Annotated in this window: 71 protein-coding genes and 1 other annotated feature; of the genes, 69 read left to right on the top strand and 2 right to left on the bottom strand. The window is 45.1% G+C overall.

The features are described 5' to 3' along the window. Positions 1-116: 116 nt before the first annotated feature. The 67 genes from radA (at position 117) to MHB37_RS28570 (ending at position 53,161) form a co-directional block, all read left to right on the top strand. Entirely contained in the window at positions 117-1,484 is a 1,368-nt protein-coding gene (gene radA, locus MHB37_RS28900) for a DNA repair protein RadA (protein WP_036680472.1), read from the top strand. A gap of 13 nt (positions 1,485-1,497) precedes the next feature. Further along, complete coding sequence (disA, locus tag MHB37_RS28895; protein WP_036680475.1) at positions 1,498-2,574, top strand: DNA integrity scanning diadenylate cyclase DisA; 1,077 nt, start codon at positions 1,498-1,500, stop codon at positions 2,572-2,574. Positions 2,575-2,638: 64 nt separating this feature from the next. Next, positions 2,639-3,376, top strand: coding sequence for a CDP-diacylglycerol--serine O-phosphatidyltransferase (gene pssA / locus MHB37_RS28890; protein WP_036680477.1), 738 nt, complete (start codon positions 2,639-2,641; stop codon positions 3,374-3,376). Between the two features lie 177 nt (positions 3,377-3,553). Further along, positions 3,554-4,642 (top strand): PIN/TRAM domain-containing protein, encoded by a 1,089-nt coding sequence (locus tag MHB37_RS28885; RefSeq protein WP_036680481.1) that lies wholly within the window; start codon positions 3,554-3,556, stop codon positions 4,640-4,642. A gap of 95 nt (positions 4,643-4,737) precedes the next feature. Next, positions 4,738-5,436, top strand: coding sequence for a 2-C-methyl-D-erythritol 4-phosphate cytidylyltransferase (ispD, locus tag MHB37_RS28880; protein ID WP_076130021.1), 699 nt, complete (start codon positions 4,738-4,740; stop codon positions 5,434-5,436). Then, complete coding sequence (gene ispF, locus MHB37_RS28875; RefSeq protein WP_036680486.1) at positions 5,433-5,921, top strand: 2-C-methyl-D-erythritol 2,4-cyclodiphosphate synthase; 489 nt, start codon at positions 5,433-5,435, stop codon at positions 5,919-5,921. The genes ispD and ispF overlap by 4 nt, the downstream gene beginning before the upstream one ends. A 51-nt stretch (positions 5,922-5,972) precedes the next feature. Further along, on the top strand, positions 5,973-7,436 hold the full coding sequence (gltX, locus tag MHB37_RS28870; RefSeq protein WP_036680487.1) for a glutamate--tRNA ligase: 1,464 nt from the start codon (positions 5,973-5,975) through the stop codon (positions 7,434-7,436). A gap of 553 nt (positions 7,437-7,989) precedes the next feature. Continuing rightward, positions 7,990-8,682 carry a serine O-acetyltransferase gene (gene cysE / locus MHB37_RS28865; protein ID WP_036680489.1) on the top strand — a complete coding sequence of 231 codons (693 nt, stop codon included), beginning with the start codon at positions 7,990-7,992 and terminating at the stop codon, positions 8,680-8,682. Positions 8,683-8,731: 49 nt separating this feature from the next. Beyond that, on the top strand, positions 8,732-10,138 hold the full coding sequence (gene cysS, locus MHB37_RS28860; RefSeq protein ID WP_076130023.1) for a cysteine--tRNA ligase: 1,407 nt from the start codon (positions 8,732-8,734) through the stop codon (positions 10,136-10,138). Next, a complete protein-coding gene (locus MHB37_RS28855; protein ID WP_076099622.1) occupies positions 10,135-10,569 on the top strand; it encodes a Mini-ribonuclease 3 in 435 nt (144 codons plus the stop codon). The genes cysS and MHB37_RS28855 overlap by 4 nt, the downstream gene beginning before the upstream one ends. A 36-nt stretch (positions 10,570-10,605) precedes the next feature. After that, positions 10,606-11,370, top strand: coding sequence for a 23S rRNA (guanosine(2251)-2'-O)-methyltransferase RlmB (gene rlmB / locus MHB37_RS28850; protein WP_076105935.1), 765 nt, complete (start codon positions 10,606-10,608; stop codon positions 11,368-11,370). A gap of 2 nt (positions 11,371-11,372) precedes the next feature. Beyond that, positions 11,373-11,894: an NYN domain-containing protein gene (locus tag MHB37_RS28845; protein WP_036680494.1), complete on the top strand. Its 522-nt coding sequence runs from the start codon at positions 11,373-11,375 to the stop codon at positions 11,892-11,894. 158 nt (positions 11,895-12,052) lie between these two features. After that, positions 12,053-12,697 carry an RNA polymerase sporulation sigma factor SigH gene (sigH, locus tag MHB37_RS28840; RefSeq protein ID WP_036680496.1) on the top strand — a complete coding sequence of 215 codons (645 nt, stop codon included), beginning with the start codon at positions 12,053-12,055 and terminating at the stop codon, positions 12,695-12,697. 391 nt (positions 12,698-13,088) lie between these two features. Further along, positions 13,089-13,238 (top strand): 50S ribosomal protein L33, encoded by a 150-nt coding sequence (gene rpmG / locus MHB37_RS28835; RefSeq protein ID WP_076099620.1) that lies wholly within the window; start codon positions 13,089-13,091, stop codon positions 13,236-13,238. 20 nt (positions 13,239-13,258) lie between these two features. After that, positions 13,259-13,450: a preprotein translocase subunit SecE gene (gene secE / locus MHB37_RS28830; protein ID WP_036680497.1), complete on the top strand. Its 192-nt coding sequence runs from the start codon at positions 13,259-13,261 to the stop codon at positions 13,448-13,450. 21 nt (positions 13,451-13,471) lie between these two features. Next, the gene (nusG, locus tag MHB37_RS28825; protein ID WP_036680499.1) at positions 13,472-14,005 is read left to right on the top strand and encodes a transcription termination/antitermination protein NusG; all 534 of its coding nucleotides are present in this window, start codon (positions 13,472-13,474) and stop codon (positions 14,003-14,005) included. 74 nt (positions 14,006-14,079) lie between these two features. Beyond that, on the top strand, positions 14,080-14,505 hold the full coding sequence (gene rplK / locus MHB37_RS28820) for a 50S ribosomal protein L11 (RefSeq protein WP_036680502.1): 426 nt from the start codon (positions 14,080-14,082) through the stop codon (positions 14,503-14,505). A gap of 82 nt (positions 14,506-14,587) precedes the next feature. Then, the gene (gene rplA, locus MHB37_RS28815) at positions 14,588-15,280 is read left to right on the top strand and encodes a 50S ribosomal protein L1 (RefSeq protein ID WP_036680504.1); all 693 of its coding nucleotides are present in this window, start codon (positions 14,588-14,590) and stop codon (positions 15,278-15,280) included. A gap of 67 nt (positions 15,281-15,347) precedes the next feature. Next, positions 15,348-15,500, top strand: a sequence feature (ribosomal protein L10 leader region). A gap of 64 nt (positions 15,501-15,564) precedes the next feature. Continuing rightward, positions 15,565-16,068, top strand: coding sequence for a 50S ribosomal protein L10 (rplJ, locus tag MHB37_RS28810; RefSeq protein WP_076099619.1), 504 nt, complete (start codon positions 15,565-15,567; stop codon positions 16,066-16,068). A 65-nt stretch (positions 16,069-16,133) separates the two neighbouring features. Beyond that, complete coding sequence (rplL, locus tag MHB37_RS28805) at positions 16,134-16,493, top strand: 50S ribosomal protein L7/L12 (RefSeq protein WP_036680508.1); 360 nt, start codon at positions 16,134-16,136, stop codon at positions 16,491-16,493. Between the two features lie 111 nt (positions 16,494-16,604). Further along, positions 16,605-17,204, top strand: coding sequence for a class I SAM-dependent methyltransferase (locus tag MHB37_RS28800; protein WP_038573463.1), 600 nt, complete (start codon positions 16,605-16,607; stop codon positions 17,202-17,204). Positions 17,205-17,626: 422 nt separating this feature from the next. Continuing rightward, on the top strand, positions 17,627-21,172 hold the full coding sequence (gene rpoB, locus MHB37_RS28795) for a DNA-directed RNA polymerase subunit beta (protein WP_038573461.1): 3,546 nt from the start codon (positions 17,627-17,629) through the stop codon (positions 21,170-21,172). 116 nt (positions 21,173-21,288) lie between these two features. Next, entirely contained in the window at positions 21,289-24,900 is a 3,612-nt protein-coding gene (rpoC, locus tag MHB37_RS28790) for a DNA-directed RNA polymerase subunit beta' (protein WP_076130019.1), read from the top strand. Between the two features lie 180 nt (positions 24,901-25,080). Continuing rightward, positions 25,081-25,332: a ribosomal L7Ae/L30e/S12e/Gadd45 family protein gene (locus MHB37_RS28785; RefSeq protein WP_038573459.1), complete on the top strand. Its 252-nt coding sequence runs from the start codon at positions 25,081-25,083 to the stop codon at positions 25,330-25,332. 133 nt (positions 25,333-25,465) lie between these two features. Then, positions 25,466-25,885 (top strand): 30S ribosomal protein S12, encoded by a 420-nt coding sequence (gene rpsL / locus MHB37_RS28780; RefSeq protein ID WP_036680518.1) that lies wholly within the window; start codon positions 25,466-25,468, stop codon positions 25,883-25,885. A gap of 45 nt (positions 25,886-25,930) precedes the next feature. Then, entirely contained in the window at positions 25,931-26,401 is a 471-nt protein-coding gene (rpsG, locus tag MHB37_RS28775) for a 30S ribosomal protein S7 (protein WP_036680520.1), read from the top strand. A 47-nt stretch (positions 26,402-26,448) separates the two neighbouring features. Then, positions 26,449-28,527: an elongation factor G gene (gene fusA / locus MHB37_RS28770; protein WP_036680521.1), complete on the top strand. Its 2,079-nt coding sequence runs from the start codon at positions 26,449-26,451 to the stop codon at positions 28,525-28,527. Between the two features lie 109 nt (positions 28,528-28,636). After that, positions 28,637-29,827: an elongation factor Tu gene (gene tuf, locus MHB37_RS28765; protein ID WP_036680523.1), complete on the top strand. Its 1,191-nt coding sequence runs from the start codon at positions 28,637-28,639 to the stop codon at positions 29,825-29,827. Between the two features lie 261 nt (positions 29,828-30,088). Further along, positions 30,089-31,438 (top strand): protoglobin domain-containing protein, encoded by a 1,350-nt coding sequence (locus tag MHB37_RS28760; protein WP_405168759.1) that lies wholly within the window; start codon positions 30,089-30,091, stop codon positions 31,436-31,438. 225 nt (positions 31,439-31,663) lie between these two features. Next, a complete protein-coding gene (gene rpsJ / locus MHB37_RS28755) occupies positions 31,664-31,972 on the top strand; it encodes a 30S ribosomal protein S10 (protein WP_017692074.1) in 309 nt (102 codons plus the stop codon). Between the two features lie 42 nt (positions 31,973-32,014). Then, positions 32,015-32,638 (top strand): 50S ribosomal protein L3, encoded by a 624-nt coding sequence (rplC, locus tag MHB37_RS28750; RefSeq protein ID WP_036680532.1) that lies wholly within the window; start codon positions 32,015-32,017, stop codon positions 32,636-32,638. A 25-nt stretch (positions 32,639-32,663) separates the two neighbouring features. Next, entirely contained in the window at positions 32,664-33,287 is a 624-nt protein-coding gene (gene rplD, locus MHB37_RS28745; RefSeq protein WP_312149940.1) for a 50S ribosomal protein L4, read from the top strand. Next, positions 33,287-33,580 carry a 50S ribosomal protein L23 gene (gene rplW / locus MHB37_RS28740; RefSeq protein WP_036680537.1) on the top strand — a complete coding sequence of 98 codons (294 nt, stop codon included), beginning with the start codon at positions 33,287-33,289 and terminating at the stop codon, positions 33,578-33,580. The genes rplD and rplW overlap by 1 nt, the downstream gene beginning before the upstream one ends. A gap of 29 nt (positions 33,581-33,609) precedes the next feature. Continuing rightward, complete coding sequence (gene rplB / locus MHB37_RS28735; protein WP_036680541.1) at positions 33,610-34,440, top strand: 50S ribosomal protein L2; 831 nt, start codon at positions 33,610-33,612, stop codon at positions 34,438-34,440. A gap of 76 nt (positions 34,441-34,516) precedes the next feature. Beyond that, complete coding sequence (rpsS, locus tag MHB37_RS28730) at positions 34,517-34,795, top strand: 30S ribosomal protein S19 (RefSeq protein ID WP_036652940.1); 279 nt, start codon at positions 34,517-34,519, stop codon at positions 34,793-34,795. A 33-nt stretch (positions 34,796-34,828) separates the two neighbouring features. Beyond that, entirely contained in the window at positions 34,829-35,161 is a 333-nt protein-coding gene (gene rplV, locus MHB37_RS28725; protein ID WP_036680546.1) for a 50S ribosomal protein L22, read from the top strand. Between the two features lie 13 nt (positions 35,162-35,174). Continuing rightward, entirely contained in the window at positions 35,175-35,840 is a 666-nt protein-coding gene (gene rpsC / locus MHB37_RS28720; protein WP_038573452.1) for a 30S ribosomal protein S3, read from the top strand. A gap of 2 nt (positions 35,841-35,842) precedes the next feature. Next, positions 35,843-36,277, top strand: coding sequence for a 50S ribosomal protein L16 (gene rplP / locus MHB37_RS28715; protein ID WP_036680552.1), 435 nt, complete (start codon positions 35,843-35,845; stop codon positions 36,275-36,277). After that, complete coding sequence (gene rpmC, locus MHB37_RS28710) at positions 36,267-36,464, top strand: 50S ribosomal protein L29 (RefSeq protein ID WP_019908232.1); 198 nt, start codon at positions 36,267-36,269, stop codon at positions 36,462-36,464. Before rplP ends, rpmC begins: the two co-directional genes overlap by 11 nt. A gap of 43 nt (positions 36,465-36,507) precedes the next feature. Continuing rightward, complete coding sequence (gene rpsQ, locus MHB37_RS28705; protein WP_036680554.1) at positions 36,508-36,774, top strand: 30S ribosomal protein S17; 267 nt, start codon at positions 36,508-36,510, stop codon at positions 36,772-36,774. 38 nt (positions 36,775-36,812) lie between these two features. Next, positions 36,813-37,181: a 50S ribosomal protein L14 gene (gene rplN / locus MHB37_RS28700; protein WP_036680556.1), complete on the top strand. Its 369-nt coding sequence runs from the start codon at positions 36,813-36,815 to the stop codon at positions 37,179-37,181. 48 nt (positions 37,182-37,229) lie between these two features. Beyond that, positions 37,230-37,583: a 50S ribosomal protein L24 gene (gene rplX / locus MHB37_RS28695; protein WP_076099615.1), complete on the top strand. Its 354-nt coding sequence runs from the start codon at positions 37,230-37,232 to the stop codon at positions 37,581-37,583. A 31-nt stretch (positions 37,584-37,614) separates the two neighbouring features. Then, the gene (gene rplE / locus MHB37_RS28690; RefSeq protein ID WP_036680558.1) at positions 37,615-38,157 is read left to right on the top strand and encodes a 50S ribosomal protein L5; all 543 of its coding nucleotides are present in this window, start codon (positions 37,615-37,617) and stop codon (positions 38,155-38,157) included. A gap of 49 nt (positions 38,158-38,206) precedes the next feature. Continuing rightward, positions 38,207-38,392, top strand: a complete 186-nt coding sequence (locus tag MHB37_RS28685; protein WP_013312154.1) for a type Z 30S ribosomal protein S14 — start codon at positions 38,207-38,209, stop codon at positions 38,390-38,392. A 32-nt stretch (positions 38,393-38,424) separates the two neighbouring features. Then, positions 38,425-38,823 (top strand): 30S ribosomal protein S8, encoded by a 399-nt coding sequence (gene rpsH / locus MHB37_RS28680; protein WP_036680560.1) that lies wholly within the window; start codon positions 38,425-38,427, stop codon positions 38,821-38,823. Between the two features lie 30 nt (positions 38,824-38,853). Then, the gene (gene rplF / locus MHB37_RS28675; RefSeq protein WP_036680562.1) at positions 38,854-39,396 is read left to right on the top strand and encodes a 50S ribosomal protein L6; all 543 of its coding nucleotides are present in this window, start codon (positions 38,854-38,856) and stop codon (positions 39,394-39,396) included. A gap of 84 nt (positions 39,397-39,480) precedes the next feature. Beyond that, entirely contained in the window at positions 39,481-39,849 is a 369-nt protein-coding gene (gene rplR, locus MHB37_RS28670) for a 50S ribosomal protein L18 (RefSeq protein ID WP_036680564.1), read from the top strand. Between the two features lie 27 nt (positions 39,850-39,876). Further along, a complete protein-coding gene (rpsE, locus tag MHB37_RS28665) occupies positions 39,877-40,374 on the top strand; it encodes a 30S ribosomal protein S5 (protein ID WP_036652980.1) in 498 nt (165 codons plus the stop codon). A 14-nt stretch (positions 40,375-40,388) separates the two neighbouring features. Next, a complete protein-coding gene (gene rpmD / locus MHB37_RS28660) occupies positions 40,389-40,574 on the top strand; it encodes a 50S ribosomal protein L30 (RefSeq protein WP_036680567.1) in 186 nt (61 codons plus the stop codon). A 40-nt stretch (positions 40,575-40,614) separates the two neighbouring features. Continuing rightward, the gene (gene rplO / locus MHB37_RS28655; RefSeq protein WP_036680569.1) at positions 40,615-41,055 is read left to right on the top strand and encodes a 50S ribosomal protein L15; all 441 of its coding nucleotides are present in this window, start codon (positions 40,615-40,617) and stop codon (positions 41,053-41,055) included. Further along, positions 41,055-42,353, top strand: coding sequence for a preprotein translocase subunit SecY (gene secY, locus MHB37_RS28650; RefSeq protein ID WP_076130016.1), 1,299 nt, complete (start codon positions 41,055-41,057; stop codon positions 42,351-42,353). Before rplO ends, secY begins: the two co-directional genes overlap by 1 nt. A gap of 96 nt (positions 42,354-42,449) precedes the next feature. Beyond that, complete coding sequence (locus tag MHB37_RS28645) at positions 42,450-43,094, top strand: adenylate kinase (RefSeq protein WP_038573451.1); 645 nt, start codon at positions 42,450-42,452, stop codon at positions 43,092-43,094. Positions 43,095-43,098: 4 nt separating this feature from the next. Continuing rightward, the gene (gene map, locus MHB37_RS28640; protein ID WP_038573450.1) at positions 43,099-43,851 is read left to right on the top strand and encodes a type I methionyl aminopeptidase; all 753 of its coding nucleotides are present in this window, start codon (positions 43,099-43,101) and stop codon (positions 43,849-43,851) included. A gap of 11 nt (positions 43,852-43,862) precedes the next feature. Next, positions 43,863-44,171, top strand: coding sequence for a KOW domain-containing RNA-binding protein (locus MHB37_RS28635; protein WP_036680581.1), 309 nt, complete (start codon positions 43,863-43,865; stop codon positions 44,169-44,171). A gap of 2 nt (positions 44,172-44,173) precedes the next feature. Further along, complete coding sequence (gene infA, locus MHB37_RS28630; protein ID WP_036652996.1) at positions 44,174-44,389, top strand: translation initiation factor IF-1; 216 nt, start codon at positions 44,174-44,176, stop codon at positions 44,387-44,389. A gap of 53 nt (positions 44,390-44,442) precedes the next feature. Then, positions 44,443-44,556 carry a 50S ribosomal protein L36 gene (gene rpmJ, locus MHB37_RS28625; RefSeq protein ID WP_003322638.1) on the top strand — a complete coding sequence of 38 codons (114 nt, stop codon included), beginning with the start codon at positions 44,443-44,445 and terminating at the stop codon, positions 44,554-44,556. Between the two features lie 19 nt (positions 44,557-44,575). Continuing rightward, on the top strand, positions 44,576-44,944 hold the full coding sequence (rpsM, locus tag MHB37_RS28620) for a 30S ribosomal protein S13 (protein WP_036680583.1): 369 nt from the start codon (positions 44,576-44,578) through the stop codon (positions 44,942-44,944). Between the two features lie 19 nt (positions 44,945-44,963). Further along, positions 44,964-45,359 carry a 30S ribosomal protein S11 gene (gene rpsK / locus MHB37_RS28615; protein WP_019908251.1) on the top strand — a complete coding sequence of 132 codons (396 nt, stop codon included), beginning with the start codon at positions 44,964-44,966 and terminating at the stop codon, positions 45,357-45,359. A gap of 130 nt (positions 45,360-45,489) precedes the next feature. Next, positions 45,490-46,434, top strand: coding sequence for a DNA-directed RNA polymerase subunit alpha (locus MHB37_RS28610; RefSeq protein ID WP_036680585.1), 945 nt, complete (start codon positions 45,490-45,492; stop codon positions 46,432-46,434). Positions 46,435-46,468: 34 nt separating this feature from the next. Then, a complete protein-coding gene (rplQ, locus tag MHB37_RS28605) occupies positions 46,469-46,834 on the top strand; it encodes a 50S ribosomal protein L17 (protein ID WP_019908254.1) in 366 nt (121 codons plus the stop codon). A 317-nt stretch (positions 46,835-47,151) separates the two neighbouring features. Further along, positions 47,152-47,934: a tRNA pseudouridine(38-40) synthase TruA gene (truA, locus tag MHB37_RS28600; RefSeq protein ID WP_036680587.1), complete on the top strand. Its 783-nt coding sequence runs from the start codon at positions 47,152-47,154 to the stop codon at positions 47,932-47,934. Between the two features lie 229 nt (positions 47,935-48,163). Then, positions 48,164-48,601, top strand: a complete 438-nt coding sequence (gene rplM / locus MHB37_RS28595; RefSeq protein ID WP_036680589.1) for a 50S ribosomal protein L13 — start codon at positions 48,164-48,166, stop codon at positions 48,599-48,601. 20 nt (positions 48,602-48,621) lie between these two features. Further along, positions 48,622-49,014, top strand: coding sequence for a 30S ribosomal protein S9 (rpsI, locus tag MHB37_RS28590; RefSeq protein ID WP_025706574.1), 393 nt, complete (start codon positions 48,622-48,624; stop codon positions 49,012-49,014). Positions 49,015-49,242: 228 nt separating this feature from the next. After that, a complete protein-coding gene (locus tag MHB37_RS28585; RefSeq protein WP_036680616.1) occupies positions 49,243-49,935 on the top strand; it encodes a phosphoadenylyl-sulfate reductase in 693 nt (230 codons plus the stop codon). Positions 49,936-49,972: 37 nt separating this feature from the next. Continuing rightward, positions 49,973-51,142 (top strand): sulfate adenylyltransferase, encoded by a 1,170-nt coding sequence (sat, locus tag MHB37_RS28580; protein WP_405168758.1) that lies wholly within the window; start codon positions 49,973-49,975, stop codon positions 51,140-51,142. A 78-nt stretch (positions 51,143-51,220) separates the two neighbouring features. Then, entirely contained in the window at positions 51,221-51,961 is a 741-nt protein-coding gene (gene cwlD, locus MHB37_RS28575) for an N-acetylmuramoyl-L-alanine amidase CwlD (protein WP_038573445.1), read from the top strand. 90 nt (positions 51,962-52,051) lie between these two features. Further along, positions 52,052-53,161 carry an Mrp/NBP35 family ATP-binding protein gene (locus MHB37_RS28570; RefSeq protein ID WP_076130012.1) on the top strand — a complete coding sequence of 370 codons (1,110 nt, stop codon included), beginning with the start codon at positions 52,052-52,054 and terminating at the stop codon, positions 53,159-53,161. A gap of 59 nt (positions 53,162-53,220) precedes the next feature. Here the strand turns inward: MHB37_RS28570 and gerD are convergent, their stop codons facing one another. Then, a complete protein-coding gene (gene gerD, locus MHB37_RS28565) occupies positions 53,221-53,907 on the bottom strand; it encodes a spore germination lipoprotein GerD (RefSeq protein ID WP_036680627.1) in 687 nt (228 codons plus the stop codon). Between the two features lie 132 nt (positions 53,908-54,039). Between gerD and MHB37_RS28560 the strand changes: the two genes are divergently transcribed. Continuing rightward, a complete protein-coding gene (locus MHB37_RS28560) occupies positions 54,040-54,630 on the top strand; it encodes a KinB-signaling pathway activation protein (RefSeq protein WP_076309051.1) in 591 nt (196 codons plus the stop codon). Positions 54,631-54,873: 243 nt separating this feature from the next. Further along, positions 54,874-55,695, top strand: a complete 822-nt coding sequence (locus tag MHB37_RS28555; protein WP_405168757.1) for a PPK2 family polyphosphate kinase — start codon at positions 54,874-54,876, stop codon at positions 55,693-55,695. Between the two features lie 50 nt (positions 55,696-55,745). On the opposite strand, the gene pdaB is transcribed toward MHB37_RS28555, so the two are convergent. Further along, the gene (gene pdaB, locus MHB37_RS28550) at positions 55,746-56,549 is read right to left on the bottom strand and encodes a polysaccharide deacetylase family sporulation protein PdaB (RefSeq protein WP_036680629.1); all 804 of its coding nucleotides are present in this window, start codon (positions 56,547-56,549) and stop codon (positions 55,746-55,748) included. Positions 56,550-56,579 lie beyond the last annotated feature (30 nt).

The following is a 56,579-nucleotide window of genomic DNA, read 5'->3' as shown; positions in this document are numbered from 1 at the left end:
AAATATACATTTAATGCAAATACCGAATGACCTTTCGTTAAAGGGGTAGAAATGGTAAACTTTCATTAGAAGAAAATGATCCGAATTGTAAACAGTTCGGACCGTAAGGAGAACAAATGGCTAAAGCAAAAACAAAATTTTTTTGCACCGACTGTGGATACGAATCGCCAAAATGGTTCGGGAAATGCCCAGGGTGCCAGGCTTGGAACTCCATGGTGGAGGAAACGGAAAGCGTAGTCAAAACACAGGGAATGAATGCCCCTATTTTTCATAGTAAAGAAAAGGCACAGTCGATCATAAGTATAGAAAGTGACAAGGAACCGCGCATACTGACAGGTATAGGTGAGCTTAACCGTGTTCTCGGTGGGGGGATCGTACCAGGATCGCTGGTACTAGTAGGGGGAGACCCAGGAATCGGTAAATCTACGCTCTTATTACAGACCTCGCACGCCCTTACAACACAGGGATTGCGAGTATTGTATATCTCGGGCGAAGAATCGGTAAGGCAAACTAAGCTGCGCGCGGATCGCCTCGATGCGTTGTCAACGGAGCTTTATGTACTATGTGAGACAAATATGGAAAGCATAGAAGAAGCGATCGAACAAATCCAGCCACAATTTCTTGTCATCGATTCTATTCAGACCGTATTTATGCCAGAAGTAACGAGTGCGCCAGGCAGCGTGACCCAGGTTCGGGAGTGTACGACAAGATTTATGCGTATCGCTAAGATTCGTGGAATTGCAACAGTTCTCGTTGGTCATGTTACCAAGGAAGGGGCTATTGCTGGACCACGGATGCTTGAACATATGGTGGACTGCGTGCTGTATTTTGAGGGTGAGCGGCATCATACGTATAGACTTTTGCGGGCTGTAAAAAACCGCTTTGGCTCTACGAATGAAATCGGCATTTTCGAAATGGGTGAAGCGGGGCTTACCGAAGTAGAGAATCCATCGGAGCTCTTTTTATCGGAACGTCCGCTTGGCGTGGCTGGTTCTACTGTGGTGGCAAGTATGGAGGGAACTAGACCTGTGCTTGTAGAACTTCAGGCACTTGTTGCTGCCACCCACTTCCCTTCCCCACGGCGAATGTGCACAGGCATGGATCACCAGCGGATGGCACTTATTATCGCTGTACTCGAGAAACGGATGGGCATGTTCCTGCAGAATCAGGATGCATACCTTAATGTTGCCGGGGGAGTAAAGCTGGATGAACCGGCGATTGATCTAGCTGTAGCTATTAGTATCGCCTCCAGTTTTCGTGATATTTCAACAAAACCTTACGACGTTTTCTTCGGAGAAGTAGGACTTACCGGTGAGGTAAGAGGCGTTTCGCGCGCGGAAATGCGCGTTAAGGAGGCCGCAAAGCTTGGCTTCCGGCGGGTGATTATGCCTGAAAAGAGCATGAAGGGATGGAAGCACCCGCAAGATATCCAGATTATTGGCGTCAGTACCGTAGCAGATGCACTATCGGTCGCGTTAGATTAGGGGGCACAGGGATATGAAAGAATATAACCAATTAGAGAATATGAATGATCTGCTCAGACTGGCGGCACCGGGTACACCTTTTCGGGAAGGTTTGGAGAATGTGCTGCGCGCTAAGACAGGGGCACTTATTGTCGTAGGGTACAGTCCTGAGGTGATGGACGTAGTGGATGGCGGATTCTCCATTAACTGCGATTTTTCGCCCAATTATTTATATGAGCTAGCTAAAATGGACGGAGCTATTATTCTAAGTGAGGATTTAAAGCGTATATTGTATGCTAATACACAACTTATACCGGATTCTTCTATCTCATCCATCGAGACGGGGATCCGTCACCGGACCGCGGAGCGGGTAGCGAAGCAAACGGGTAAGCTGGTGGTTTCCATTTCACAACGCCGCAATATCATCACGCTTTATCAAGGCTCGATACGTTATGCACTCAAAGAGATCGGGGCTATTTTGGCAAAGGCTAACCAAGCGATTCAGACACTTGAGAAGTATAAAGCAGTGCTCACGCAAGGACTGACGAATTTGTCAGCTTCAGAATATGAGGGCATTGTTACCGTTGCTGAAGTAGTGGGTGTTATCCAGCGTGTAGAGATGGTTTTGCGCATAAAAATGGAGATCAAACGCTATATCAACGAATTGGGCAACGAAGGACGCCTGATCAGCATGCAGATGGAAGAACTGGTTGGAAATACAGAGGAAGAAGCATGGCTTCTATACAGAGACTATGCTAAGGAAGAGCAGGAAGATAAAATCCGTGAAATTATCGCCGGTCTCAAACGGATAAGCGATGATGATCTGATGGATGATAACCATATTGCCCGTATACTGGGTTATTCCTCTACGGCAATTACCTCTGAAGAAGTGGTGACTCCACGTGGTTATCGCCTGCTTAACAAAATTCCGCGGCTTCCGAATGTGATCATTCACAATCTGGTGGAGCGGTTTGAAATGCTGCCTAATTTGATGTCCGCAAGCATAGCTGAATTGGATGAAGTGGACGGAATTGGGGAGGTGCGGGCCCGTAATATTCAGGATGGGCTCAAACGTTTACAGAAGCAAGTTCTTATTGACAGGCAAATGTAAATAACATACAATCACGTAATATTGGGGACGTTAAAGGCCAAAGTTAGAAAATTGAGGTGAAGAAATGATACAAAAATCAATTCCGAGTCTTTTTACGATAGGTAATTTGATGCTCGGAATGTTTGGTATCATGATGGCGTTTGACGGTAAGATTAGCATGGCCGCTATCATGGTTATTATTGCTATGCTGTTAGACGGCTTAGATGGTCGAGTAGCTCGCGCTCTAAAATGCGAAAGCGAATTTGGCAAGGAGTTGGACTCCTTATCTGATGTCGTTTCTTTCGGAGTCGCACCGGCCGTTATTTTGTACGTCTCAAGCCTGCAGGATTTAAACTCTGCATTAGGCTGGACAGTAACTGCAATTTTTCCGGTGTTTGGTGCTTTGCGCTTAGCCCGTTTTAATGTTCGTCCGGGGGTTCCGGGTTATTTTATCGGTTTGCCAATTCCTGCTGCAGGTGGTGTACTGGCCACATTAGCTCTTTTTAATAAAGATGTTTCGGCTCCGTTTATGATCGTTGCTACACTGCTCTTATCCTATTTGATGGTCAGCACTGTTAAATATCCTAATTTTAAAAAGATTGGATTGCCGAAAAAAGCGGTGGTTGGAGCGCCAGTGGTTATTGTTGTTGCAGTGGCTGTAGCTGTTGTGTTCCCAGAGCAAATCGCTAAGCTGATCTTTGTCTTACTTGGAATTTATGCATTATACGGCTTTAAGCAAAATATTGATCGGTTGACAGCCAGACGCCGTCATCGTCGTCGTAGCCGTTCAGAGGATAAAGTGTATCACTCCAAGAACGGTTAATCGGTCCATAAGGTAAGGTAACTGAATAAATTATGACCAAAGGTTTTGTCTTCCCTAGGGGATGGCAAAGCCTTTTTGCATTTCCAGCGCTACCCCAAGTTTATCGTCTTGAAAATTGGAACATACTGGTGAGGAATAGATCCATTTAGGATGAATAAAAAGGAGGTGCGTTAGGTTATGTGGAAAAAAGTGATTTTGTCTTTTGCCTTAATATGTGGTGCTTGGTCAGGTTTTTCGCTATACCATGCGCTCGAAAGAGGATTCCCCAAGGGGATGGAAAAGCTGGGTGAAAGCTTACCTGTAGAAGGAAGCATTTTATTTACGGTGCTGGGTGCCATTATTTTTTTGTTTGCGGGGTCTTTATGCGCGGAATGGGGAGGTTCAAAACTGCGGGAGGCGGTTCACTACTGTTCGCGTATTCCAATGAATGAATTAGCTGCAAGTGCAGCTGGGCTTACAGGGGGGCTTCTGTTATCTCTCCTGTTATACCCTGCAATGATCTGGCTTGGGAAAGCTGGGCAGCTGCTGCAAGTGCCAGCTACGTTGGCTTTTGGATATCTGGGGCTGCGGATCGGTTTGGAGAAAAAAGAGGAGCTTGCTGCGCTGTGGACATCTGGACGCTGGGGCCAAGCGGCTGAGCCGGAAGGCCGCGGGCTTGAGGAACATAAAATTCTCGACACAAGTGTTATTATCGATGGAAGAATCGCTGACATTTGTAAGACGGGATTTATTGAGGGAACCATTGTCATACCTGAATTCGTGCTTGAAGAGCTCCAGCATATTGCTGATTCTTCGGATCTGTTGAAGCGGAACCGGGGACGGCGTGGGCTTGATATTCTCAATAAAATTCAAAAAGAGCTTGATGTGAAGGTATTGATCTATGAGGGAGATTTTGAAGAAATCTCTGAGGTTGACAGTAAGTTAGTGAAGTTAGCGAAGGTACTCCAAGGTAAAGTAGTCACTAATGATTTCAACTTAAATAAGGTTTGCGAATTGCAGGGTGTTTCCGTTCTGAATATTAACGATCTGGCGAATGCTGTGAAGCCTGTAGTGCTGCCTGGTGAGGAAATCGTAGTTCAGGTCATTAAGGATGGCAAAGAACATGGGCAAGGGGTAGCCTACTTAGACGATGGAACGATGATTGTTGTAGAAGGCGGACGTGAATATATCGGGACTACGATGGAGGTTCTGGTCACTAGCGTGCTGCAAACTTCGGCTGGCCGAATGATATTTGCTAAGCCAAAACTTTTGGAAAAAGCGCAATAAGTGAAGATAAAGTGTATGGGGACTGTCCTATGGGTTGGAAATGCCCGCCAAACACGTTATGATGGGATTATACGTGAAAGACAGGAGCCAGATTAATGTCAAACAGTGTGGGCGTCGTCATTGTGGCGGCAGGCAGAGGAACGCGAATGGGAACTGCGGAGAGCAAGCAATATTTGTTACTGCAGGGGAAGCCGATTATCGTTCATACGCTGGAGGTATTCCAGCAGCACGAATTGATCTCTGAAATCGTGCTCGTAACCGGTGAAGAGGATATTGAACGCTGCCGGGAATGGATACAGCTCTATAAGCTGGACAAGGTTAAGGCTATAGTAACTGGTGGATCTGAGCGTCAGCATTCCGTACATAAAGGGTTGTTGAAACTTACGACACAGTGGGTAATGGTACATGATGGTGTTCGTCCGTTTGTACAGCCGAATGAAATTGAGGCTTGCTACGAACGAGCGAAGCAGATGGGTGCTTCGGTTCTTGCTGTACCCGTCAAGGATACGATCAAACAGGTGGATAATGAAGGACAGGTACTGTCTACGCCGGATCGGCGAAGTCTGTGGGCGATTCAAACCCCGCAGACTTTTCGTCTTTCTGATTTGCTGGAGGCTTATGCAGCGGCAGAGCGGGATGGCTTTCTGGGCACCGATGACTCCAGCTTGGCGGAGCGTGCGGGGATTCCGGTTTCTGTGGTAGAGGGAAGCTACAGAAATATTAAGATTACGACACCTGATGATTTGGATTATGCAGAATTCACAGAAAGAAACAGGGGAGAGGGACAATCATGATCGCTGTAGGACAAGGATTTGATGTGCATCAGCTGGTAGAGGGCAGGCCTTGTATTATTGGGGGAGTTACGATTCCTTACGAAAAAGGATTGCTTGGGCATTCCGATGCAGATGTGCTGCTGCATGCAGTTAGTGACGCGATTCTAGGCGCACTTGGACTTGGTGATATTGGCAGACATTTTCCGGATACAGATCCAGCCTTTAAGGACGCAGATAGCTTGAAGTTATTAGAAGAGGTATGGGCACTTGCTCGTGAGCGAGGATATAAGCTGGGAAATATCGATTCAACGATTATCGCCCAAAAGCCTAAGATGGCTCCGTACATTCCACAAATGACCGAGATTATCGCACGTGCGCTTAATGCCGACCCGTCCAAGGTGAATGTTAAAGCTACTACAACTGAGCAGCTTGGTTTTGCCGGACGCGGCGAAGGAATTGCCGCACAATCTATTGTCTGTCTACTCCAAGATGTGATATCATCTTGAGATGGTCTAAGTAGTAAATTAAGTTCAACCATATGAAGCGGAGGGAATACAATGACGGATGAAGTCCGGGTGCGTTACGCACCGAGCCCTACGGGACATTTACATATAGGTAACGCCAGAACGGCGCTGTTTAACTATCTGTTCGCCCGTAATAAAGGCGGTAAATTCATTATCAGAATTGAAGATACAGACGTAAAGCGCAATGTCGCTGGTGGTGAAGAGAGCCAGCTTAAGTATTTGAAATGGCTGGGTATGGATTGGGATGAGAGCGTTGATGTTGGCGGAGAGTACGGACCCTACCGTCAGACAGAACGTCTTGACTTATATCGTGTACATTGGCAGGATTTGCTGGACAGAGGTTTGGCTTACCGCTGCTATTGCACAGAGGAAGAGCTGGAAGCGGAACGTGAAGAACAGACTGCCCGCGGAGAAACGCCTCGTTATTCTGGCAAACACCGTGATCTGACTGAAGAGCAACGTTTAGCTTTTGAAGCTGAGGGACGAGTGGCTAGCATTCGCTTCCGTGTGCCAGAAGATCGTACGTATGCGTTTGATGATCTCGTAAAAGGCAGTATTTCTTTTGACACAAAAGAAATGGGTGACTTTGTTATTGTGAAGAAGGACGGAATTCCGACCTATAACTTCGCGGTAGCTGTTGACGATCATCTGATGGCTATTACCCACGTATTGCGTGGAGAAGACCATATTTCCAACACACCCCGCCAGCTTATGATCTATGAAGCGCTTGGCTGGGAGCCACCTTTATTTGGTCACATGACGCTTATTGTTGGCGACAACCACAAGAAGCTCAGCAAACGGGATGAATCCGTTATTCAGTTTATCGAGCAATATGATGAATTGGGTTACTTGCCTGAGGCTCTGGTTAACTTCATTTCTCTGCTTGGCTGGTCTCCAGAGGGAGAAGAAGAGATCTTCAGTAAAGAAGAACTTATTTCTATTTTTGATGCGGACCGTTTGTCCAAAAGCCCGGCTGTGTTCGATAAAAACAAGCTGGCGCATCTGAATAATCATTATATTAAACATGCTGATCCTAAACGGATCTCTGCACTAGCTATTCCGCATTTGCAAAAAGCGGGTAAAATACCTGCTGAGCTGAATGAAGAGCAACAAGCATGGGCGGAAAGCCTTGTCGCGTTGTATCAAGAGCAGATGACTGCAGCTTCTGACATCGTGGCGCTATCGGAACTGTTCTTCCGCAGTCACCTAGAGTTAGAGACGGAAGCAGCGCAGGTTCTGGCTGAAAGCCAAGTTCCTGAGGTATTGTCTGCTTTTCTGGCTAAGGTTGAGGCCTGTCAGGATTTCAGTGCAAGCAACATGGCTGTTCTGATTAAGGAAGTACAGAAAGAAACAGGTCATAAGGGCAAAGCACTCTTTATGCCAATTCGTGTGGCTCTGACCGGACAAACGCACGGACGTGATCTTAATATAACCATTGCTTTGCTCGGCAAAAACCGGGTCATCGAACGTTTGAAATCACAAATTAAGGGCGCTTAAGGTCGTATTTCATACGACTAAACCCCCTTGTCAGTATCTTGTCTTTTGCGCTAAGATAGAATTATATGATAATAGCTGTGATCAGGAGAAGTACGTCCATTGAAGACAATTGCCAGAGAGAATAACCGAGAAAGGGACATCCTTTCGGGCTGGGAGTTATTCATTTGTCCGGGGCAGAACATGCGCCTGTGAGCTGCACGGTTGAATGACCTTTTTAAGGCTCATTAGATCGCGCCGGGAACGTCGCCGTTAATGATGCCAAGTGGAACGAAGAAATTCTGCCGTTTGTTACAATAGCGGCTCATTTGATTCGTTCAAGCAGAGTGGAACCGCGGTTAAACGTCTCTGCAGCATTATGCTGCAGGGGCGTTTTTTGTCTAAATATAAGCAAAAATAATTTTCATACAATACTCTTTGTCTTATATTTCTAAGAGATAACAAACCAAGCGAACACTCACAGCATATGTATGATAAGGATGATGGGCCTGGAGACAATACCTTTCTTGTGTACCTGTAAACAGGAGATAAGGAAGTTAAGAAGAGAGGAACCGTGATGTTTAAGCATATTAAGTCGGACATTCGGGCGGTATTTGATAACGATCCTGCTGCCCGCAGCTGGTTCGAGGTTGTCTTCACATATGCCGGCTTGCACGCCATTTGGGGTCACCGGATCGCCCACTCTTTTTTCAAACGCCGCTGGTATACAATGGCTCGTATGGTTTCGCAGTTTAGCAGATTTATGACTGGTGTTGAGATCCATCCTGGAGCTGTCATCGGAAATAGGCTGTTTATCGACCATGGTATGGGGATTGTTATTGGAGAAACCTGCGAAATCGGTGATGATGTTATAATCTATCAAGGGGTTACGCTTGGAGGAACAGGAAAAGAAAAAGGTAAGCGACATCCCACGGTCGGCAACAATGTAGTTATTGGTTCCGGTGCGAAGGTTTTAGGATCTTTTCGTATTGGTGACAATTCAAATATAGGTTCGAATGCAGTTGTGTTGCGTGAAGTGCCTAACAACAGTACAGTAGTAGGGAATCCAGGTCGTGTGGTAAAACGTAATGGAGAACGGGTATCCGATCGGCTCGATCATACGAAGATGCCTGACCCGCTTGTCGATTCATTGCGGTTTTTGCAGAAAGAAATCGAAGAAATTAGGGAAAAGCTTGGCGCAGAAGATAAACAAAAAACCGCACAGCGGATAGCAGAAGCTCAGCAGTATATTGGTGACTACGAAATTTAAGCATCCCGGTATGAAGGAATCCGGAAGAACAGAAAGGGCTGGAATAAGGATGGCTTTACAAATATATAACACAATGACACGCAGCAAGGAGCAGTTTGTGCCCCAGGAGCCGGGCAAAGTTAAGATGTATGTGTGTGGTCCAACCGTTTATGGATATATGCATATCGGAAATGCTAGACCTATAATTGTTTTTGATATGGTCCGGAATTACTTGGAGCAGTTAGGTAATGAGGTGCGGTATGTTACGAATTTCACGGATGTCGATGATAAACTGATTCGCAAAGCCGAAGAAATGAACACTACTGTAGCAGAGGTAGCGGAAACTTTCATTGCTGCTTACCGTGACGACCTGGAAGGGCTTGGTGTTAAACCGGCAACCTTGAATCCCCGTGTAACGGAAAGCATGGAGCTGATCATTGGATTTATTAAAGAGCTTGAGGAAAAAGGATACGCATACGAAAGCGGCGGCGATGTATATTACCGCACTTCAAAATTTGAAGACTACGGTAAATTATCTCGTCAGAATCTGGATGAGCTGCAGTTTGGTATCCGTGTTGAGGTGGACTCACGTAAGGAAAAACCGGAGGATTTTGTGCTTTGGAAAGCAGCCAAACCTGGTGAAGTGCACTGGAGTAGCCCTTGGGGAGACGGACGTCCCGGCTGGCATATTGAATGCTCGGCTATGGCGCGAGAGTTCTTGGGAGATACGATTGATATCCATGGTGGTGGACAAGATTTGCAGTTCCCGCATCATGAATGTGAATGCGCTCAGACCGAAGCTCTGACTGGTAAACCACTCTCTAATTACTGGATGCATAATGGATTCATCAACATCGGGGACGAGAAAATGTCGAAATCGCTCGGTAATGGCTGGCTTGTAAAAGACATCCGTGAGCGTTTTAAAGCAGGAGCTATCCGCTATTTCATGCTATCGACCCATTACCGTAACCCGCTGAATTTCTCAGAGGAATCTATGACTTCCGCCGAAAAGAGCGTTGAACGGATCACGCTTGCAGAGAGTAACGTTAAACATCGGCTTGAACTCGCTGCTGATGGTGCTCAAGGTGAGGTCAACTCAGAGATTAATGATAAGCTGTCAGCTATAGTGGCCAATTTCCATGCTAGAATGCAGGATGACTTTAATACGCCTGATGCGATCACGGCTATGTTCGATTGGGTGAGCCTGGCAAACCATACGCTTGCGAATAACGAGGCTGCTCCTGCTGATTTTGCTGCATTACTGCAAGCTTTTGGCGAAATGAATGCTGTGCTGCGATTGACGCCTGAACTGGAAGAGGAAATAGCAAGTGAAGAAGTTGAACGGTTGATCGCCGAGCGGGTTGAAGCTCGTAAGAATAAGAATTGGAGCCGGTCTGACGAGATCCGTGATGAATTAGGCCGCTTGGGCATATTGCTTGAGGATACTCCACAAGGAATGCGGTGGCGTCGTAAATGAGTGAGGAACGCAAGTTTGATAACGGATGGTTTCCTTATGAGCCTTCCAAACCTGCGCGACTACTTTCGCCTATTGTTCTAGCTTATGTAGGAGATGCTATCTATGAGGTGGCTGTTCGCCAGTATTTAGTATCTCTTCCGAATTTGCGTCCGAACCATTTGCATCGTTCTGCTACAGGGCTGGTATCCGCTAAAGCACAGTGTGCAATTCTGAACTTTTTGGAGCCTAGTCTCACGGAAGAGGAGAAGGATGTCGCCCGTCAGGGAAGAAATGCGAAATCGGGAAGTGTTCCTAAGAATGCGGATGTGCTTGAATACCGTCATGCTACAGCTTTTGAGTGCTTGATTGGTCACTTGTACTACACAGGACAACAGGAGAGAATAGAAGAAATTGTGCACAAGGGTATACAGTTTATGTTGAAACAGCCGTGATAGGCTTTGGTGAAATAGAAAATAGGAGAAGTGAACATGGAAGAAGAATTGAAGACTGAAGAGGAAATATTGGCAGGGAAGCATTCTGTGCTTGAAGCGCTTCGTGCTGGTCGTACATTAAATAAAATTTGGATTGCAGAGACAGCCCAGAAGCATCTGACAGCACCCATCGTTGCCGAAGCCCGGAAAGCGGGAATTGTCATTCAGCATGTGGACAAGCGTAAGCTGGATCAACTGGCACCAGGCGTGCAGCATCAAGGGGTGGTTGCACAAGCAGCACCATTTGCCTATGTTGAAGTGGATGATCTGTTAGCTATAGCAGAAGCCAAAGGGGAACCGGCATTCCTTATTTTGCTTGATGAAATTGAAGATCCTCATAACCTGGGCTCGATTCTGCGGACGGCGGATTGTACTGGAGTACATGGGGTAATCGTACCTAAACGCCGTTCGGCTCAGATAACTGCGACCGTGTCCAAAACATCCGCGGGTGCTGTGGAGTATGTTCCGGTTGCCCGGGTTACAAACCTGGGTCAGACCATTGACCGTCTAAAAGAGCAGGGAGTCTGGGTAGTAGGAACAGACGTGGATACCGATCAGAATCTATACCAATCCGATATTTTCACGGGTCCGGTAGCTGTTGTAATCGGCAATGAGAATAAAGGAATGGGACGCCTGATTCGTGAAAAATGTGATGTACTTCTTAAGCTGCCGATGGCCGGAAAGATCAATTCATTAAATGCCTCTGTCGCCGCAGGAGTCATTATGTATGAAGTGATACGCCGCCGGCAACAGCAGGGATAGCTATGGCCGACTGGCGCGATGTGCTGCTTGTGGATGGATATAACATGATCGGTGGCTGGCCGGAACTTGTGGCACTGTCCCAGATTGGTATGCAGGAAGCACGCGACCGCTTGATGGATTTGCTGGCAGATTACCAGGCTTTCTCTGGACGAAGAGTTATTGCTGTTTTTGATGCATACCGTGTTCCGGGGTTGGGAAGGTCTTTTGTCCAGGGTAAGGTCCAGGTGTACTTCACCAAGGAAAAAGAAACCGCAGATGAATGCATTGAGCGACTGGTTGGGGAATATAGCAATCGGCGCCGGCAGATCTATGTGGCTACGAGTGATTTTATAGAGCAGCATATTATTTTTGCACAAGGTGCATTGCGAATTTCGGCAAGGGAATTGCATCTGGAAATTGAAGAGAATCAGAAACAAGTAAAAAAAGCTATTGAACCTGGCGGTGTCAGTTCTACTCGTCATTCTTTGGAAGACAAACTGCCTCCCGATGTGCGCAGTAAGTTGGAAAAATGGCGCAGACAGTGAGATCGAGGAAGAATCAGGAAATATTTTATTCCAATTTATGCTATTCTAGATTGATTTTGGACAAACTCCGGTTGACGGTGGAAGGTAACATAATATATACTGATCCTATATTTCGCGAAGTAACGATGTGTCTTGCGTTGCAGCCGGGGGGATTCTTGGTGAGTGTCGACCTCAAGGAAATAATGCTGTCTGAGTATGATTTCATAAGTGATGAAGATATTGTCGAGGCTTTCCGTGGTGGCGACAGTGGCGCATTAGAACACTTGATTAATAAATACCGTAACTTTGTACGTGCTAAAGCCCGCTCTTATTTCTTGATCGGGGCAGACCGTGAAGATATTGTACAAGAAGGAATGATTGGTCTATACAAGGCTATTCGTGACTTTAAAGGTGACAAGCTCTCTTCATTCAAGGCTTTTGCTGAGCTCTGCATTACACGACAGATTATAACGGCTATTAAGACGGCCACTCGTCAGAAACATATTCCGCTGAACTCTTATGTTTCCTTGGACAAGCCCATTTATGACGAAGATTCTGATAGAACACTTATGGATGTCATTTGTGGAACACAGGTTCTAGATCCAGAAGAGCTAATTATTAATCAAGAAGAATTCATTGGTCTTGAAGATAAGATGGCGGAGATTCTAAGTGACTTGGAGCGCAAGGTTCTGATGTTGTATTTAGACGGAAGATCCTATCAAGAGATTGCTGAAGATCTTAAGCGGCATGTAAAGTCTATTGATAACGCTCTACAACGAGTAAAAAGGAAATTAGAAAGATATCTAGAAGTACGTGACAATTGATGATATAATGAACAAAAGAGGGCTCGGACATCGAGTTCTTTTTTTTAGTCTTTTTGAAATCACTCGGATAGAATTAGGTGCTTGCACCATAAATTACTATTTGAGCCGATTTTAGTCGTTGCCGTTGAAGGTAGGTTTATACACAGACGGAATACCCCATAATGGTAAGGAAGACAGCGAAGTGTGAGGAAGAGATAGACCCAAAGACAGGGTACGGCCATATGACTACTAAACCCGGAATTACCCAGTGCAGAACGGAATTCTTTCGTTGACACAGACCTTGACATTATGCTAAAGTGTTTTAGGTAGGCCTAAATTCGCGGCTTTTTTTTAGGATCAATATTTGCGTCTTCTAATGTGAATTAGAAGGACGTCTCGGGAGGTGCACATCATGCGGGTAATTATCACTTTGGCTTGTACAAGTTGCAAACAAAGAAACTATGCGACTACCAAAAACAAGCGAAATCACCCCGACCGCATGGAGATGAAGAAATTTTGCAAGTATTGTAACTCGCAAACTCCTCATCGCGAAACCAGATAGTCTGTGGAGGTGTAGTCGGCATGAAACGTAGTTTCAAGTCTATGTTTTCCTTTTTCACTGAGAGCTGGAGTGAACTCAAAAAGGTTCGCTGGCCAAGTCGTAAAGAATTGACCAACTATACATTGATCGTTCTCGGTACGATTGTAGTTGTCGCTATTTACTTCTGGGTTCTGGACATCGGTATTTCCGCTGTGATTGAAGCGATTATTTAGAGAGGTCCCAGGTGGCTTGATATGGAAAAAAGATGGTATGTCGTTCATACCTATTCTGGGTATGAGAATAAGGTCAAAGCCAATTTGGAAAAGCGCGTTGAGTCCATGGGCATGGAAGACAAAATATTCCGCGTTCTTGTTCCTATGGAAGAAGAAATCGTAAACAAAGACGGTAAGAAAAAAACCGTTATGCGTAAAGTTTACCCCGGATATGTTTTGGTGGAAATGGTTCAGACTGATGATTCCTGGTATGTTGTCCGCAATACTCCGGGCGTTACTGGATTTGTTGGTTCGACAGGCTCAGGGTCTAAACCAACAGCTTTGCTTCCGGAAGAGGTAGAACAAATTCTGAAGCATATGGGCATGGTTGAACCTAAAGCGAAGATTGATTTCGAAATCAAGGAATCCGTACGTATTATGGTTGGTCCGTTTGCGAATTTTGTGGGCTCCGTGGAAGAAATTTTGGCTGACAAGAGCAAGATCAAAGTGCATGTTAACATGTTTGGACGGGAAACCCCGCTAGAGTTGGATTTCACTCAAGTGGAGAAAATATAACATAAGCTAGGGTTTCTTGTGGGAGAGCGCTATTGGCGTTCGAAGACCACTATTTTTGCAAGGAGGTGTCACTCATGGCTAAAAAAGTTATTAAAATGGTGAAACTGCAGATTCCTGCAGGGAAAGCGAATCCAGCGCCTCCAGTAGGTCCGGCGTTAGGTCAAGCAGGTGTCAACATCATGGCATTCTGTAAGGAATTTAATGCTCGTACTGCCGACCAGGCTGGCTTGATCATTCCGGTTGAAATTACAGTATTTGAAGACCGTTCCTTTACTTTCATCACTAAAACTCCTCCGGCTGCTGTTCTGCTTCGCATCGCTGCTAAAGTAGAAAAAGGATCCGGCGAACCAAACAAGAAAAAAGTAGCAAAAATCGGCCGCGCTGCGGTACGTGAAATTGCTGAAACAAAAATGCCTGACCTTAACGCTGCAACTGTTGAAGCTGCAATGCGTATGGTTGAAGGTACTGCCCGCAGTATGGGTATCACAATCGAAGACTAGTAGTTTTCGAAGAATCGGTCATTCGTGACCCGCAAGTATGTGGGAGGAATTTCCGCTAACACCACAAAGGAGGAACATTTTCATGGCTAAACATGGTAAGAAATACCAAGAAGCTGCTAAGCTGATCAACAGCGAAGCAACTTACGAGCCTTCAGAAGCTGTAGAGCTTGTGAAAAAGGCAGCGACTGCTAAGTTCGACGAAACCGTTGAAGCAGCAGTTCGTCTGGGTGTAGACCCGCGTAAACAAGACCAAGCAGTTCGTGGTGTTGTTGTCCTGCCTCACGGCACTGGTAAAACACAACGCGTGCTTGTATTTGCAAAAGGTGAAAAAGCGAAAGAGGCTGAAGCTGCTGGCGCTGATTTTGTTGGTGATCAAGACATGATCAACAAAATTCAACAAGGCTGGTTTGAATTTGATGTCTGCGTAGCTACACCTGATATGATGAGTGAAGTCGGTAAACTGGGTCGTCTGCTTGGTGGTAAAGGTCTTATGCCTAACCCTAAAGCTGGCACAGTTACATTCGATGTTTCCAAGGCTGTGCAAGAAATCAAAGCCGGTAAAATCGAATACCGTCTCGACAAAGCAGGTCAAATTCACGCGCCAATCGGCAAAGTGTCCTTTGATGCTGCACAATTGAACGATAACCTTAAAGCTCTTATCGACGCTTTGAACCGTGCGAAACCAGCTGCTGCTAAAGGTGTATACCTTAAAGGCATCTCGATTTCTTCCACAATGGGACCTAGCGCTCGTGTGAACACAACCGTCTTCAGATAATTAAGGGTTGACTCTTTGAGTCAATTTTGATAATCTATAACAGTTGTGAAACTTAAGGTATCAATCTTAACCTTGAATATGCTTACCGTAGACAGTAGGTGCCTTAGTGCTTAATTTCCTACCGAGGTGTTGTGATAGAAACAAGAAGTAACGAGCTCGCTCGTATAACTTTCGTTTTATCAAGCCTTCGTGATTCTGCGGAGGCTTTTCTACTGCCTGCGTAGGAGCGGTGAAGCTTTCCTTGGAAAGAACGCCGACACATAAATTTTCAGGAGGTGTATACATTGGCAAATGCAAAAGTAATTCAAGCAAAACAAGACGCGGTTGACGTCGTTACTGCAAAACTGCAAAACAGTCTTTCGACTGTTGTAGCTGACTACCGTGGATTGAACGTTTCCCAAGTGACTGAACTGCGTAAGCAACTTCGTGAAGCTGGCGTTGAGTTTCAAGTCCTGAAGAACACATTGCTGCGTCGCGCAACTGCTGCGGCTGAGTTGAGTGAATTGGATGAAGTTTTGACTGGTCCAACAGCTATCGCATTCAGCACAACTGATGCAGTAGCACCAGCTAAAATTTTGAACGATTTCGCCAAGAAAAACGACGCTTTGAAATTGAAAGGCGGCGTAGTTGAAGGTCGTGTCATTGACGCGGAACAACTGAAAGCACTGGCTGAGCTTCCATCCCGCGATGGTTTGCTGTCCATGCTGCTTAGCGTACTTCAAGCTCCAATGCGCAACTTCGCGCTTGCAGTTAAAGCTGTTGCTGAAAAAGAAGAACAAAGCGCGTAAGCCTTTGACTCTTGCAGCATAATCAATACCACAAATAAATTTAAATATAAAATGGAGGTTCAATCATGAGTAAAGAAGCAATCTTGGAAGCAATTAAAGGCATGAGCGTATTGGAACTGAACGACCTGGTTAAAGCAATTGAAGAAGAATTCGGCGTAACTGCAGCAGCTCCAGTAGCAGCTGGCGGTGCGGTAGCAGCAGTAGCTGAAGAGCAATCCGAATTTGACGTAATTTTGACAGGCGCTGGCGCTTCCAAAATCAACGTTATCAAAATCGTTCGCGAAATCACTGGTCTTGGCTTGAAAGAAGCTAAAGATCTTGTAGACAACGCACCAAAAGCAATCAAAGAAAAAGTAAGCAAAGACGAAGCCGAAGCTACTAAAGCAAAATTGGAAGAAGCAGGCGCAGCTGTAGAAGTGAAGTAATTCCTTCTATTACTGAAAACCCCTTGAACTTGTTCAAGGGGTTTGTTTTATAAATAGAGTTAGTAGGGCGTATATACCAACTGCTAACATAATAGGAAAGGGAGGAAAGAGATGTCGCAACATTATTATTCGCAGCAGCCGGAAGTACGTCATGACAGACGTAGCATTGATACCGTACTAAGAGGCAAAAGCTTTCGTTTTACGAGCGATGCCGGTGTATTCTCTAAAGGAGACATCGATTACGGTAGCCGAGTTCTTATTGAAGCTATGATAATTCCGGACGGTTCAGCGGTGCTTGATGTAGGTTGTGGTTATGGGCCGATTGGCATAAGTGCAGCATACCTAGCTCCCAAAGGACATGTAACCATGATTGATATTAACAGTCGTGCGGTAGAACTGGCGCGTGAGAATGCTCAGCACAATGGAATCCGGAATGTTACGATAATGGAAAGCGATGTGCTCGGCGCATTGAATGAGCAGCAGAAGTTCGATGTGATTCTAACTAATCCTCCGATTCGTGCAGGAAAAGCTGTAGTGCATAAGATTTTTGAAGATGCGTATGAACATTTAAATGAGGGTGGCTATCTGTGGATTGTGATTCAGAAGAAGCAGGGCGCTCCATCCGCAGTGGCAAAACTAGAAAGCTTGTTCTCAATGGTGGAAGAAGTGGGGAAAGACAAAGGCTATCGTATTATTAAAGCGCAAAAATAAAATACAATAGGTTATTGACATGTGATAGTGATAATGGTATTATTATAAAATGTCAGTATTAAGATAGGCTCCATGTCTTTAGTTTGCTGAAATGTCAAGCAATATATTGTCGCCCGGCTAGCGCATGCCGCACGGCAAGTTTTTGCGAGTTGGTTGTCTATGCTCTAACGCAGCGAATGCTACGTGGTAATAGATAATAGCGCATAAACTATTGCTTGGTGACGTATAATATGTACGTTTTGGGCAAATCTACTTGATAAGGAGTATTTTGGTCATGGATAAATGCGCTCTTTTTTCGAAGATTTCGATAAGGGCTTTTCTTTTATTTATGACTGAATCCTTGTAGTATGGTTCCATTATACGGTTCCAAACAAGGGTTCGCAATCAATTTTTAAGTGAGTAGACATGAGGGGTGAGTAAAGTTGGCAGGACATCTTGTTCAGTATGGTCGACGCACTCGGCGGAGCTATGCGAGAATTAACGAGGTACTCGAGGTCCCGAACCTGATCGAGATCCAACAAAAATCTTATGATTGGTTTTTGGAGGAAGGATTGCGGGAAATGTTTCAGGACATCTCGCCGATCCAGGATTTCACAGGTAATTTGGTACTAGAGTTCATTGATTACAGCCTGGGTGAACCGAAATATACGGTTGACGACGCTAAAGAGCGGGACGTAACGTATGCGGCTCCTCTGCGTGTAAAGGTGCGGCTCATTAATAAAGAGACCGGTGAGGTTAAAGAGCAGGAAGTGTTCATGGGAGATTTCCCGCTGATGACGGAGACCGGCACTTTTATTATTAATGGTGCGGAACGGGTTATTGTCAGCCAGTTGGTTCGCTCTCCAAGCGTCTATTTCAGCACAAAAGTGGATAAGAACGGCAAAAAAACCTACACCGCCACAGTAATCCCGAACCGCGGAGCCTGGTTGGAACTTGAAACCGATGCTAAGGACATTATGTATGTTCGTATCGATCGGACTCGTAAAATTCCTGTTACCGTACTTTTGCGTGCTCTCGGTTTCGGTAGTGATGCCGAAATTCTGGAATTGCTTGGCAATGATGAATATATTCGCAATACGCTGGATAAAGACAACACGGACTCCACGGAGAAGGCGCTTATTGAAATTTATGAGCGTTTGCGTCCGGGCGAACCGCCGACACTAGACAATGCCAAAAGTTTGCTGGTTGCGCGTTTCTTTGATCCAAAACGCTACGACCTAGCTAATGTAGGCCGTTACAAAATCAATAAAAAGCTACACATTAAGAACCGTCTTTTCAATCAACGTCTTGCTCAGCCTTTGGTTGACGACTCTACTGGAGAAATCCTGGCAGAATCCGGCCAAATGGTCGATCGTAGACTGCTTGATGAATTGATTCCATATTTCGAAAAGAATGTTGCCTTTAAAAACTACCGTGTTACTGGTGGAGTTATGGACAGCGAAGATATTCCTCTTCAAACAATTGACGTATTCTCGCCGATTGAAGAAGGCCGGGTTATTAAGCTGATCGCTAACGGCAATATCGACAAATCTGTTAAGCATATTACTCAAGCTGATATTATATCCTCAATCAGCTACTTTATTAATTTGCTTCACGGAATTGGCAATACCGATGATATTGACCACTTGGGTAACCGTCGTCTGCGTTCTGTAGGTGAACTCTTGCAGAATCAGTTCCGTATCGGTTTGTCCCGGATGGAACGTGTTGTACGTGAAAGAATGTCGATTCAGGATGCTAATGCGATTACGCCTCAGGCTCTGATCAATATTCGTCCGGTCATCGCGTCTATTAAAGAGTTCTTCGGTAGCTCCCAGCTGTCTCAATTTATGGATCAGACGAACCCGCTTGCGGAACTTACGCATAAACGTCGTCTGTCCGCCCTCGGACCTGGTGGTTTGACACGTGAACGCGCGGGCTTTGAAGTTCGTGACGTCCATCACAGTCACTACGGTCGGATGTGTCCAATTGAAACGCCGGAAGGTCCAAACATCGGGTTGATCAACTCCTTGTCTACCTTTGCCCGCATCAATGAATACGGCTTTATTGAAGCTCCGTATCGTTGGGTGGATCCGAAGACTGGTAAGGTGACTGAGCAAATTGACTATCTGACTGCTGATGAGGAAGATAATTATGTAGTTGCTCAGGCTAACGTGTTGATCGAAGAAGATGGCACCTTTAAAGAAGACATGGTAATCGTTCGTTACAACAAAGACTCAGACAACATTACAACGATGCCAAGTAATCGTGTCGATTACATGGACGTTTCGCCTAAACAGGTTGTATCTGTCGCTACGGCGCTCATTCCGTTCCTTGAGAACGATGACTCCAACCGCGCACTGATGGGATCTAACATGCAACGTCAAGCTGTTCCGCTTCTAATTCCAAAAGCTCCGCTGGTCGGAACAGGGATGGAACATAAATCCGCTAAGGATTCTGGCGTATGTATCGTTTCCAAGTATGACGGTATTATCGAACGTTCTTCAGCTAATGAAATTTGGCTGCGTCGCGTTGAGACTGTCGAAGGCAAGGAAGTTAAAGGCGATATCGTTAAATATAAATTACACAAATTTATGCGTTCTAACCAAGGTACCTGTATTAACCAACGTCCTCTAGCTAAAAGAGGGGACATTGTTAAGAAGGGTGATATCCTGGCAGACGGTCCTTCCACAGAAATGGGCGAACTTGCTCTTGGCCGTAACGTAGTCGTTGCGTTCATGACTTGGGAAGGTTACAACTACGAGGATGCGATCCTGTTAAGTGAAAAGCTGGTTAAGGAAGATGTATATACTTCGATTCATATCGAAGAATACGAATCTGAAGCTCGCGACACTAAATTGGGACCTGAAGAAATTACGCGCGATATTCCGAACGTCGGCGAAGAAGCTCTGCGCAATCTTGATGAGCGCGGAATCATCCGCATCGGTGCGGAAATCAGCGCTGGTGACATTCTGGTGGGTAAAGTTACTCCTAAGGGTGTAACTGAACTGACAGCAGAAGAACGTCTCCTGCACGCTATCTTTGGTGAGAAAGCTCGTGAAGTACGGGATACCTCTTTACGCGTTCCTCATGGTAGTGATGGTATTATCGTGGACGTTAAAGTCTTTACACGTGAGAACGGCGATGAGCTGCCTCCTGGTGTAAATCAATTGGTTCGTGTCTACATCGCTCAGAAACGTAAGATCTCTGAGGGTGACAAGATGGCCGGACGTCACGGTAACAAGGGTGTCGTTGCCCGTATCCTGCCAGAAGAAGATATGCCGTTCCTTCCGGACGGTACGCCAGTACAGGTTGTTCTTAACCCTCTGGGCGTTCCTTCTCGTATGAACATCGGACAGGTGCTTGAGGTCCATATTGGTATGGCCGCATTGCGTCTGGGAATTCACATTGCAACGCCGGTATTTGACGGAGCGCGTGAGTACGACGTGTTTGATACGATGGAAGAAGCAGGTATGCAGCGTAATGGTAAAACTGTACTGTATGATGGCCGTACAGGTGAACGCTTCGAACGTGAAGTTACTGTTGGTGTCATGCACATGATCAAACTGGCGCACATGGTTGATGATAAGATTCACGCCCGTTCAACAGGACCTTACTCGCTAGTTACGCAACAACCATTGGGTGGTAAAGCTCAATTTGGTGGACAGCGTTTCGGGGAGATGGAAGTGTGGGCGCTTGAAGCTTACGGTGCTGCATATACATTGCAAGAAATTTTGACCGTGAAATCCGATGACGTGGTTGGTCGCGTGAAGACGTACGAATCCATTGTCAAAGGTGAAAATGTACCGGAACCAGGTGTTCCTGAGTCGTTCAAGGTATTGATCAAAGAACTGCAGTCCCTGGGTATGGATGTTAAGATTCTTAGCGGTGACGAGCAGGAAATTGAAATGAGAGAATTGGACGATGAGGACGAGACGTCAGGCGACAAACTAAGCCTCAATTTAGAAGGTTCAGAAGTCGGAGTAGAATAATCAAGCTGGAGCTTAAAAGTTCCATTTTATAAAGGACCGCACGCCCTCTTTTGATGTAACAGTCAGAAGAGGGCAAAGCGGTACTAAATCAGGATTAGGTTAAGGAGGGTTGCTCCTTGTTGGACGTTAACAATTTTGAATTTATGAAAATCGGACTCGCTTCTCCGGAGAAGATTCGTTCATGGTCCCGCGGAGAAGTTAAGAAACCGGAAACCATTAACTATCGTACATTGAAACCGGAAAAAGAGGGTCTTTTCTGTGAGCGTATCTTTGGACCACAAAAAGACTGGGAATGTCATTGCGGTAAATACAAACGTGTCCGTTATAAGGGCGTAGTCTGCGACCGTTGTGGTGTTGAAGTTACCCGTGCTAAAGTTCGTCGTGAACGTATGGGTCACATTGAATTGGCCGCTCCGGTATCTCATATCTGGTATTTCAAAGGTATCCCAAGCCGCATGGGGCTTGCACTAGATATGTCTCCAAGATCACTTGAAGAAATTATCTATTTCGCATCTTATGTTGTAACGGATCCAGGTGAAACTCCACTGGAAAAGAAACAACTTCTGTCCGAGAAAGAATATCGTAGCTACCGTGAAAAATACGGTTACGGTTTCCAAGCCGGCATGGGTGCTGAAGCTGTTAAAAAGCTTCTTCAAGATATCGACATCGATAAAGAGCTGGAATTCCTCAAAGAAGAACTGCGTACGGCCCAAGGCCAACGCCGTAACCGGGCGATCAAACGTCTGGAAGTCATTGAAGCATTCCGTAACTCCGGCAACAAGCCTGATTGGATGATCATGGATGTTCTTCCGGTTATTCCTCCGGAGCTTCGTCCGATGGTTCAGTTGGATGGTGGCCGTTTTGCTACGTCCGATTTGAATGATCTCTATCGCCGTGTTATTAACCGGAACAACCGTCTGAAAAGACTGCTTGATCTCGGTGCTCCTGACATTATCGTGCAGAACGAAAAACGGATGCTCCAGGAAGCTGTCGATGCTCTCATCGATAACGGCCGTCGGGGACGTCCGGTAACCGGTCCTGGTAACCGTCCGCTTAAATCGCTCAGCCATATGCTGAAAGGTAAACAAGGACGTTTCCGCCAGAACTTGCTCGGTAAACGGGTTGACTACTCTGGACGTTCCGTTATCGTAGTAGGACCGTACCTCAAGATGTATCAGTGCGGACTTCCTAAGAAAATGGCGTTAGAATTGTTCAAGCCTTTTGTTATGAAAGAATTGGTCAATAAGGGCCTTGCCCACAACATAAAGAGCGCGAAACGTAAAGTTGAACGTGTAAGTCCTGAAGTTTGGGATGTACTCGAAGAAGTAATTAGAGAACACCCAGTACTTCTAAACCGCGCACCAACACTTCACCGTCTCGGTATTCAAGCATTTGAACCGATTTTGGTGGAAGGTCACGCTATTCGTCTTCACCCACTCGTATGTACGGCGTACAATGCCGACTTTGACGGTGACCAAATGGCGGTGCACGTTCCTCTGTCTGCAGAAGCTCAAGCGGAAGCACGCATTCTTATGCTTGCATCTGGTAATATCTTGAACCCTAAAGACGGTAAGCCAGTTGTAACACCTTCCCAGGATATGGTCCTTGGTACTTTCTACTTGACCATGGATAACAAGGAAGAAAAGGGTAGTGGTATGATTCTGCGTACGGTTAACGAAGCTGTATCAGCTTACCAACGCGGAACTGCAGGACTTCATGCTCGTGTTGCTATTCCGGCTAAAGCACTTGGCAAAACATGCTTTACGGAAGAACAACAAAATGCAATGTTGATTACTACGGTCGGTAAGATCATTTTTAATGAAATCTACCCAAGTAGTTTCCCTTATATCAACGAAGCAACCAAAACTAACTTGCTGCACGGCACACCAGAGAAATACTTTATCTACGAAAAAGGCGCGAACATTCGTGAGCTGATTGAATCCGCTCCAGAAGCCAGTGCTGTAGGTAAAGAATATCTGGGTCTGATTATTGCTCGTTGTTTTGAAACTTATCACACAACCAAAACTTCTATGATTTTGGATAAAATTAAACAACTCGGATTCACTTACTCCACACGTTCTGGTGTTACAGTTGCCGTGTCGGACGTTATTGTCCCTGAGGAGAAAGTTACCATCCTGAAAGAGTCTGAAGCTAAGGTTGATGTGGTTGCTAACCAATATCGCCGTGGTTTGATCACCAATGACGAACGGTATGACCGTGTTATTGAGATCTGGTCGAAGACTAAGGATGATCTTACGAACATCCTGCTTAAGTCGATGGACCGTTTCAACTCTATCATGCTCATGGTTGACTCTAAAGCGCGTGGTAACAAATCGCAGATCACTCAGCTGGGTGGGATGCGTGGTCTGATGGCAACACCTTCAGGTCGGATTTTCGAATTGCCAATCAAGGCGAACTTCCGTGAAGGTCTTACCGTCTTGGAGTACTTTATCTCCACTCACGGAGCGCGTAAAGGTCTTGCCGATACCGCACTTCGTACCGCTGACTCAGGGTATCTGACTCGTCGTCTTGTTGACGTTGCCCAGGACGTTATTGTCCGTGAAGAAGATTGTGGAACCGATAAAGGCTTCACAGTTAGTCGTATTCAGGATGGTAAAGAAGTTATCGAAGATCTGTATGACCGTATTGAAGGTCGTTACTGCTTCGAAACTGTTCGTCACCCAGAAACAGGCGAAATCATTGTTCACCGCAATGATTTGATTGACTCCGATAAAGCGGAGGCAATTGTAAACGCAGGTGTAACTAAGCTGCAAATTCGTTCTGTACTGAGCTGCCGTGCCCGTCATGGTGTTTGTAAGAAATGTTACGGACGTAACTTGGCAACTGGTAAACACGTTGAGATTGGTGAAGCAGTTGGTATTATTGCCGCACAATCTATCGGTGAACCAGGAACCCAGCTTACAATGCGTACGTTCCATACCGGCGGTGTTGCCGGTGATGACATCACTCAAGGTTTGCCGCGTATTCAGGAGTTGTTTGAAGCTCGTAACCCTAAAGGTCAAGCTACAATCAGTGAGATCGATGGCGTAATTAAGGAAATCCGTGAAACCAAAGACCGTCGCGAAATCGAGGTTCAAGGTGAAGCAGAATCCAAGACTTATTCCATTACTTATGGTTCACGTCTACGTGTTAGCGAAGGCCAAGAAATAGAAGCCGGCGATGAGCTGACAGACGGTTCGATTGACCCTAAAGAAATGCTGCGTATCAAAGGGATCCGTGGGGTACAAAACTACATTCTGCAAGAAGTACAGCGTGTATACCGTAACCAAGGCGTTGAGATCAATGATAAGCACATTGAAGTTATGATCAAGCAAATGCTTCGGAAGATCCGTATCATTGACGCAGGTGACACAAGTCTGTTGCCAGGTGCATTTGCGGATATTCATGAGTACGAAGGTGCTAACAAGGAAGCTATCTTGTCTGGTAAAGAGCCTGCTGTTGCTAAACCAGTCTTGCTCGGTATTACCAAGGCGTCTCTTGAAACTGATTCCTTCTTGTCAGCTGCATCATTCCAAGAAACTACTCGTGTCCTAACAGACGCTGCTATCAAAGGTAAAGTAGATAAGTTGCTTGGACTTAAAGAAAATGTTATTATCGGTAAGTTGATTCCTGCAGGTACTGGGATGAACCGTTACCGTAACGTTAAGCTAAGTGATCCAAATGCAGAAAGCGAACTTGAATCTTTAGAGACGGTTCCTGCTGAATAAATTAGCAATCATGGTAGTGTGCTCATGTCATACCTACTCATAGGTGTGGCATGAGTGTTCTGCTGTGTATAATTTCTATAAAAATTGTTGCTGAATTTCTTGACACCATCTATTGATAATGCTAAAATGTCTAAGGTGCGTGAGTAGCCATGTTATCCTTGTTCATTGGAGGTAAAGAGAATGACTGATGATAGAGGACTACAGGATGCTCAGGTCAAGATCGGTACCAAACAAACCGTCAAGGCGGTAGAGTTGGGCCTAGCCGCAGAAGTCTATGTGGCAGAGGACGGAGATCAAAGGCTTACTTCCAGGATAGTTTTGCTTTGTAACAAACAAGGTGTTAAGATCACATATGTGGATACGATGCTGAATTTGGGCAAGGCCTGCGGAATAGAAGTTGGCGCTGCGATGGCAGCCGTCTTAAAACAATAGCTACAGAAATGTTTTTGTACTGGGGTGAACACCAGCGGCAAGAACTTTTCATTTGTCTTTTTATGAACCGCCTGGGTCTGTGGGCTTAGAGTTCTTAAATCGACTATCATTTCAGGAAGGGGGTGGCAACAACATGCCAACAATTAACCAATTGGTTCGTAAAGGCCGTCAAGCCAAAATCGAAAAATCTAAATCTCCCGCTCTTCAAAAAGGGTATAACGCCCTCAAGCGTGAGGCTACAAATTTGAGCGCTCCGCAAAAACGCGGTGTGTGCACTCGTGTAGGCACAATGACTCCACGTAAACCAAACTCAGCGCTTCGTAAATATGCCCGTGTTCGTTTGACGAACCGTCTCGAGGTAACAGCTTATATCCCGGGTATCGGACATAACTTACAAGAGCACAGTGTTGTATTGCTTCGCGGAGGTAAAGTAAAGGACCTTGCAGGGGTTCGTTACCATATCGTTCGTGGTGCTTTGGATACAGCAGGTGTAGCTAACCGGATGCAAGCTCGTTCTAAATACGGTGCAAAACGTCCTAAAGCTAAGAAGTAAGATAACAATATCTGAATAATAAACATTTAAGAAAGGGGGATATCCATGCCACGCAAAGGTCCAGTTACAAAGAGAGACGTATTGCCAGATCCGTTGTATAATAGCAAGTTGGTTACTCGTTTGATTAACCGCATTATGCTGGGTGGTAAAAGAGGTGTCGCTCAAAGCATTCTGTACAATTCATTCAAATTGATTGAAGAACGTACGGGTAAAGATCCGATGGAAGTTTTCGAAGCTGCCATCAAGAATATCATGCCGGTTTTGGAAGTCAAAGCTCGTCGTGTCGGTGGTGCTAACTATCAAGTACCTATCGAGGTTAAACCAGAGAGACGTACTGCTCTGGGATTACGTTGGCTCGTAAACTACTCTCGCAACCGCGGTGAGAAGACTATGGAAGAGCGTTTGGCGGCTGAGATCATCGACGCTTCCAACAACACAGGCGCTTCTGTTAAGAAACGTGAAGATACACACAAAATGGCTGAAGCAAACAAAGCGTTCGCTCACTACCGTTGGTAGGATAAAGGTCATTCAAATAACTTATATTTTGAAGGGAGATCCATTTCATGGCTAGAGAGTTCTCCTTAAAAAATACACGTAACATCGGGATCATGGCGCATATTGATGCTGGTAAAACAACTACCACAGAGCGGATTCTTTTCTATACAGGCCGTACGCACAAAATCGGTGAAGTTCACGAGGGTGCTGCTACAATGGACTGGATGGAGCAAGAACAAGAGCGCGGAATCACGATTACGTCCGCTGCTACGACTGCTGCGTGGAAAGGTCACCGCATCAATATCATTGATACCCCAGGACACGTTGACTTCACTGTTGAAGTTGAACGTTCCCTGCGTGTATTGGATGGGGCAGTTGGTGTATTTAGTGCAAAAGAGGGCGTTGAGCCTCAGTCTGAAACCGTATGGAGACAGGCTGACCGTTATAACGTTCCCCGGATTGCATATGTAAACAAAATGGACATTATCGGTGCGGATTTCCTTAACGTAATCGAAACTATGCGTGATCGCCTTCAAGCCAATGCAGTTGCTATTCAATTGCCAATTGGTGCAGAAAGTGATTTCACTGGTATTATCGACCTAGTTGAGCAAAAAGCACACATGTTCAGAGATGATCTGGGCCAAAACATCGAAGTAACGGATATTCCGGAAGAATATTTGGCCAAAGTTGAGGAGCTGCGTCTCGAGTTGATCGAGAAAGTTGCTGAACTTGATGAGGATCTGACTATGAAGTATTTGGAAGGCGAAGAAATTACAATTCCGGAAATTAAAGCTGCAATTCGCAAAGGCGTAGTTGAAGTTAAATTGTTCCCTGTAATTGCTGGATCTTCCTACCGAAACAAAGGGATTCAGCTTATGCTGGATGCTGTTGTTGATTACTTGCCATCTCCTCTTGACGTTCCAGCTATTACTGGACATCTTGATGACGGTACAGAAGCTGTTCGTCACTCTTCGGATGAAGAGCCGTTTGCAGCTTTGGCATTTAAAATCATGACAGACCCTTATGTTGGTAAACTTACGTTCTTCCGTGTTTACTCAGGCGTACTTGAGTCCGGATCATACGTAGTTAATGCAACTAAGAACAAGCGTGAACGTATTGGTCGTATCCTTCAAATGCATGCGAACAGCCGTCAAGAAATTTCCATCGTGTATTCTGGCGACATCGCAGCTGCTGTTGGTTTGAAAGATACCAGTACAGGTGATACACTGTGTGATGAGAAGAATCCAGTAATTCTGGAATCAATGAACTTCCCTGATCCAGTTATCGAGATCGCTGTTGAACCAAAAACTAAAGCTGACCAAGATAAAATGGGCGTTGCTCTCGGAAAGTTGACTGAAGAGGATCCAACTCTTCGTGCTCACACTGATGAAGAAACAGGCCAAACAATCCTGGCTGGTATGGGTGAACTTCACTTGGACATCATCATCGACCGTATGCGTCGTGAGTTCAAAGTAGAAACTAATGTGGGTAAACCACAGGTAGCTTACCGCGAAACGTTCAAGGCACCTGCTCGCGTCGAAGGTAAATTTGTACGCCAATCTGGTGGTCGTGGTCAATACGGTCACGTATGGGTTGAATTTGAACCCCTCGAACCAGGTACTGGTAGCAAATTCGAAAGTAAAGTTGTTGGTGGCTCGGTTCCTAGAGAGTACATCGCTCCTGCACTTGCGGGTATTGAAGAACAAATGAAAAACGGCGTACTTGCTGGCTTCCCGCTAGTAGACGTTAAAGCTACCATCGTAGATGGTTCTTATCATGATGTCGATTCCAACGAAATGGCATTTAAAATTGCCGGTTCGATGGCACTCAAAGCAGCTAAAGACAAGTGTAAGCCTGTCCTGCTTGAGCCAATCATGAAAGTCGAAGTAACTGTTCCTGAGGAATATATGGGTGATGTAATGGGTATGCTGAACTCCCGCCGTGGCCGTATCGAAGGTATGGATTCCCGTGGTGGAGCGCAAATTATCCGTGCTAAGGTGCCTCTTTCCGAAATGTTCGGATACTCTACAACACTTCGTTCTGGTACACAAGGACGTGGCGTATTCTCAATGGAGCTTTCTCACTATGAAGAAGTTCCTAAATCCATTGCGGAAGAGATCGCTGCAAAGAACAAAGGCGCTGAATAATTACCAGTTTTAACTTGCCGTCCCGGGTATAAACACTCAGTCATCTAAGATTACAGGTATGCGGGCGGCTCAAATATAAGGAACCCCACATTAAGGAGGAACTGTTCAAATGGCAAAGGCAAAGTTTGAACGTAACAAACCGCACGTTAACATCGGTACTATTGGTCACGTCGACCATGGTAAAACGACTCTGACTGCTGCAATCACTACTGTATTGTCCAAAACTTACGGTGGCGCAGCTATCGCATTCGATCAAATCGACAAAGCTCCTGAAGAGCGCGAACGTGGTATCACAATCTCCACTTCCCACGTTGAATATGAAACTCCTAACCGTCACTACGCTCACGTAGACTGCCCTGGTCACGCCGACTATGTTAAAAACATGATCACTGGCGCAGCGCAAATGGACGGAGCTATCCTGGTTGTATCCGCAGCTGATGGCCCAATGCCACAAACTCGCGAGCACATCCTGTTGTCCCGTCAAGTAGGCGTTCCTTACATCGTTGTCTTCTTGAACAAATGCGACATGGTTGAAGACGAAGAGTTGTTGGAATTGGTTGAAATGGAAGTTCGCGACTTGCTTAGCGAGTATGACTTCCCAGGCGACGATACTCCAATCATCCGTGGTTCTGCTCGTGAAGCTCTGCAAAACCCAGATGGCGATTACGCTAAAAAAATCATCGAAATGTTTGAAACAATCGATGAGTACATTCCACTTCCTGAGCGTCAAACTGACAAGCCTTTCTTGATGCCTGTCGAAGACGTATTCTCCATCACTGGCCGCGGTACTGTGGCAACTGGTCGCGTAGAACGCGGAACAGTTAAAGTCGGAGAAGAAATCGAAATCGTTGGTATTCACGAAGATACTAAGAAATCCGTAGTTACGGGCGTAGAAATGTTCCGTAAATTGCTGGATTCCGCTCAAGCTGGGGACAACATCGGAGCATTGCTTCGTGGTGTTGACCGTAACATGATCGAGCGTGGTCAAGTATTGGCTAAGCCGAACTCCGTTAAACCACACACTGAGTTCACTGCTCAAATTTACGTTCTGACAAAAGAAGAAGGTGGCCGTCACAAGCCTTTCTTCACTGGATACCGTCCACAGTTCTACTTCCGTACAACTGACGTAACTGGTATCATCAACTTGCCAGAAGGTACTGAAATGGTTATGCCTGGTGATAACATCTCCGTAACCGTACAACTGATCTCCCCAATCGCTATTGAAGAAGGTACTAAATTCTCCATTCGCGAAGGTGGCCGTACAGTTGGTGCTGGTAGCGTAGCTTCTATCCAAAAATAATAATTTGACTTCTATCTGCGGGTAGATTCCGAATTACAAACACCCCTGATTCTTCTTGCGGAGAATCAGGGGCTTTTTTGTTTTTTTTCTGAGAATAATGTATTATTCGACACCAATTGATAATAAAGCATAACAATATGATCTTTTTCTACATAATTCGTCAAATTACAACAATCAATTGTTTACAATTATACTAATGATAGAGTAAAATGAAGGAGGAATAATAATGTAAAATAATAGGAATTGTGGGGGAGTGGTAATATGGGGAAATGTCCTTTTTCCTTCATGCATGCGTTAACTGCACGTAATAATAATGTGGATTCTCCTGCCTCTCATTCCTTAGACTTCAAGGATCAGAATCATTCTGTGGCAGGGTCTTTTCATAAGCTGGAGGGACATGGTGAGCTTAACGAGCAGATGAGAATGATTGATCTAACTGAAGCAGATTTGAACTTACTACGCAGGGTGAAACCTGTTGTTGAGCAGAATATAGACTATATCATTGATCAATTTTACAATTCGGTATTAGGCGTAAATAAACTTGAAGCTATTATTTTAGAGCATAGCAGTATAGACAGGTTAAAAACTACTCTTCGTGGGCATATTCTAGAGATTTTTAATGGAAAGGTTGATGATGAGTACATAGCAAAGCGTCTAATGATCGCTAATATTCATAAAAAAGTAGGGCTTGAGCCCAAATGGTACTTATCTGCTTTTCAGAATCTTCAGAACGTATTTATACGCGTTATATATAATGAAACAAACGATGATAATACACGCCTTCGAGTGGTTCAGACCGTGACCAAACTCCTTAACCTTGAGCAGCAGCTGGTTCTAGAAGAATATGAGAAGGAGAACATAAAAGAGAAGGAAGAGCAATATCTATTGGTGAAAAATGAATTAAAACAAAAAATTTCAGAGTTTAGCGTTGAATTGATAGATTATAGCATCGATACTAATGCTGCTGTAAAGCAGCTAGTGGCAAGCAGCAATGAAGTAAGTGGAACATTCCAACGTACGGCTGCATCCGCCCTGGAGTCACAGGGATTAGCTACAGATGGGCACGAACACTTGGGTGATTTGACTGAGCAAATTAATCTTATATATCAGACCACCAGTGAGATGGAAGACTCGATCATTGAGTTAAGCGATTCCTCTAAGCAAATTCAAAAAATTGTGAACTCAGTAAGGGAAATTGCCGATCAGACTAAAATCCTCTCACTTAATGCAACGATTGAAGCCGCTAGAGCCGGTGAGCATGGTAGAGGTTTTAGTGTGGTTGCTCAAGAAGTTAGCCGGCTTGCAGAGGATACTAAGAGTACTGTAATTCAGATCGTAGAGCTAACAAATAAATCAGGTCTACTCACTCAGCAGGTTGTAGAAGAGATTCGTAAGGTGCAGGAGTTAACTAAGAATGGGAAGCACCAATCGGTCGAGACTAGTCTTTTGTTCTCTGATATTGTAGACGCTATGCGTAGCAGTACACAGGAGATTGTAATAGTGGAAGAAGAAATAAGAACCTTAATCCAAACCATTGAGGGGATCGGAACAGCAACGGCTCAGACTGCTTCCTCCGCAGAGTTTTTTAAGTCTGCCACAGAGAATCTTTAACATATATATAGTAGAAGAACAGCGCATGAAAAAAATATGCGTTGTTTTTCTATTTTCGCTTGCAATACTGCTGCCTATTATATATAATAATAAATGTTGTTCTGAGACGTTGCGATGATGTGAGAGGTTACTGACACACCCGGCCCCTTTGCCATGGGGACGAGGTCAGAAAATTTTCACGGAGTATGTCCGATACCAAATTGGGCGATAGAAGGAGGGACTAAAATGGCAAAGCAAAAAATTCGTATTCGCTTGAAAGCATACGACCACAGAATTCTTGATCAATCCGCTGAGAAGATTGTTGAAACAGCAAAACGTTCGGGTGCAGGTGTGTCCGGGCCGATTCCGTTACCAACTGAGAAGCAAATCATTACTATTCTCCGTGCGGTACACAAGTACAAGGATTCCCGTGAACAGTTTGAACAACGGACTCACAAACGTTTGATCGATATTGTGAACCCAACACCACAAACTGTGGATGCCTTGATGCGCTTGGATCTACCGTCCGGTGTAGATATCGAAATCAAATTGTAATTCTATTTTAAGTAATTTAGGAAAAGAAAAGAGGTGTCAACATTGAAAGGTATCTTAGGAAAAAAACTCGGTATGACTCAAGTGTTTACTCCAGAAGGTAACGTAATTCCTGTTACTGTTATCGAAGCAGGCCCTTGTGTAGTACTGCAAAAGAAAGACCTGAATATCGACGGATATGAAGCAGTGCAATTGGGCTTTTCTGATAAAAAAGAAAAACGCTCCAATAAGCCTGAACAGGGTCACGCCAAAAAGGCAAATGCAACACCTAAGCGCTACGTTCGTGAAATTCGCGGTGTTGATCTCGGGTCTCTCGAGGTTGGACAAGAGCTGAAGGCTGATATCTTTGCTGAGGGCGAATTTGTTGACGTAACTGGTACATCTAAAGGTAAAGGTTTCCAAGGTAACATCAAACGTTGGGGACAAAGCCGCGGACCAATGGCACACGGATCGCGTTACCACAGAAGACCGGGTTCCATGGGTTCTATCCAAGCTAACCGTGTTCCTAAGGGCAAACGCCTTCCAGGACATATGGGTCACACGACTATTACGGTTCAAAAGCTTGAAATTATCAAGGTTGATGTTGAACGTAACGTATTGCTGGTTAAAGGCGCTATCCCAGGTCCTAAAAACAGCTTCGTGAAAGTTAAACAAACCGTTAAGAAATAATTATTGAAGAAAGGAGGAACATGAAATGCCAAAAGTAACACTTTTTAATATTAGTGGCAACGAAGTTGGTGAAGTGGAACTGAGCGATTCAGTATTCGGTATTGAACCGAATGAGCACGTTCTACATGAAGCTGCGCTTATGCAAAGAGCTTCCCTACGTCGTGGTACACACAAAGTAAAAGGACGTTCTGAAGTTCGTGGCGGTGGACGTAAACCTTGGAAACAAAAAGGTACAGGTCGCGCTCGTCAAGGCTCCATTCGTTCTCCACAATGGAAAGGCGGCGGCGTTGTCTTCGGACCAACACCACGTAGCTATTCCTGGAAACTGCCTAAGAAGGTTCGTCGTTTGGCGATCAAATCCGCTTTGTCCTCGAAAGTACTCGAGAATGACATTATCGTATTGGATAGCTTGACAATGAATGCTCCGAAGACGAAAGAATTCGCAGCAATCTTGAACAACCTGAAAGTAGATCGTAAAGCGTTGATCGTAGCTACTAGCTATGATGATAACGTAGCACTTTCCGCTCGTAACATCCCTGGGGTGAAATTCGTAGCGGCTGACGGCATTAATGTTCTTGACGTACTGACGTACGACAAACTGATCATCACTAAAGAAGCAGTTCTGAAGGTAGAGGAGGTGTTCGCGTAATGAAAGATCCTCGTGATATTATCAAACGTCCGGTGATTACGGAACGTACTTCCGACTACATGAGCGAAATGAAATACGCTTTTGAAGTGGATATCCGTGCTAACAAAACCGAAATCAAAAAAGCTGTCGAGGCTATTTTCAAAGTAAAAGTAACTAATGTGAACACAATGCGCGTACCTGGTAAACTGAAACGTTATGGTAAATATTCTGGTTACACTCCAGAGTGGAAAAAAGCCATCGTTAAGCTTAGCCCGGACAGCAAACCGCTTGAATTTTTTGAAGCGGTAGAATAATACTCTGTTGAAGTAAGGAGGGAACTACAGTGCCAATCAAAAAGTACAAACCGACCTCTCCGGCAAGACGCGCTATGTCCGTGTCTACGTTTGAAGAAATTACAACAAACCAGCCAGAGAAATCGTTGCTTTCTCCGCTGTTCAAACATGCGGGACGCAACAACCAAGGTAAAATTACGGTTCGTCACCATGGCGGCGGACATAAACGTAAATACCGTATTATCGACTTCAAGCGGACTAAAGACGGCATACCAGGTAGCGTTGCTACAATCGAGTATGACCCGAACCGCACATCTAATATTGCTTTGATCCACTATGCTGATGGAGAGAAACGTTATATCATCGCTCCTAAAGGTCTAAGAGTTGGGGATAAAGTAGAGTCCGGTCCTGCGGCCGACATCAAAATTGGTAACAGTCTTCCACTGGAGAACATTCCAGTAGGTACAGTTATCCACAACATTGAGTTGAAACCAGGTAAAGGCGGACAATTGGTTCGTGCAGCTGGTACAGAAGCTCAATTGCTTGGTAAAGAAGAAAAATACTGTTCCGTTCGTTTGTCATCCGGTGAGGTTCGTAAGATCCTTAGCGTATGCCGTGCTACTATCGGTTCCGTAGGTAACGAAGATCACGAATTGATCAAAATCGGTAAAGCTGGACGTAGTCGCTGGCTCGGCCGTCGTCCTGAAGTTCGCGGGGTAGTAATGAACCCTAACGATCACCCACACGGTGGTGGTGAAGGTCGCGCTCCAATCGGACGTAAATCGCCAATGTCTCCATGGGGCAAACCAACCCTTGGTTACAAAACGCGTAAGAAAAACAAGGCATCTGATAAATATATCGTTCGCCGCCGCACTAAATAAGACGCTTCTGGCAAGTTAATAAAGCGCGAAGCGTCGATTCGCGGTTTGAAGAACCGGATGAAGGGAGGATTCACACATGGGTCGCAGTTTAAAGAAGGGGCCGTTTATCGATGGCTACCTGCTTAAAAAAGTTGAGGAACTGAACGAGGCTGAGAAAAAGGTTGTAGTTAAAACTTGGTCCCGTCGCTCAACCATTTTCCCTCAGTTTATCGGACATACGTTTGGTGTATATGACGGCCGTAAACACGTGCCTGTATACGTAACAGAAGATATGGTAGGTCACAAGTTGGGCGAGTTCGCGCCAACACGTACTTACAAAGGCCACGCGGGTGACGATAAGAAAACAAGAAGATAATAATAAGGTCTCTGTTTGAAAGGAGGTTAAACAATGGAAGCAAAAGCACATGCAAGATCGGTGCGAATTTCCGCTCGTAAAGCGAAACTGGTTGTTGACTTGATTCGCGGTAAGCAAGTGGGGGAAGCAATTGCTATTCTTCGCCACACTCCGAAATCCGCTTCTCCGGTCGTTGAAAAGTTGCTTAATTCGGCAATTGCGAATGCTGAGCATAACTATTCTTTGGACGTGAACAGTTTGTTCGTTAGCGAGGTTTTCGTTAACCAAGGACCTACTATGAAACGTTTCCGTCCGCGCGCCATGGGCCGCGCAAGTCGGATCAATAAACGCACGAGCCACATTACACTGGTGGTATCTGAGAAATAAGGAGGGATAACACGTGGGTCAAAAGGTAAATCCAATCGGACTCCGAATCGGTATTATTCGCGATTGGGAATCTAAATGGTATGCAGGAAAAGATTTCGGTACTCTTCTGATGGAAGACGTCAAAATCCGGGAATACCTTAAAGGCAAATTGAAGGATTCCGCTGTTTCCCATATCGAGATCGAAAGAGCGGCTAGCCGCGTGAACGTTACAATTCATACAGCTAAACCAGGTATGGTTATTGGTAAAGGCGGAGCAGAAGTAGAAGTACTTCGCAGCGCAGTTACAGCAATCGCTGGTGGCAAAAAAGTACACATCAACATCAATGAAATCAAGCACCCTGAATTGGATGCAATTCTTGTAGCTGAGAGCATTGCTCAACAATTGGAACGTCGTGTATCGTTCCGTCGTGCCCTCAAACAAGCGATTCAAAGAACTATGCGTTCTGGCGCAAAAGGGATTAAAACTCAAGTGGGCGGACGTCTTGGCGGAGCTGAGATTGCTCGTTCAGAAGGTTATAGCGAAGGAACAGTTCCACTTCATACGCTTCGTGCCGATATCGATTACGGAACGGCTGAAGCACATACAACTTACGGTCTTATCGGCGTAAAAGTATGGATCTACCGTGGAGAAGTTCTTCCCCCAGCTAAGAAACAAGCTGCTCAGGAAGGAGGCAACTAATCATGTTGGTACCAAAACGCGTAAAACACCGCAAGCAACAACGCGGACACATGAAGGGTATGGCAAAAGGCGGTACTGAATTGAACTTCGGCGAATTCGGCCTGGTTGCACTTGAACCGTCTTGGATCACTAACCGTCAGATCGAAGCTGCTCGTATCGCGATGACACGTTATATCAAACGTGGCGGTCAAGTTTGGATCAAGATTTTCCCAGATAAACCTATTACTCAAAAGCCTCTCGAGGTTCGTATGGGTAGTGGTAAAGGTAACGTTGAGAAATGGGTAGCCGTAGTTAAACCGGGCAAGATTATGTTCGAACTCGGAGGCGTGTCGGAAGAAATCGCTCGTGAAGCGATGCGTCTTGCCGCTCACAAGCTGCCTGTAAAGACTAAGTTTGTGAAACGTGAAGAATTGGGTGGTGAAGCAAATGAAAGCTAATGAACTTCGCAACTTAACCACTGCTGAGATTGAACAAAAGATCGCTGGATTCAAAGAGGAACTTTTTAATCTCCGTTTTCAATTGGCAACTGGCCAATTGGACAACCCAACTCGGATTCGTGACGTGCGTAAGGAAATAGCTCGTGCTAAAACCGTGATCCATCAAAGAGTGCTTGGGATTAGTTAAGTGAGACGGATCGCAGATCCGTATTCAGGAAGGAGGCTAACTAATGAGTGAAGAACGTAATGCACGTAAAGTGCTAATCGGTAAAGTGGTCAGTGATAAAATGGATAAAACCATCGTAGTTGCTGTTGAAACCTATAAGAAACACAATTTGTACCACAAACGCATCAAGTCTACGAAGAAATTCAAAGCACATGATGAGGGAAATGTTGCAAAGATTGGCGATACCGTAAAACTCATGGAAACTCGTCCGTTGTCTAAGGACAAACGTTGGAGACTAGTTGAAGTGGTAGAAGCAGCGGTTATCATCTAAGATAATCAAGAGAGTTTTTCCGGAAGGAGGAAATTATAATGATTCAACCATTTACACGTTTGCATGTGGCTGACAACTCTGGTGCGAAGGAACTGATGTGTATCCGCGTACTGGGTGGTACTGGACGCCGTACAGCAGCAATCGGTGATTTGATCGTTTGTTCCGTTAAACAAGCAACACCAGGCGGCGTTGTCAAAAAAGGTGATGTTGTTAGAGCGGTAGTTGTTCGTACGAAACGTTCCGTTCGTCGTAAAGATGGATCTTACATCGCATTCGACGAAAATGCAGCTGTTGTTGTTAAAGACGACAGAAGCCCTCGTGGAACACGTATCTTTGGACCAGTTGCTCGCGAACTTCGCGATAAAGACTACATGAAGATCGTTTCCTTGGCACCGGAAGTTATCTAATAAACACGGCACCAATAAGTTGAAGGTTAGTTATAGGAGGTGTAATAAATGCCTAGAGTGAAAAAAGTTCTGGAATCCCATAACAATAAACTGCACGTGAAGAAAGATGACGTGGTGCTTGTGATCAGTGGTAAAGACAAAGGCAAAAAAGGCCGTGTCATCGCTGCTTATCCTCGTGAAAACCGCGTTCTGGTAGAAGGCGTCAATATGGTGAAAAAACACCAAAAGCCGAACCAGCTGAATCCACAGGGTGGAATTATTGAGCAGGAAGCTTCGATTCATGTGTCCAACGTAATGCACATCGATCCGAAGACCGGCAAAGTAACCCGTATCGGTTACAAAGTTTTGGACAATGGTAAAAAAGTTCGGATTGCTAAAAGATCCGGAGAGATTATCGACTAATCTAGCCCTTAAGAAAGGAGGTTAAATCTTCATGGCAGCAAGAATGAAAGAACGTTTTCTTAACGAAATTACACCTGCTTTGATGCAGAAGTTTAACTATACAACTGTTATGCAAGTGCCTAAGATCGAGAAGGTTGTCATCAACATGGGTGTGGGTGACGCTGTTCAAAACTCCAAAGTACTTGATGCTGCAGTTAATGACATGCAGTTGATCGCTGGTCAAAAACCAGTAATCACTAAAGCTAAAAAATCCATCGCTGGTTTCAAACTACGCGAAAATATGCCGATTGGGGTTAAAGTAACACTGCGCGGAGAGCGTATGTATTACTTCTTGGACAAATTGTTCAACGTAACACTTCCACGTGTACGTGACTTCCGTGGTGTTTCCACTAAAGCCTTTGACGGCCGTGGTAACTACACACTTGGTCTTAAAGAACAATTGATCTTCCCCGAGATCGAATATGACAAAGTGGATAAAGTCCGCGGTATGGACATCGTTATTGTAACGACTGCTAAGACGGACGAGGAATCCCGCGAGCTGCTGGGTCAGCTGGGAATGCCTTTCGCAAAATAAAGTCGGTTAATCCATTTTCTCCGAAAATGTTTAGGAGGTGTCAGGCTAAGTGGCAAAAACTTCGATGAAAGTTAAACAACAACGTACGCCTAAGTTTAAAGTACGTGCATATACACGTTGCGAACGTTGTGGTCGTCCACATTCGGTACTGCAAAAGTTCAAAATTTGCAGAATTTGTTTCCGTGAATTAGCTTATAAAGGCCAGATCCCTGGCGTGAAAAAAGCAAGTTGGTAAGAAGTTTATAAACGGGAAGGAGGTTTACACACATGACTATGTCTGATCCTATTGCAGATATGCTTACTCGTATTCGTAACGCTAACATTGTGCGTCACGAGACGGTAGAAATGCCTGCTTCTACTATGAAGAAACAAATCGCTGACATTTTGAAGCGTGAAGGTTTCATCCGCGATGCGGAATTCGTTGAAGATAGCAAACAAGGGATTATCCGTATCTTCTTGAAATACGGCCCTAACCAAGAGCGTGTTATTTCTGGTTTGAAAAGAATCAGTAAACCAGGCCTTCGCGTATACACGAAGAGCAATGAAGTGCCTCGTGTACTCGGTGGTCTAGGAATCGCGATTATCTCCACATCTAAGGGAGTTATGACCGACAAAGAAGCTCGTCAATCAAAATCTGGCGGAGAAGTTGTCTGCTACATTTGGTAATAAACGTCACAAGATAAGGAGGTGCAACACATGTCTCGTATTGGTCGCAAACCAATCGCAGTACCTAGCGGTGTAGATGTCACTTTGGACAACGCCGTTATTACAGTAAAAGGTCCAAAAGGTTCTTTGACTCGTGAGCTTCATAAAGACATGAAGGTTACAGTTGAAAATAACGAAATTACCGTTGTTCGCCCGTCGGATAACAAATTGCATCGTTCACTTCACGGCACAACCCGCTCCGTTGTCAACAACATGGTAGCAGGTGTGACTGAAGGTTTCTCGAAATCTCTGGAACTGGTTGGGGTCGGATATCGTGCAAGCAAATCCGGAGATAAAATCGTTCTGAACGTTGGTTATTCCCACCCGGTTGAAATTACACCGGAAGCTGGTATCGAGTTCGAAGTTCCTGCGAACACGAAGATCATCGTTAAAGGTATCGATAAAGAACGCGTTGGCGCATACGCTGCTAAAATCCGTTCCGTTCGTGAACCAGAACCGTATAAAGGTAAAGGTATCAAATATGAAGGCGAGCGTATCATCCGCAAAGAAGGTAAAGCTGGTAAGAAGAAATAACCAGTTTAAACTTAATTGTAAGATACCCCGTGCATCTTAAAGTGAAGCTGTTTACGGCAAACTGAAGGGAGTGAAAGGGAAGTCATGATTACAAAAGAAGATAAAAACAAGGCTCGTCTCAAAAGACACCTGCGTGTTCGTAAGAAGATCCAGGGAACTACTGAGCGTCCACGTTTGAACGTATTCCGTTCTTCGAAACACATCTACGCTCAACTGATCGATGATGTTAAAGGGGTTACTATCGTATCCGCTTCTACACTTGATAAAGATCTGAGCGCTAATATCGGTAATGGCGGTAGCGTTGAAGCTGCAGCGAAAGTTGGCCAATTGGTCGCTGAGCGTGCCAAAGAAAAAGGATATGCAGTGGTCGTATTCGACCGCGGAGGTTACTTGTACCATGGACGGATTCAAGCATTGGCTGATGCAGCTCGTGAAGCTGGTCTTGAATTCTAGAATAATTCTTAAAAGGAGGTTAACGACTTGCGTGTAGATCCGAACAGTTTAGAACTGACAGAAAGAGTTGTACACATTAACCGTGTTGCAAAAGTTGTAAAAGGCGGACGCCGTTTCAGCTTTAGTGCACTTGTTGTTGTGGGCGACGGCAACGGCTACGTCGGTGCTGGTATCGGTAAAGCCGGCGAAGTTCCGGATGCCATCCGTAAAGGCATTGAAGACGCCAAGAAAAACCTGATTCACATCCCAATCGTAGGAACTTCGATTCCCCATCTCGTTACTGGACACTTCGGCGCAGGACGCGTGTTGCTGAAACCAGCATCAGAGGGTACTGGCGTTATCGCTGGCGGTCCAGTTCGTGCGGTATTGGAATTGGCAGGCGTTGGCGACATTTTGACAAAATCACTGGGTTCTTCGAATTCCATGAACATGGTCAATGCAACTTTGGAGGGACTTTCCCGTCTGAAACGCATTGAAGAGGTCGCGAAACTTCGCGGCAAATCTGTCGAAGAATTGCGCGGTTAAGGAGGGGAACGTCAATGGCAAAATTGCAAATTACCCTCGTACGTAGTGTAATCGGACGTCCAGAAACACAACGTGTTACTGTTAAGACGCTCGGCCTGCGTAAACTCAACACGACAGTGGTTCACAATGACAGTCCTGCAATTCGCGGAATGATCAATAAAGTGAGTCACTTGCTATCTGTAACTGAAATTGAAGGCTAATCGCCTCGCATAAATTAACAAACATAAGGAGGTGCAAACGATGAAGTTACATGAACTTGCTCCAGCTCCTGGTTCCCGCAAAGAACGCAATCGCGTTGGTCGTGGTCCTAGTAGCGGAAATGGTAAAACTTCCGGTCGCGGTCACAAAGGTCAAAACTCACGTTCTGGCGGTGGTGTTCGTCCGGGCTTCGAGGGTGGACAAAATCCGCTCTATCGTCGTCTGCCTAAACGTGGTTTCGTCAATCCTACCCGTAAAGAGTATGCGATTGTGAACCTGGAAGATCTGAATAGCTTTGCAGAAGGAACTGAAGTGACTCCGCAGTTGTTGCTTGAAACTGGTGTTGTCAAGAATTCCAAAAGCGGCATCAAGATTCTCGGCAACGGTGAGTTGACCGTAAAATTGACTGTACAAGCAAATAAGTTCTCTCAATCTGCGGTAGAGAAAATCGAGGCTGCCGGCGGTAAAACCGAGGTGATCTAATGTTCAAGACGCTTAAGAATATCTGGCATGTTGAAGATTTGCGCAAAAAGATCCTGTTTACCTTGTTCATTCTGATTATCTACCGTATCGGTTCGTTTGTTCCGGTTCCTGGTGTGAACAAAGATGTACTGCAAACAGCAAATCAGAGCGGTGACGCTTTGATGGGACTCTTGAACACCTTTTCGGGCGGAGCGCTCAAAAACTTCTCGATATTTGCGATCAGTATTTACCCGTACATTACAGCATCCATCATCGTGCAATTGCTGTCGATGGATGTTGTTCCTAAGTTTGCTGAATGGGCTAAACAAGGGGAGCACGGGAAAAAACAATTGGCGCAAATCACTCGTTACGGTACAGTGATATTAGCCCTGATCCAAGGTTTTGCTACGTCGATAGGGTTTAACCGGATATATAATACTCAAATGATGCCGAATGCGACATTTGCTGATTACTTGCTGGTTGCCATTATCTTGACGGCGGGTACTTCTTTCTTGATGTGGCTTGGTGAACAGATTACCGAAAAGGGAATCGGGAACGGGATTTCGATCCTGATTTTTGCGGGAATCGTCGCCGCCATTCCGGGATATATCACAAGTACGGCTAACTCAAGTTTTATTCAGCCGGATCAGGTGTTCCTGAATATTCTTAAAGTCGTTATCGTGCTGATTGTGATTGTAGCGATTATTACAGCAGTTATCTTCGTACAGCAAGGTATTCGGAAGATTCCTGTTCAATACGCTAAACGCGTAGTCGGCAATAAAATGTACGGTGGACAGAATACACATATCCCATTGAAAATTAATGCGGCAGGTGTAATTCCGGTAATCTTCGCCGTATCATTGCTTCAGTTCCCAGTTGTTCTCTCCAGTTTCTGGTCAACACATGCCTGGGCTCAATGGATTGCTAAGTATTTAGCAACCGATGCTCCACTTGGTATGCTTCTGTATGTAGTGATGATCATCGGGTTCACGTTCTTCTATACGTTCGTGCAGATGAATCCTCAGCAGATGGCCGATAACATGAAGAAGAATGGTGGTTACATTCCAGGTATCCGTCCTGGTAAAGCTACAGAGAAATATCTGACTAGAGTAATGTCTCGTCTGACTATGTCCGGCGCTTTGTTCCTAGCTTTGATCTCTGTTCTGCCGATGTTCTTCGGTGCTTTATCTGGATTGCCTAAAGAAGTTCGAATTGGCGGTACATCACTGCTGATCGTAATCGGTGTGGCATTGGATACTATGAAGCAGATCGAGAGCCAATTGATCAAACGCCATTACAAAGGCTTCATCAATAAATAGGTGATAGGTTCCGGTGAAGCTTAAGTTTTTATTCTTCCCGGCACCTATTATGCTGTTTCTTGCTTGGTGGCGAACTTTTGGGGGGAGAGAGAAATCGTGAACATTTTATTCATGGGCCCTCCTGGGGCAGGCAAGGGAACACAAGCGGCAGAAATCGTTAAAGAATTTGGTATTCCTCATATTTCAACAGGAGATGCTTTCCGTTTGGCAATCAAACAGGAAACTCCGGTAGGATTGAAGGCCAAATCGTTTATAGATCAAGGTTTGCTTGTACCAGATGATGTGACCATTGGGATAGTCGAAGAACGGCTGCAGCAGTCCGATTGCGAAAAAGGATTTCTATTGGATGGTTTTCCAAGAACTCTTTCGCAAGCGGAAGCGCTGGATGATATTCTTAGCCGTTTGAACACTTCTTTGGATCATGTCATCAACTTGAATGTTGACCGTGGATTGCTAATGGCGCGTCTTACTGGACGTCGTATCTGCAGCGTTTGCGGAGCATCCTACCATTTAATCTTCAACCCGCCGAAGCAAGATGGCATTTGCGACATTGATGGCGGTGAATTATATCAACGTCCGGATGACAACGAAGAAAGTGTAGGCAAGCGCCTGGATGAGTATGATAATAAAACAGCGCCGCTGCTTGCGTTTTATGATAATAAAGGTCTTTTGCGTCAGGTAAACGGGGAAAACGAAATTAATGTCGTTACTTCTGAAATCGTGTCTTTAATGCGGGGTTAATGTAATGATCATTTGTAAATCCGAACAGGAACTTGCCTTTATGAGGGAAGCTGGTCGAATTGTTGCCGAGAGTCACCGTCTTATTGCTCAGGCCATTGAGCCTGGCATTACAACGGGCGAGCTCGACAGAATCGCCGATCAATACATTCGCAGTCAAGATGCTGTGCCGTCTTTCAAAGGCTACAACGGTTTTCCTGCCAGCATTTGCGCTTCAGTCAACGAACAATTGGTGCATGGATTTCCAGGTAAACGTAAACTGATCGAAGGCGATATTGTTACGCTGGATATCGGTGCAGAGTACCGCGGTTATCACGGTGATTCCGCCTGGACCTACGGTGTGGGCAGCATTTCCGAAGAGGCTCAGCGTTTGCTGGACGTTACGGAAGGCTCCTTGTACGCGGGACTGGCGTTAGTTAAGCCGGATGTGCGCTTGTTTACAATCTCCCATGCTATTCAGCAATACATCGAAGAGGCTGGTTTCTCAGTCGTACGTGAGTATGTTGGTCATGGTATTGGGGCAAAACTGCATGAAGAACCGCAAATTCCGAATTATGGCATAGCGGACCGCGGACCACGTCTGAAACCGGGTATGGTGCTCGCGATTGAGCCGATGGTAAACGCAGGAAAGAGACATGTCAGAACACTGGAAGATAACTGGACTGTCGTTACGGTTGATGGCTCACTATGTGCTCACTTCGAGCATACAGTAGCAGTTACTCCGGACGGCATGGAAATTTTCACAAAACTGAATGCGTAGGTGATCTCCACTTGAATACTGTGAGCAGCCCGCAGGTTGGTCAATTAGTGAGAATTCTCAAAGGCAAAGATGCCGGAGAGGCAGCCGTTGTTATCGCAGTTGTTGATAGCAGATTTGTATACATTGCAGATGGAGACAAACGTAAGTTTGATGGGCCAAAGAAGAAGAATATTCTTCATCTTGAGCTCATACCCTTCATCAGCAGTGAGGTTGTGGACAGTTTGAAGGAAACTGGGCGGGTAACAAACGGAAAGCTGCGATTCGCAGTCATGAAGTATGCTGGACCCACCGGAATAAGTGCTGATGAGAAAGGAGACTAACTGTGGCTAAGGAAGATGTCATTGAAGTAGAAGGTACTGTCCTTGAACCGTTGCCAAATGCAACGTTTAAGGTTGAGCTTGAGAACGGTCATCAAATACTTGCCCATGTATCCGGTAAATTGCGGATGCACTTTATCCGTATTTTGACCGGAGACAAAGTGGTCGTGCAGTTATCGCCTTATGATTTATCAAAAGGTCGTATAACTTACCGTAAATAGATGGGAACTACGAAAAAAGTTTTGCTTCGCAAAACTTTGAGGAGGTAATTAACATGAAGGTAAGACCTTCTGTAAAGCCCATTTGCGAGAAATGTAAAGTAATCCGCCGCAAAGGGACTGTTATGGTGATTTGCGAAAATCCGAAACACAAACAAAAACAAGGTTAAGAAGGGGGTGTAGCGTAAAATGGCTCGTATAGCTGGAGTGGATTTGCCACGTGACAAACGCGTTGAGATCGCCTTGACTTATATTTTCGGAATCGGTAAAACGACTTCTCAGAAAATTCTTAATGAAACAGGCATTAGCGCTAATACACGTGTCCGTGATTTGACGGAAGATGAAGTCAGCAAACTGCGTGAAACGATCGACAAAACGGTTAAGGTTGAAGGTGACCTGCGTCGTGAAATTTCCTTAAATATTAAACGTCTTACTGAGATCGGCTGTTACCGCGGTGTTCGCCACCGTCGTGGATTGCCTGTTCGCGGTCAACGTACTAAAACGAATGCCCGTACCCGGAAAGGCCCGCGTCGTACGGTAGCAAACAAAAAGAAATAATAAGGGGGGATAAGAGACAATGGCTAAACCGAAAAAAGTCGTACGTACCAAACGTCGCGACCGTAAAAATATCGAATCCGGCGTGGCACATATTCGTTCCACGTTCAACAACACCATCGTTACCATCACGGATCCTCACGGAAATGCAATTTCCTGGGCAAGCTCCGGCGGCCAAGGATTTAAAGGTTCCCGTAAGTCCACTCCATTCGCAGCGCAAATGGCAGCTGAATCAGCAGCTAAAGCAGCTATGGAGCACGGCATGAAGTCGGTTGAGGTTATGGTTAAAGGACCGGGCGCGGGCCGCGAAGCAGCCATCCGTTCCCTTCAAGCTGCAGGGCTTGAAGTTAACCTTATTAAAGACGTAACTCCGGTTCCTCACAATGGATGCCGTCCGCCTAAGCGTCGTCGCGTATAGTGAAATCAGTATTGTGAATGTGGTATAATTCTGACGCATCTGCTAATAATAGGTGTTTAGGCATACTACATGATGCACCTGATGGGGTGACAGTTTCATATAGGAGCGACGTTGAAGGAGGGGTAAACTCGTGATAGAAATCGAAAAGCCGAAGATTGAGACCGTAGAAGCTAATGATGAAGGTACCTATGGGAAATTCGTAGTTGAACCGCTGGAACGTGGGTATGGCACGACTCTGGGGAACTCGCTTCGCCGGATATTGCTTTCTTCGCTTCCAGGAGCCGCAGTGACTTCGGTCCAAATTGACGGCGTTCTGCATGAGTTCTCGACCGTTCCAGGCGTAATGGAAGATGTGACGGAAATCATTCTGAACCTTAAAGCCTTGTCTCTGAAGATTCATTCAGACGAGGAAAAAGTGTTCGAGATTGATGCTGAAGGGGAAGGCATCGTTACCGCAGGTGATATCCGTGCGGACAGCGATGTTGAGATCCTCAATCCGGATCTTCACATTGCAACGCTGGGACCTGGTGCGAGACTTCATATGCGTATTTTTGCAGGCCGTGGTCGCGGCTATGTCCAAGCGGACCGGAACAAACGTGACGATCAGCCAATTGGTGTTATTCCAGTTGACTCCATCTACACTCCAATTTCACGCGTTAACTACGGCATAGACAATACACGTGTTGGTCAAGTGACTAACTATGACAAATTGACGCTTGAAATTTGGACGGATGGAAGTATCAGACCGGAAGAGGCTGTAAGCCTCGGAGCCAAAATTTTGAACGAGCACCTCGTTCTGTTCGTAGGTCTTACGGACGAAGCGAAAGACGCCGAAATTATGGTTGAAAAAGAAGAAGACAAAAAAGAAAAAGTACTTGAGATGACAATCGAAGAGCTTGATCTTTCTGTTCGTTCCTACAACTGCCTCAAACGTGCTGGTATTAATACCGTACAAGAGCTTACCACGAAGACTGAAGAAGATATGATGAAGGTGCGTAACCTTGGTCGCAAATCTTTGGAAGAAGTTCAGGAAAAGCTTGAGGAACTTGGTTTGGGTCTCCGCACAGAAGAATAGCTGCAGATTGCTTTAGTAAAGGAGGGAAAACACAATGGCATACCAAAAATTGGGCCGTGATTCCAGTGCGCGTAAAGCGTTATTTCGCGACATGGTAACGGATCTGTTTTTATACGAGCGCATCCAAACAACGGAAGCTAAAGCGAAAGAAGTTCGTTCTATCGCTGAAAAGCTGATCACTAAAGCTAAAAAAGGTGATCTTCATGCTCGTCGTCAAGTAGCTGCATTTGTTCGCCGCGAGACTGTTGATGGTGAACAAGATGCAATTCAAAAATTGTTCTCTGACATTGCTCCTCGTTACACTGAGCGTCCAGGTGGATACACTCGTATCCTTAAACTAGGACCTCGTCGTGGCGACGCTGCGCCTATGGTTTATCTTGAATTGGTAGACCGCGCGTAGTATCACAAGTATTGATTTCCGATGCTTCCCTTTCATCCAGCCCTCTTTGGAGTAAAGATGGGGGAAATATCAGCGTTATTGTGCTGCAGAGGCGCAAGACTCTGCTGTACTAATAACCGTGGGAATCACCTTGGTTCAATTGAAGGAGCTCCCGCAGGGGCTCTTTTTTTTGAAATTAAGGATCCTATAGGACTTGTAGTTCTATATATGAAAAATGGATGCCGTCCTTCTAGGGACGGCGAAGCCATTTCTTCAAATAGAAGATCAGACAGTGCTTCGATCGACGTTCTGCTGACCGGTTTAAAAAGGAGAACGGAATGCGTAATCTATTGATGAAGGTCAATTATGACGGAACGAATTATGATGGCTTTCAGACCCAGCCTCAGGGCAATACGATTCAGGATCGGCTGGAGCAAGCCATACTCCATCTGACAGGTGAGAAGCTTAAGATTACTGCTTCAGGCCGCACAGATGCCGGAGTACATGCCTATGGCCAGCCTTTTAACTTTACAACCTCCTCTCGAATCCCAACTGAACGTTGGTGTCTAGCGCTTAATGCCCGGCTGCCACAAGACATCGTGGTTACAGAGGCTAGGGAAGTTCCGCTAACGTTTCACTCTCGTAGAGGGGCTAAGCGTAAAACTTACCGATACACGATCAATGGCAACAGGTTTCCAGATCCGTTTCAGCGGCGCTGGCAGCTTCACCATCCAGTGAAGTTGGATATTCCTGCGATGCAGCAAGGCTTAACGCAAATTATAGGGACACATGACTTCACTTCGTTTGCATCACGACGGTCTACGAAGACTTCTCATGTACGAACGATCTTTGAAGCTCATATGGAAGTAGACCGCAGTATGTGCCGACCCTCTTCATCAGATCAAGGAGTTATCCATACTTATATAACGGGTAGTGGATTTCTTCAGCACATGGTTCGCATTATTATGGGGACTTTGATCCATGTGGGGGAAGGTAAAATACCTGCTGATAAGGTTGCTGAAATATTGGCAGCATGTGATCGATCACATGCCGGTCCAACAGCTGTGGCCATGGGGTTAGCTTTGTGGAGTGTTGAATATGACGAGATTGAAAGTGAATAGTTTTTTCTATAAATTTCTTCCTGATTAATAGGTTAAATGTTTAAAAATCACTTGCACTTGTTATGTTTATACTGTAATATAAAAGTTGTGTTTTCTTGATGGCTATCCCACAGCCCCGATCGAGAAAATGCCAAAAAAATGCTTTGCTTAACTCACATAATCGTAATTCAATGAGAAACAAGATATACGAAACAGAAGATTTTCGTACGAGAACAAGGAGGAAACATTCATGCGTACCACCTATATGGCGAAGCCGAACGAAGTTGAACGCAATTGGCACATTATTGATGCCGAAGGCAAAACACTCGGTCGTTTGGCCAGCGAAGCCGCTGCTTTGATCCGTGGCAAACACAAACCGCAATTCACTCCACACGTTGATACAGGAGATTTCGTTATCGTAATCAACGCTGAGAAAATTCACTTGACCGGTAAGAAATTGCAAAACAAAAAATACTACCGTCACTCGATGCACCCAGGTGGTTTGAAAGTTACTAATGCTGAAACTCTGCTGAATACTAAACCAGAACGCGTAATTGAATTCGCGGTTCATGGTATGATTCCTAAGACTCGTCAAGGGGACCACATGAAGCTGAGATTGAAAGTATATGCAGGCGCCGAGCATCCACATGCAGCACAAAAACCTGAAGTTTACGAACTTCGCGGATAAGAATAGAGGAGGACAGTTTCATGGCACAAGTACAATACTATGGGACAGGTCGTCGTAAACATTCGGTAGCACGTGTTCGCCTTGTACCGGGTGAAGGACGCATTGTCATTAACAAACGTGAGATGGACGAATATTTCGGTGTGGAAACACTGAAAATGATCGTAAAACAACCTTTGAACCTGACTGAAACACTGGGCAACTACGATGTAATCGTTCTTGCACATGGTGGCGGCATTTCCGGTCAAGCTGGAGCAATTCGTCACGGTATCTCCCGTGCATTGCTTAAAGTTGACCCTGAATATCGCGGTGCATTGAAGAAAGCCGGCTTCCTGACTCGTGACCCACGTATGAAGGAACGTAAGAAATACGGCTTGAAGGCTGCACGTCGTGCGCCTCAGTTCTCGAAACGTTAATATTTACAGAATTCAACCCTTGGCCATATGGCCAAGGGTTTTATTTTTTATTGCCCCTTTCCACAAGAAATGGGCTTTTTTTGCATCTATTTACTAATTCTAACGGTTGAAACGCATTGACTTCCTCAGTAAAAGTTATATACTATTTCATATAGAATTAGTTGGTTTTATTACTTCTTTTACCTCATTTATTCATACGATTAATATTTTGGATGGAGGAATACCTTAATGAACCTGCTCGAGAAAGAGGATTTAATCAAAGTTAAGGCCGAAGAATTAGAAACTGCTTCACCCGAGGAAATTATCCGCTGGGCTGTAGAAACATTTCCTAACATTACTTTTGCCTGCAGCTTTGGTGCCGAAGATGTAGTGCTAGTTGATATGCTTCACAAAGTTAGTCCGTCTACAGACGTCTTTTATCTCGATACAGATTATCATTTTAAGGAAACCTATGAGACCCGAGATTTGATGGCAGATAAATACGGGCTGGAGTTCGTACGAGTGTCTCCACAAATCACTCCGCAGGAGCAAGCACTTCAACACGGTGATGCGTTATGGACAGTAGACCCTAACCAATGCTGTGGGATTCGTAAAGTAGAGCCGCTGACTCGTATCCTATCTCAATATGAAGCTTGGATTACAGGGATTCGTCGTGACCAAGCGCCTACCCGTGCTAATGCCAAAAAGGTTGAGTATGATTATAAATTTGGTTTGGTTAAGTTTAATCCAATTGCGGATTGGACAACCGAGGATGTATGGAACTATATTCGTGAAAATGATGTAATTTATAACCCTCTACATGACCGTAACTATCCAAGTATCGGCTGTGAGCAATGTACACGTCAGGTTATGCCTGGTGAAGATCCGCGTGCTGGACGTTGGGCTGGATCAGAGAAGACTGAGTGCGGATTACACAAGTAAGACCTATCCCCGTGAGAACACAGAAGGAGAGACGATAATGACTTCAATACGTCCGCATGGCGGAACATTAGTTAACCGTGTAGTAGAGGGTACAGAAAGAGAAGAATTGCTGGAGCTTGCACGTGAATATAAGGCGCTTGCCGTGAACACTTGGACTTTATCTGATTTGGATCTAATAGCGGTAGGTGCATTTTCTCCACTGACTGGATTTTTGAATGAACAAGATTATCACTCCGTAGTCAAAAACATGCGTTTAGCAGATGGCACAGTGTGGAGCATTCCAATAACACTTGCTGTAGAAGAGGATGTGGCCTCTGGTTTAGCTATTGGAGACAAGGTATCTCTAATCGGTGAAGAGGATGGCGAGATCTACGGTTTATTGGATATTGAGAGTATTTATACGGTTGATCAAAACCTTGAAGCGCAAAATGTATTCAAAACAACAGACCCTGAACATCCAGGAGTAAGTAAGCTGTTGGCCCGCCCGGCTATCTATGTAGGAGGACCAATTACAGTGCTGAATAGACCACAGCGAGAAAAGTTCGGAGAATTTTATTTTGACCCTTCAGCTACACGTAAGATATTTGCAGACAAGGGCTGGAGAACAGTTGTAGGCTTCCAGACGCGTAACCCAGTTCATCGTGCACATGAATATATTCAAAAATGCGCTATGGAGGTTGTAGACGCTCTGTTCTTAAACCCGCTAGTGGGTGAGACGAAGTCTGATGATGTACCGGCAAATGTACGAATGAAGAGCTACCTGGCGCTTTTGGAGAATTATTATCCTGAGGATCGTACCTTTCTAGGTGTTTTCCCGGCGGCCATGCGTTATGCTGGTCCGAGAGAAGCGATTTTTCATGCTATGGTTCGCAAAAATTACGGCTGCACCCATTTTATTGTCGGACGTGACCATGCGGGCGTAGGTGATTACTACGGAACTTATGAAGCGCAAGAAATTTTTGCGGATTTCACCGCTGAGGAACTTGATATTACTCCATTATTTTTTGAACACAGCTTCTTCTGTAAAAAATGCGGAAATATGGCTTCCAGTAAAACCTGCCCACATCCTGGCGACGATCATATGACATTGTCGGGTACAAAGGTACGGGCTTTGCTTCGGGAGGGTCAATGTCCGCCTCCTGAATTTACGCGACCTGAGGTTGCGCAGATTCTAATTGAAGGCATGACTCAAGAAGTAACAGCTTAATCATCGTTAGCTAGTACTATTTGGCCTTCTTGTCCCATATAGATGAGTATTATCTATCGGGACGAGGGGGTCTTTGTTATGTCTGGCCGAAAACACAGTAAAGTCTCGGTCTGGATCTCATGGAGCAGTATCAAAAAATGTATGCTGGGCGCGACACTGCTAGCTATAATGATCGGCATTATAGCGTATGATATGCCTACTGCCAAAACGTTAAATTATTGGAGTCTGCCTTTGTCTGGTAAAGTGATCGCTATCGACGCTGGACATGGTGGAGCAGATGGAGGGGCAGTTAGCCGGGAAGGGCTAATTGAGAAAGACATTAATCTTGCAGTCTCTCTTTATTTACGTGATTACCTGCAACAGGCCGGGGCTATTGTTGTGATGACCCGTGAGGGGGATTATGATTTGGCTCAGGAGGGCACTAAGGGCTATTCTAAGCGCAAGACTGAAGATCTTAAGCAAAGAGTAAGAAGTATTGAAGAGAAGGGCGCAGATCTTTTTATAAGCGTTCACATGAACAGTGTGCCTTCGAACCGATGGAGCGGGGCGCAGACCTTTTACTATCCCAATCACAAGGATAATAAAGCTATCGCAGAGTTTGTACAGAGTGAGCTGAAGACTACACTGGAGAATACTGATCGTGTAGCTAAGACTGTAAATACTGTTTATCTACTAAAAGCATTAAAAATACCTGCGATCCTTGTAGAGGTCGGTTTTTTGTCGCACCCTCAGGAATCAGTTCTACTCGGAGATGATGTTTATCAACGCAAGGTAGCGACTAGCATATATCGTGGCATTCTTCGTTATGCTTCCGAGTAGCCGGGACTACTCATCAGGAGATGGGTAATGCTATAATAGACAAAAACTCCGGAAGAATTCTCCTCCGGAAAGGAAACAGAGGTGCTTTCCATGCTGACTAGGGAACATATCCAGGAAATACTGCAGTCAATAACAGACCCGGAAACCGGAAAAAGCCTTGTGGAACTACAGCTGATCCGTGACATTATGATTAAAGAAGATCGTATATCTTTATCAATCGTATGTCTGGATCCTGAAGAGCAAAGTCGCATGGATCTAGAACAACGGGTTCGTGAGTTGCTTGAAGCAGGTGGAGTCACTAATGTGCATATCCGGCTGCGTGATGCAACCGATTATGAACGTGCTCTGCTTCGCGGAGAGAGTGCCGGGGAAGAGCCGTTGGTTGATGAACCGGGGAAACTTAAGGGACATGCAGCTGGCCTTGACGATCATGAATTAATCAATGAGAACTCTGGTGTTAACTTTATCGCCATTGCCAGTGGTAAAGGCGGTGTTGGAAAGTCTACAGTTACTGTGAATTTGGCAGTAGCTTTGGCTAGAAAAGGTAAAAAGGTTGGATTGATTGATGCGGACATTTATGGGTTTAGCATCCCTGATATGATGGGAATCGAAGAGGGACCCGTTGTAGAAGAGGGAATCATTATTCCTGTGGAACGTTTCGGAGTGAAGGTCATGTCTATGGGCTTCTTTATCCGTGAGAATAGTCCGGTAATTTGGCGGGGACCTATGCTTGGCAAAATGCTGCGCCAATTCTTCGGTGATGTGGGCTGGGGAGAACTTGATTATATGCTGCTTGATCTTCCTCCAGGTACAGGTGATGTGGCGCTTGACGTACATCAGATGCTCCCTCACAGCAAAGAGATTATTGTTACTACCCCTCATGCTACCGCAGCGTTTGTGGCGGCTAGAGCGGGCTCTATGGCTCTGCAGACAGAACATGAGATTATTGGGGTCATTGAGAACATGGCTTATTATGAGTGTAAAGACTGCGGTAAAAAAGATTATATTTTTGGCAGAGGCGGAGGCGCTCGGCTTGCGGAGACACTCCATACCGAGCTGCTTGCACAAGTTCCATTGGGCGCACCGGACAACCATATTTCTGAACCGGATTTCTCACCTTCCGTATACAAGGAAGACACAGCTACTGCGTTGTTGTTTGCTGATATCGCTGATAAGCTGATTGCGAAATATGAGCACTAATTATTGTGCATAAAAAGAGGCCGTCCCACTTTGTTAGGTGGGATAAGGCCTCTTTTTTGTTATGTGCTTGAATCATCGCCGCTACCGCTGCCACTTTCACCACCGCTGCCGCTGCCTTCCTGTTTATCGCCGCTTTCGCCGCCCTTTTTCTGTTCCTTCGGTTCGAGCTCGTCCTGAACGACCTTTTTAAGTAAATTCAATACCTCCATCCGGAATAATGGAGTCTGCATAGATTCCTGGATGGTCTTCATGGATTGCTTTCGGTAGTCAGGTGTTTTGGTGAGATTAAGAAACATGGTCATCATTTCTGGAGACTTCATGATTTCCTCGACGGATTTTTGATAGGTGGGATCTTTAATTAGTTGCAGGTGCAATTCTTTGCTTTGTGATTGAATGGCTTTAGCAAAATCGCCTGCGAACTTGGGATCAGTCATAATTTTCTCGATTTCCTTTTGATATTCCGGTGCAGTGAGGGTATCTTTAACAGCGGTTTTTATATCCTCTGTTGTTTGAAGTGGCATCATTTTCATACTCATTCCGCTGGTGCCTCCAGAACTGGAATTTGATAATGATTCCTCAACTGCTTTTTTTCCATCTTCACTTTTTAATATATCAATAACCATGGTCTTCATTTCTTTATAACTGCCCTGACCAGAAGAAGAACTGCTCTGCTCACTTCCGCAAGCCGTTAAGGCCATAACAAAGCTTAAAGCCAAACCCACAGATCCGATAAATCTCCATTTCATTGGCGCTGCCCTCCTTTATTAGGATTCTCCAGTTGTATTATGCCGCATTAACACACATTTATGTTGCTGATGTAATGGTGTTTTGTCGGTATCCTTGGTAAAATAAATCTGACATAGGGGGAGGTGAAGTGGCTGAGTATAAAAAAATGGTTTTATTTATTTTGGACAACCCTTCTAATAGGAGCGGGCGGAGCAGTAATCGCAGGTCTGGCACTGCAATTCGTGAACGGTCGAATTGATTTCAAAAGTGTCGCTGATTTCTTTTTATACCCGCTGATACTATTCGGCTACGGTATGCTTGTCAGTGTTTATGCGCAACTTGGTTTTTTTGCTTATCTAATTTTAAATTACATGGGCAATGGTGTTTTCCCGCCAAAAATTTGGAAATACATACAACTGGTGCTTTCTGTACTCGCATTGCTTGAACTGATTTTTTTGCGTACCGTCGTTGGCGGGGAAAGAAGTGTCTTGTCTGATCTAATATTAGGAATCTTTATTTTGTTAGCTGCCGTTATTGTGTCTTATTTCAAAGTGAAAAGTACAAACATCTCAGCTTGGATTCCAACCCTCTTTTTTATGACAGCTATTTCAATTGTGGAAATTATCGGCGTGCTCCGTATAGGTGTTGATAGTGCGACAGTGTTTATTGTTGTTCCGCTCATCGCCTGTAATGCATTCCAAATTTTGATGCTTCACCGTATTCTCAAGCCGGCAGCCGGATAAAGGCTGGGGCGAATTCAGCAAATCATGAACCCCGTGCTCTGGCCTTCAGAAAACGGGGTTTTTTGCTCTAGAATGTATCCTAACGATTAAAATCCGCTGGAGGAGGTTAATCTTAAAGAACAATAGAGCGGATTCTTTGTGTGTAGCAACGCTCACAAAACTAAGTAGATGCTTCCGAAGTGAGTTTTGTACGAAGTTTTTCAATGATGCACATGCTTTACAAAACTTTTAGGAGGGGAATATATGGACATCAAGCGCTATATGATAAAAGACACAAATGAAATCCAGCTTAACAAGCTGGACCCGGACGATACAGGTAACTTTAAATCAAAAAAAGAAGCAGAAGCCAAAACAGAGCAGTTAAAGGAACGGTTGGCAGAGCTTCAAGATATTCTTTTTGCACAGAAAAAGCATTCACTGCTCGTAATTCTGCAAGGGATGGATTCCAGCGGTAAGGATGGAACGGTTAAACATATTTTTTCAGGGATTAATCCACAAGGCTTTATAGTGACCAGCTTCAAGAAACCTTCTCTGGAGGAAGAAGCTCACGATTTCTTATGGAGAGTGCATCAAAAGACACCCCCTAAAGGCTACATCTCTGCATTTAACCGCTCACACTATGAAGATGTATTGGTACCGCGGGTACATGGGGGATTGAAAAAGGATGATATGAAGCGCCGCTTTCGTTACATACGGCAGTTTGAGGAGATGCTGGTGGAAGAGGGAACGACAATTATCAAGCTTTTTCTGCATATTTCAAAAGAAAAGCAGCTTAAGAAAATAAAAGAACGGCTTGAAGATCCCAAAAAACACTGGAAATTCGACGCAAGTGATCTACAGGAGCGGGAGTTTTGGGATGATTACCAAGAGGCATATGTAGATGTTTTTAAGGAGTCAAGTATTGATAAAGCACCCTGGTACTGGATACCAGCCAATCATCAATGGTACCGCAACTATTTGGCCTTATCCATCGTTGTAAAGACACTGGAGAGTCTGGATCTGAGCTATCCGAAGCTGAATACCCCCACACCCGACATATCGGAGCTCATTTCCCCGCGTCATTAATATTTGGATAAGACCAACATCTATTGCGGTACCTAAGATTGGGAGGAGTGTTACAGCCCGGCAGCATCCTCTAAGGCACTATTTAGTGAGGCCGAGTCGCGAACCTCTTTACCCTCCGCATTGCTTTGGCTGATCAGCTCAGAGACGGTAACGAATTCATAACCTTGTCTGCGGAGCTCATCGATAATTTGCGGAAGAGCTTCGTGAGTTTGTTTGCAGGAATCACTGGCATGTAGTAGAACGATATCACCAGGATGTGCTTTAGTCGTTACACGCTTCACGATATTGTCTACACCTATGTTCTTCCAGTCTAGAGAGTCTGTGTCCCACTGGATGACTTTGTAACCAAGATCATTGGCCACTTGCAGAACTCTTTTGTCAAAATCACCATTAGGCATACGAATTAAGTTTGGTTCTTTACCGGTTAATTCTGTAAGCACAGTGTGAGCCGTTGTGATCTGAGTGCGAATCTCTTCGTTACTTAGAGTGCTGTAATTGACGTGTTTATGGCCATGGCTGCCAATTTCGAATCCTGCGTTTTTAATGCTTGTTACAATATCCGGGTGAGTCTTACTCCATGGTGACGATAGGAAGAAGGTGGCTTTGTCCACTTTCTTGTCTTCAAGTACCTTCAAAATTGGTTCGGGTCTCTTTTCCCCCCAGCTAATATCGAAGGTTAGGGCAATCAGCTTCTTCTCTGTTGGCACACTGTAAATGGCAGAAGGTCCAGCTTCAGAAAAAACGGTGATATTACCCCTCTCGACATAGACAACTCCAGCAGCAAGAAGCACAGCGGCGAAGATATAGATGAACCTTTTGATCTTTTTGCCGCTGAATACATAAAAAGAATTCATTAATGACAGCGCTCCTCTCCCATGCGAAAT

The organism is Paenibacillus sp. FSL H3-0286, assembly GCF_045040705.1.
GTDB lineage: Bacteria > Bacillota > Bacilli > Paenibacillales > Paenibacillaceae > Paenibacillus_AQ > Paenibacillus_AQ odorifer.
The sequence above is the reverse complement of the archived record's forward strand: the minus strand, read 5'-3'. Positions and strand labels throughout refer to the sequence as shown.

Coding starts and splice junctions, on each gene's coding strand:
- cysS (WP_076130023.1), top strand. CDS start 8,732: ATGGCTTTACAAATATATAACACAATGACACGCAGCAAGGAGCAGTTT.
- rplV (WP_036680546.1), top strand. CDS start 34,829: ATGGAAGCAAAAGCACATGCAAGATCGGTGCGAATTTCCGCTCGTAAA.
- rpsJ (WP_017692074.1), top strand. CDS start 31,664: ATGGCAAAGCAAAAAATTCGTATTCGCTTGAAAGCATACGACCACAGA.
- rpsK (WP_019908251.1), top strand. CDS start 44,964: ATGGCTAAACCGAAAAAAGTCGTACGTACCAAACGTCGCGACCGTAAA.
- rplP (WP_036680552.1), top strand. CDS start 35,843: ATGTTGGTACCAAAACGCGTAAAACACCGCAAGCAACAACGCGGACAC.
- radA (WP_036680472.1), top strand. CDS start 117: ATGGCTAAAGCAAAAACAAAATTTTTTTGCACCGACTGTGGATACGAA.
- rpsS (WP_036652940.1), top strand. CDS start 34,517: ATGGGTCGCAGTTTAAAGAAGGGGCCGTTTATCGATGGCTACCTGCTT.
- MHB37_RS28585 (WP_036680616.1), top strand. CDS start 49,243: ATGAACCTGCTCGAGAAAGAGGATTTAATCAAAGTTAAGGCCGAAGAA.
- MHB37_RS28555 (WP_405168757.1), top strand. CDS start 54,874: ATGGACATCAAGCGCTATATGATAAAAGACACAAATGAAATCCAGCTT.
- rplF (WP_036680562.1), top strand. CDS start 38,854: ATGTCTCGTATTGGTCGCAAACCAATCGCAGTACCTAGCGGTGTAGAT.
- rplD (WP_312149940.1), top strand. CDS start 32,664: ATGCCAAAAGTAACACTTTTTAATATTAGTGGCAACGAAGTTGGTGAA.
- rpmJ (WP_003322638.1), top strand. CDS start 44,443: ATGAAGGTAAGACCTTCTGTAAAGCCCATTTGCGAGAAATGTAAAGTA.
- rpmD (WP_036680567.1), top strand. CDS start 40,389: ATGGCAAAATTGCAAATTACCCTCGTACGTAGTGTAATCGGACGTCCA.
- secY (WP_076130016.1), top strand. CDS start 41,055: ATGTTCAAGACGCTTAAGAATATCTGGCATGTTGAAGATTTGCGCAAA.
- MHB37_RS28760 (WP_405168759.1), top strand. CDS start 30,089: ATGGGGAAATGTCCTTTTTCCTTCATGCATGCGTTAACTGCACGTAAT.
- rpsG (WP_036680520.1), top strand. CDS start 25,931: ATGCCACGCAAAGGTCCAGTTACAAAGAGAGACGTATTGCCAGATCCG.
- gltX (WP_036680487.1), top strand. CDS start 5,973: ATGACGGATGAAGTCCGGGTGCGTTACGCACCGAGCCCTACGGGACAT.
- sat (WP_405168758.1), top strand. CDS start 49,973: ATGACTTCAATACGTCCGCATGGCGGAACATTAGTTAACCGTGTAGTA.
- cwlD (WP_038573445.1), top strand. CDS start 51,221: ATGTCTGGCCGAAAACACAGTAAAGTCTCGGTCTGGATCTCATGGAGC.
- rpsQ (WP_036680554.1), top strand. CDS start 36,508: ATGAGTGAAGAACGTAATGCACGTAAAGTGCTAATCGGTAAAGTGGTC.
- rpsI (WP_025706574.1), top strand. CDS start 48,622: ATGGCACAAGTACAATACTATGGGACAGGTCGTCGTAAACATTCGGTA.
- pdaB (WP_036680629.1), bottom strand. CDS start 56,549: ATGAATTCTTTTTATGTATTCAGCGGCAAAAAGATCAAAAGGTTCATC.
- MHB37_RS28800 (WP_038573463.1), top strand. CDS start 16,605: ATGTCGCAACATTATTATTCGCAGCAGCCGGAAGTACGTCATGACAGA.
- rpmC (WP_019908232.1), top strand. CDS start 36,267: ATGAAAGCTAATGAACTTCGCAACTTAACCACTGCTGAGATTGAACAA.
- nusG (WP_036680499.1), top strand. CDS start 13,472: ATGGAAAAAAGATGGTATGTCGTTCATACCTATTCTGGGTATGAGAAT.
- truA (WP_036680587.1), top strand. CDS start 47,152: ATGCGTAATCTATTGATGAAGGTCAATTATGACGGAACGAATTATGAT.
- ispF (WP_036680486.1), top strand. CDS start 5,433: ATGATCGCTGTAGGACAAGGATTTGATGTGCATCAGCTGGTAGAGGGC.
- MHB37_RS28785 (WP_038573459.1), top strand. CDS start 25,081: ATGACTGATGATAGAGGACTACAGGATGCTCAGGTCAAGATCGGTACC.
- rpsH (WP_036680560.1), top strand. CDS start 38,425: ATGACTATGTCTGATCCTATTGCAGATATGCTTACTCGTATTCGTAAC.
- fusA (WP_036680521.1), top strand. CDS start 26,449: ATGGCTAGAGAGTTCTCCTTAAAAAATACACGTAACATCGGGATCATG.
- rpmG (WP_076099620.1), top strand. CDS start 13,089: ATGCGGGTAATTATCACTTTGGCTTGTACAAGTTGCAAACAAAGAAAC.
- rpsL (WP_036680518.1), top strand. CDS start 25,466: ATGCCAACAATTAACCAATTGGTTCGTAAAGGCCGTCAAGCCAAAATC.
- rplO (WP_036680569.1), top strand. CDS start 40,615: ATGAAGTTACATGAACTTGCTCCAGCTCCTGGTTCCCGCAAAGAACGC.
- MHB37_RS28855 (WP_076099622.1), top strand. CDS start 10,135: ATGAGTGAGGAACGCAAGTTTGATAACGGATGGTTTCCTTATGAGCCT.
- rplR (WP_036680564.1), top strand. CDS start 39,481: ATGATTACAAAAGAAGATAAAAACAAGGCTCGTCTCAAAAGACACCTG.
- rplW (WP_036680537.1), top strand. CDS start 33,287: ATGAAAGATCCTCGTGATATTATCAAACGTCCGGTGATTACGGAACGT.
- pssA (WP_036680477.1), top strand. CDS start 2,639: ATGATACAAAAATCAATTCCGAGTCTTTTTACGATAGGTAATTTGATG.
- MHB37_RS28885 (WP_036680481.1), top strand. CDS start 3,554: ATGTGGAAAAAAGTGATTTTGTCTTTTGCCTTAATATGTGGTGCTTGG.
- MHB37_RS28845 (WP_036680494.1), top strand. CDS start 11,373: ATGGCCGACTGGCGCGATGTGCTGCTTGTGGATGGATATAACATGATC.
- rplX (WP_076099615.1), top strand. CDS start 37,230: ATGCCTAGAGTGAAAAAAGTTCTGGAATCCCATAACAATAAACTGCAC.
- cysE (WP_036680489.1), top strand. CDS start 7,990: ATGTTTAAGCATATTAAGTCGGACATTCGGGCGGTATTTGATAACGAT.
- rplM (WP_036680589.1), top strand. CDS start 48,164: ATGCGTACCACCTATATGGCGAAGCCGAACGAAGTTGAACGCAATTGG.
- secE (WP_036680497.1), top strand. CDS start 13,259: ATGAAACGTAGTTTCAAGTCTATGTTTTCCTTTTTCACTGAGAGCTGG.
- rplL (WP_036680508.1), top strand. CDS start 16,134: ATGAGTAAAGAAGCAATCTTGGAAGCAATTAAAGGCATGAGCGTATTG.
- gerD (WP_036680627.1), bottom strand. CDS start 53,907: ATGAAATGGAGATTTATCGGATCTGTGGGTTTGGCTTTAAGCTTTGTT.
- rplA (WP_036680504.1), top strand. CDS start 14,588: ATGGCTAAACATGGTAAGAAATACCAAGAAGCTGCTAAGCTGATCAAC.
- rpsM (WP_036680583.1), top strand. CDS start 44,576: ATGGCTCGTATAGCTGGAGTGGATTTGCCACGTGACAAACGCGTTGAG.
- MHB37_RS28570 (WP_076130012.1), top strand. CDS start 52,052: ATGCTGACTAGGGAACATATCCAGGAAATACTGCAGTCAATAACAGAC.
- rplE (WP_036680558.1), top strand. CDS start 37,615: ATGGCAGCAAGAATGAAAGAACGTTTTCTTAACGAAATTACACCTGCT.
- disA (WP_036680475.1), top strand. CDS start 1,498: ATGAAAGAATATAACCAATTAGAGAATATGAATGATCTGCTCAGACTG.
- rplN (WP_036680556.1), top strand. CDS start 36,813: ATGATTCAACCATTTACACGTTTGCATGTGGCTGACAACTCTGGTGCG.
- tuf (WP_036680523.1), top strand. CDS start 28,637: ATGGCAAAGGCAAAGTTTGAACGTAACAAACCGCACGTTAACATCGGT.
- rplK (WP_036680502.1), top strand. CDS start 14,080: ATGGCTAAAAAAGTTATTAAAATGGTGAAACTGCAGATTCCTGCAGGG.
- map (WP_038573450.1), top strand. CDS start 43,099: ATGATCATTTGTAAATCCGAACAGGAACTTGCCTTTATGAGGGAAGCT.
- ispD (WP_076130021.1), top strand. CDS start 4,738: ATGTCAAACAGTGTGGGCGTCGTCATTGTGGCGGCAGGCAGAGGAACG.
- rlmB (WP_076105935.1), top strand. CDS start 10,606: ATGGAAGAAGAATTGAAGACTGAAGAGGAAATATTGGCAGGGAAGCAT.
- rplQ (WP_019908254.1), top strand. CDS start 46,469: ATGGCATACCAAAAATTGGGCCGTGATTCCAGTGCGCGTAAAGCGTTA.